At 64.0% G+C, this 57,671-nt stretch carries 46 protein-coding genes and 1 pseudogene (2 of these 47 running past the window's edge); 21 read left to right on the plus strand and 26 right to left on the minus strand.

The window, feature by feature from the left end; translation table 11 throughout:
* Positions 1–445: the 5' end (the start) of a TonB-dependent receptor gene (locus tag NHH73_14995; protein ID USX29518.1), read on the minus strand. The gene continues 2,354 nt to the left of window position 1, outside the view; only the first 445 of its 2,799 coding nucleotides appear in the window; the start codon lies at positions 443–445; its stop codon lies beyond the left edge, outside the window.
* Positions 446–688: 243 nt separating this feature from the next.
* Here NHH73_14995 and NHH73_15000 point away from each other — a divergent pair, with 243 nt between their 5' ends.
* Entirely contained in the window at positions 689–2,146 is a 1,458-nt protein-coding gene (locus NHH73_15000; protein USX29519.1) for a hypothetical protein, read from the plus strand.
* 15 nt (positions 2,147–2,161) lie between these two features.
* On the opposite strand, the gene NHH73_15005 is transcribed toward NHH73_15000, so the two are convergent.
* Positions 2,162–2,635 carry a carboxymuconolactone decarboxylase family protein gene (locus NHH73_15005; protein ID USX29520.1) on the minus strand — a complete coding sequence of 158 codons (474 nt, stop codon included), beginning with the start codon at positions 2,633–2,635 and terminating at the stop codon, positions 2,162–2,164.
* Between the two features lie 85 nt (positions 2,636–2,720).
* Complete coding sequence (locus NHH73_15010) at positions 2,721–3,593, minus strand: RNA polymerase sigma-70 factor (GenBank protein USX29521.1); 873 nt, start codon at positions 3,591–3,593, stop codon at positions 2,721–2,723.
* Between the two features lie 162 nt (positions 3,594–3,755).
* Between NHH73_15010 and NHH73_15015 the strand changes: the two genes are divergently transcribed.
* Both NHH73_15015 and NHH73_15020 read left to right on the plus strand, forming a co-directional pair.
* Positions 3,756–4,160: a DUF2384 domain-containing protein gene (locus NHH73_15015; protein ID USX29522.1), complete on the plus strand. Its 405-nt coding sequence runs from the start codon at positions 3,756–3,758 to the stop codon at positions 4,158–4,160.
* Entirely contained in the window at positions 4,157–4,669 is a 513-nt protein-coding gene (locus NHH73_15020; GenBank protein USX29523.1) for an RES family NAD+ phosphorylase, read from the plus strand. Before NHH73_15015 ends, NHH73_15020 begins: the two co-directional genes overlap by 4 nt.
* Before the next feature lie 33 nt (positions 4,670–4,702).
* Here NHH73_15020 and NHH73_15025 read toward each other — a convergent pair whose 3' ends face one another.
* Together NHH73_15025 and NHH73_15030 are read right to left on the minus strand one after the other, a co-directional pair.
* Positions 4,703–6,001 carry an MFS family transporter gene (locus tag NHH73_15025; GenBank protein ID USX29524.1) on the minus strand — a complete coding sequence of 433 codons (1,299 nt, stop codon included), beginning with the start codon at positions 5,999–6,001 and terminating at the stop codon, positions 4,703–4,705.
* A 144-nt stretch (positions 6,002–6,145) separates the two neighbouring features.
* A complete protein-coding gene (locus NHH73_15030; protein ID USX29525.1) occupies positions 6,146–6,910 on the minus strand; it encodes a 4'-phosphopantetheinyl transferase superfamily protein in 765 nt (254 codons plus the stop codon).
* 173 nt (positions 6,911–7,083) lie between these two features.
* Between NHH73_15030 and NHH73_15035 the strand changes: the two genes are divergently transcribed.
* From NHH73_15035 to NHH73_15050, 4 genes are all read left to right on the plus strand, one after another.
* Positions 7,084–7,941 carry a MipA/OmpV family protein gene (locus tag NHH73_15035; GenBank protein ID USX29526.1) on the plus strand — a complete coding sequence of 286 codons (858 nt, stop codon included), beginning with the start codon at positions 7,084–7,086 and terminating at the stop codon, positions 7,939–7,941.
* A 127-nt stretch (positions 7,942–8,068) separates the two neighbouring features.
* Positions 8,069–9,538, plus strand: a complete 1,470-nt coding sequence (locus tag NHH73_15040; protein USX29527.1) for a pilus assembly protein TadG-related protein — start codon at positions 8,069–8,071, stop codon at positions 9,536–9,538.
* The gene (locus NHH73_15045) at positions 9,535–9,990 is read left to right on the plus strand and encodes a pilus assembly protein (GenBank protein USX29528.1); all 456 of its coding nucleotides are present in this window, start codon (positions 9,535–9,537) and stop codon (positions 9,988–9,990) included. Before NHH73_15040 ends, NHH73_15045 begins: the two co-directional genes overlap by 4 nt.
* Before the next feature lie 3 nt (positions 9,991–9,993).
* Complete coding sequence (locus NHH73_15050) at positions 9,994–10,578, plus strand: pilus assembly protein (GenBank protein ID USX29529.1); 585 nt, start codon at positions 9,994–9,996, stop codon at positions 10,576–10,578.
* On the opposite strand, the gene NHH73_15055 is transcribed toward NHH73_15050, so the two are convergent.
* From NHH73_15055 to NHH73_15065, 3 genes are all read right to left on the minus strand, one after another.
* Complete coding sequence (locus NHH73_15055) at positions 10,526–13,645, minus strand: efflux RND transporter permease subunit (protein USX29530.1); 3,120 nt, start codon at positions 13,643–13,645, stop codon at positions 10,526–10,528. The genes NHH73_15050 and NHH73_15055 overlap by 53 nt on opposite strands.
* Complete coding sequence (locus tag NHH73_15060) at positions 13,642–14,769, minus strand: efflux RND transporter periplasmic adaptor subunit (protein USX29531.1); 1,128 nt, start codon at positions 14,767–14,769, stop codon at positions 13,642–13,644. Before NHH73_15060 ends, NHH73_15055 begins: the two co-directional genes overlap by 4 nt.
* Positions 14,770–14,854: 85 nt before the next feature.
* The gene (locus NHH73_15065; protein USX29532.1) at positions 14,855–15,472 is read right to left on the minus strand and encodes a TetR/AcrR family transcriptional regulator; all 618 of its coding nucleotides are present in this window, start codon (positions 15,470–15,472) and stop codon (positions 14,855–14,857) included.
* Positions 15,473–15,563: 91 nt separating this feature from the next.
* Here NHH73_15065 and NHH73_15070 point away from each other — a divergent pair, with 91 nt between their 5' ends.
* From NHH73_15070 to NHH73_15080, 3 genes are all read left to right on the plus strand, one after another.
* Positions 15,564–17,054, plus strand: coding sequence for a TolC family protein (locus tag NHH73_15070; protein USX29533.1), 1,491 nt, complete (start codon positions 15,564–15,566; stop codon positions 17,052–17,054).
* A 98-nt stretch (positions 17,055–17,152) separates the two neighbouring features.
* Complete coding sequence (locus tag NHH73_15075; GenBank protein USX29534.1) at positions 17,153–18,931, plus strand: glycoside hydrolase family 9 protein; 1,779 nt, start codon at positions 17,153–17,155, stop codon at positions 18,929–18,931.
* A 235-nt stretch (positions 18,932–19,166) separates the two neighbouring features.
* Entirely contained in the window at positions 19,167–20,063 is an 897-nt protein-coding gene (locus NHH73_15080; GenBank protein USX29535.1) for a lipid A deacylase LpxR family protein, read from the plus strand.
* A gap of 15 nt (positions 20,064–20,078) precedes the next feature.
* Here NHH73_15080 and NHH73_15085 read toward each other — a convergent pair whose 3' ends face one another.
* The 4 genes from NHH73_15085 to NHH73_15100 form a co-directional block, all read right to left on the minus strand.
* Positions 20,079–22,211 carry an ATP-binding protein gene (locus NHH73_15085; GenBank protein USX29536.1) on the minus strand — a complete coding sequence of 711 codons (2,133 nt, stop codon included), beginning with the start codon at positions 22,209–22,211 and terminating at the stop codon, positions 20,079–20,081.
* Between the two features lie 127 nt (positions 22,212–22,338).
* Positions 22,339–23,664 (minus strand): MFS transporter, encoded by a 1,326-nt coding sequence (locus NHH73_15090; protein USX29537.1) that lies wholly within the window; start codon positions 23,662–23,664, stop codon positions 22,339–22,341.
* Positions 23,665–23,875: 211 nt separating this feature from the next.
* Complete coding sequence (locus NHH73_15095) at positions 23,876–24,310, minus strand: hypothetical protein (protein ID USX29538.1); 435 nt, start codon at positions 24,308–24,310, stop codon at positions 23,876–23,878.
* Positions 24,311–25,286: 976 nt separating this feature from the next.
* The gene (locus tag NHH73_15100) at positions 25,287–25,655 is read right to left on the minus strand and encodes a hypothetical protein (GenBank protein ID USX29539.1); all 369 of its coding nucleotides are present in this window, start codon (positions 25,653–25,655) and stop codon (positions 25,287–25,289) included.
* Between the two features lie 290 nt (positions 25,656–25,945).
* Between NHH73_15100 and NHH73_15105 the strand changes: the two are divergent.
* Positions 25,946–26,876, plus strand: a pseudogene (locus tag NHH73_15105) (IS5 family transposase).
* Between the two features lie 166 nt (positions 26,877–27,042).
* Here NHH73_15105 and NHH73_15110 read toward each other — a convergent pair.
* From NHH73_15110 to tssK, 7 genes are all read right to left on the minus strand, one after another.
* Positions 27,043–27,501, minus strand: coding sequence for a hypothetical protein (locus tag NHH73_15110; GenBank protein ID USX29540.1), 459 nt, complete (start codon positions 27,499–27,501; stop codon positions 27,043–27,045).
* Positions 27,502–27,718: 217 nt separating this feature from the next.
* A complete protein-coding gene (locus tag NHH73_15115; GenBank protein ID USX29541.1) occupies positions 27,719–28,369 on the minus strand; it encodes a DUF1851 domain-containing protein in 651 nt (216 codons plus the stop codon).
* 11 nt (positions 28,370–28,380) lie between these two features.
* On the minus strand, positions 28,381–29,397 hold the full coding sequence (locus tag NHH73_15120; protein USX29542.1) for a polymorphic toxin type 15 domain-containing protein: 1,017 nt from the start codon (positions 29,395–29,397) through the stop codon (positions 28,381–28,383).
* A 25-nt stretch (positions 29,398–29,422) separates the two neighbouring features.
* The gene (locus tag NHH73_15125; GenBank protein ID USX29543.1) at positions 29,423–30,355 is read right to left on the minus strand and encodes a DUF4123 domain-containing protein; all 933 of its coding nucleotides are present in this window, start codon (positions 30,353–30,355) and stop codon (positions 29,423–29,425) included.
* A gap of 27 nt (positions 30,356–30,382) precedes the next feature.
* The gene (locus tag NHH73_15130) at positions 30,383–33,100 is read right to left on the minus strand and encodes a type VI secretion system tip protein VgrG (protein USX29544.1); all 2,718 of its coding nucleotides are present in this window, start codon (positions 33,098–33,100) and stop codon (positions 30,383–30,385) included.
* Entirely contained in the window at positions 33,100–33,882 is a 783-nt protein-coding gene (gene icmH, locus NHH73_15135) for a type IVB secretion system protein IcmH/DotU (protein USX29545.1), read from the minus strand. The genes NHH73_15130 and icmH overlap by 1 nt, the downstream gene beginning before the upstream one ends.
* Positions 33,883–33,892: 10 nt before the next feature.
* The gene (tssK, locus tag NHH73_15140) at positions 33,893–35,239 is read right to left on the minus strand and encodes a type VI secretion system baseplate subunit TssK (protein USX29546.1); all 1,347 of its coding nucleotides are present in this window, start codon (positions 35,237–35,239) and stop codon (positions 33,893–33,895) included.
* A 272-nt stretch (positions 35,240–35,511) separates the two neighbouring features.
* On the opposite strand from tssK, the gene NHH73_15145 reads away from it, so the two are divergent.
* The 8 genes from NHH73_15145 (at position 35,512) to tssH (ending at position 45,072) form a co-directional block, all read left to right on the plus strand.
* Entirely contained in the window at positions 35,512–36,096 is a 585-nt protein-coding gene (locus NHH73_15145; protein ID USX29547.1) for a tetratricopeptide repeat protein, read from the plus strand.
* Between the two features lie 67 nt (positions 36,097–36,163).
* On the plus strand, positions 36,164–36,673 hold the full coding sequence (gene tssB, locus NHH73_15150) for a type VI secretion system contractile sheath small subunit (GenBank protein ID USX29548.1): 510 nt from the start codon (positions 36,164–36,166) through the stop codon (positions 36,671–36,673).
* A gap of 3 nt (positions 36,674–36,676) precedes the next feature.
* Positions 36,677–38,161: a type VI secretion system contractile sheath large subunit gene (tssC, locus tag NHH73_15155; GenBank protein USX29549.1), complete on the plus strand. Its 1,485-nt coding sequence runs from the start codon at positions 36,677–36,679 to the stop codon at positions 38,159–38,161.
* 44 nt (positions 38,162–38,205) lie between these two features.
* A complete protein-coding gene (locus NHH73_15160) occupies positions 38,206–38,697 on the plus strand; it encodes a type VI secretion system tube protein Hcp (GenBank protein USX29550.1) in 492 nt (163 codons plus the stop codon).
* A 269-nt stretch (positions 38,698–38,966) separates the two neighbouring features.
* A complete protein-coding gene (gene tssE, locus NHH73_15165; protein USX23969.1) occupies positions 38,967–39,458 on the plus strand; it encodes a type VI secretion system baseplate subunit TssE in 492 nt (163 codons plus the stop codon).
* Between the two features lies 1 nt (position 39,459).
* Positions 39,460–41,304, plus strand: coding sequence for a type VI secretion system baseplate subunit TssF (tssF, locus tag NHH73_15170; GenBank protein ID USX23970.1), 1,845 nt, complete (start codon positions 39,460–39,462; stop codon positions 41,302–41,304).
* On the plus strand, positions 41,268–42,350 hold the full coding sequence (tssG, locus tag NHH73_15175; GenBank protein ID USX23971.1) for a type VI secretion system baseplate subunit TssG: 1,083 nt from the start codon (positions 41,268–41,270) through the stop codon (positions 42,348–42,350). Before tssF ends, tssG begins: the two co-directional genes overlap by 37 nt.
* Before the next feature lie 52 nt (positions 42,351–42,402).
* Complete coding sequence (gene tssH / locus NHH73_15180; GenBank protein USX23972.1) at positions 42,403–45,072, plus strand: type VI secretion system ATPase TssH; 2,670 nt, start codon at positions 42,403–42,405, stop codon at positions 45,070–45,072.
* Positions 45,073–45,295: 223 nt separating this feature from the next.
* Here the strand turns inward: tssH and tssA are convergent, their stop codons facing one another.
* The 7 genes from tssA to NHH73_15215 are packed head-to-tail and all read right to left on the minus strand — an operon-like array spanning position 45,296 to position 54,780.
* Positions 45,296–46,360, minus strand: a complete 1,065-nt coding sequence (gene tssA / locus NHH73_15185) for a type VI secretion system protein TssA (protein USX23973.1) — start codon at positions 46,358–46,360, stop codon at positions 45,296–45,298.
* A 27-nt stretch (positions 46,361–46,387) separates the two neighbouring features.
* Positions 46,388–47,167, minus strand: a complete 780-nt coding sequence (locus NHH73_15190; protein ID USX23974.1) for an OmpA family protein — start codon at positions 47,165–47,167, stop codon at positions 46,388–46,390.
* Positions 47,168–47,202: 35 nt separating this feature from the next.
* Positions 47,203–48,186 carry a type VI secretion system-associated protein TagF gene (tagF, locus tag NHH73_15195; protein ID USX23975.1) on the minus strand — a complete coding sequence of 328 codons (984 nt, stop codon included), beginning with the start codon at positions 48,184–48,186 and terminating at the stop codon, positions 47,203–47,205.
* The gene (gene tssM, locus NHH73_15200; GenBank protein USX29632.1) at positions 48,183–52,130 is read right to left on the minus strand and encodes a type VI secretion system membrane subunit TssM; all 3,948 of its coding nucleotides are present in this window, start codon (positions 52,128–52,130) and stop codon (positions 48,183–48,185) included. The genes tagF and tssM overlap by 4 nt, the downstream gene beginning before the upstream one ends.
* A gap of 49 nt (positions 52,131–52,179) precedes the next feature.
* Entirely contained in the window at positions 52,180–53,619 is a 1,440-nt protein-coding gene (locus tag NHH73_15205; GenBank protein ID USX23976.1) for a hypothetical protein, read from the minus strand.
* Between the two features lie 36 nt (positions 53,620–53,655).
* The gene (locus tag NHH73_15210; protein ID USX23977.1) at positions 53,656–53,925 is read right to left on the minus strand and encodes a PAAR domain-containing protein; all 270 of its coding nucleotides are present in this window, start codon (positions 53,923–53,925) and stop codon (positions 53,656–53,658) included.
* 9 nt (positions 53,926–53,934) lie between these two features.
* Positions 53,935–54,780, minus strand: coding sequence for a M15 family metallopeptidase (locus NHH73_15215; GenBank protein ID USX23978.1), 846 nt, complete (start codon positions 54,778–54,780; stop codon positions 53,935–53,937).
* A 233-nt stretch (positions 54,781–55,013) separates the two neighbouring features.
* On the opposite strand from NHH73_15215, the gene NHH73_15220 reads away from it, so the two are divergent.
* Both NHH73_15220 and NHH73_15225 read left to right on the plus strand, forming a co-directional pair.
* Positions 55,014–55,838 (plus strand): hypothetical protein, encoded by an 825-nt coding sequence (locus NHH73_15220; GenBank protein ID USX23979.1) that lies wholly within the window; start codon positions 55,014–55,016, stop codon positions 55,836–55,838.
* Positions 55,835–57,671, plus strand: partial view of a type VI secretion system tip protein VgrG gene (locus NHH73_15225; protein ID USX23980.1) — the 5' portion only. Its footprint extends 1,019 nt past the window's final position; 1,837 of the gene's 2,856 nt are visible here — the first part of the coding sequence; its start codon is at positions 55,835–55,837; the stop codon falls past the right edge of the window. Before NHH73_15220 ends, NHH73_15225 begins: the two co-directional genes overlap by 4 nt.

Here is a 57,671-nt window from a genome sequence, read left to right on the forward strand (position 1 = left end):
GCAGCACGTCGAAGGCGAAGTCGCGGCCGTCGCCGTCGGTTGCGAGGATGCGCTTGTTCAGGGTGACGATGTTGTAGCCCGAACCCAGGCCGCGCACGTTGATGTACTGGCCTTCGCCGCCGCGCGTGCGGGAAACCGAGATGCCGGAGATGTGGGTCAGCGAGTCGGCCACGTTATCGTCGGGGAAGCGGCCCAGTTCCGTCGCCGAGATCGAATCCTGGATCACGTCGGCGTTGCGTTTCAGTTCCAGCGACCTGGCCAGCGCGGCGCGCGCGCCGGTCACGACGACGACCGGCGGCGCTTCCTGCACCGCGCCGGTTTGATCCTTGGCCGGCGCGGCGGGCGCTTCCGGTTGAACCTGCGCATACGCCATACCGCATAAAGCCATCTCCACCGCCACCGCCATCAAGGTGCGCCGAAGTCCCTTGCCGATTGCTCCATCCATGCCATTCTCCTGTTTTTTTGTCGTCTGGTACCGATAGTAATAAAACGAAATCGGAAATGCAAGTAACTTTCGAAAACTTTCGCTAGATGTTGTATCTTGCGGTGAAAAAGCCATCGAAAGCCGCTGTTGCCCTAAAAAGAAATACTTCGAAAGTTTCTTGTCTTTTCTTTGTTTGCTTACTACTATTCTTTCCACGACCCGGATGAGATGGCTGGTCGCTTAACCCAACTGGAGAAAAAGCCTATGAACTGTGTCAAAACTACCGTGAGCCGCGTGGCTGCCGGACTTCTGCTGTCCACCTGCGTCGGCGCCGCGCTTGCCGCCAGCGTGACCGTCAACCCGGGCCAGTCGATCCAGGCCGCAGTGAACCAGGCCAAGGCCGGCGATACCATCCGCGTGCTGGCTGGCACGTACGAGCAAAAAGTGCTGATCGAAGAAAAATCCGGCACCGCCAGCGCGTTTATCACGTTGAAAGGCGATCCGGGGGCCATCATCAGCGGCAAGGGATTGAGCCCGTCCGACCGCGAGGGGCTGGTGACGATCAGGAACGCCAACTATGTGCGGGTGGAGGGTTTCGACATCAACGGCCTGACCTCGGGCGCCAACGCGACCCCGGTCGGTATCCTGGTGGAGGGCAACGGCAAACGCCTGCAGATCGTCAACAACAAGATCCACGGCATCATCAATACGGACACCTGCACGGATCCTTGCGAAGTAGGCGCGCATGGCCTGGCGGTGTTCGGCACCGACGCCACCGGCGTGACCGACTTGCTGGTGCAGGGCAACGAGGTGTACGGCAACGTGTTGCAGGCAAGCGAGGCGCTGGTTATCAACGGCAATGTCGACCGCTTCGAGGTGCTCAACAACAACGTCCACGACAACAACAACATCGGCTTCGACTTCATCGGCTACGAGGGAACGTGCGAGGGTTGCGGCGAGAAGGACCGGGTGCGCAACGGCATGGTGCGCGACAATATCGCCAAAAACAATTCGAGCAAGACCAACCCCTGGTACAGCGGGGAAGGATCTGCCGGCGGCTTTTATGTGGACGGCGGGCGCAATATCATTTTCGATCGCAACATCTCGAGCGGCAATGACATCGGCTTCGAATTTGCCAGCGAACATGGCGGCAAGGCCACCGAAGACATTCTGATGACGAATAATTTCGTTTACAACAACCGCGAGGCCGGCTTGGCGGTGGGCGGCTATAAGTCGGCCGCTGGCCAGGCGCGCCGCATCTATGTGAACAACAATTCCTTCTACAAGAACAAGGGTTGGGGGACCGAGGTGGTGTTCCAGTACAAGGTGATCGATTCCCGCTTCAGCAACAACATCTTCTTCGGCAAAGGGACGATCGCGGAGAACTACAAGGTGCAGGGCAGCGGCAATACGGGCAACGTCTGGGGTGTCAACCTTTGGTGGGGCAGCGCGTCCGGTTCGACCAATCTGCCGGGCACCCAGGTCAAGGCCGATCCGCGTTATGTCGCGCCGCAGAGCGGTAATCTGAACCTTCAGCAAACCTCGCCAGCCATCAATGTGGGCAACCCCGGCACGGCGCTGACCACCTGGACCTCGCCGCTGTGGGCGACCTATTTCCCGTCGGGCGCGATCCCGGTCAACGGCGTCAAGGACATCAACGGCCAGGCGCGCGCGGAGGGCGTGATCGATCTGGGCGCGGACGAATACGGTACCGCCCCTTAACCGAAGTGTATGGCTTTAGAATCCCGGCGCCGGCACCTCCGGGATTTGATTGTGCAAACTGGCGTTGATCAGGTTCCAACCACGGATCACCGCGATCGCGTAGCTCAGCTCGGCGATCGCGGTCTCGTTGAAATGTTCTTTGAGCCGGGCGAAATCGGCGTCGCTTGGCTGTTGGTGCGGCAGCGCGTTGACGGCTTCGGCCCAGTTGAGGGCTGCGCGTTCGCTGTCGCTGAAGAACGACGAAGGCGCCTCGCGCCAGCCGGCGATGGCGTTCAGGTGGCGTGGATCGGCGCCTTGCTTGATCAAGTCGCGCCAGTGCATGTCGATGCACACGCCGCAGCCGTTGATCTGCGACACGCGCAGGTTGACAAGTTCGACCAGGCGGATGCCCAACGAGCTTTTCTTGACCGACGCCGACAGCGCGATCATGGCTTGCAGGTTGGCCGGGGCCACCGAGTAGAAGGAGGAAATACGGGCGGTTTGCGTCATGTTGATGCCTCTCGAAGGGGAGGGGCGCACCATTGCGCCGCTCATACCTTGTTAGACGGACCACCCGTGCCGCCTGTGACTGCTTTTAGAAAATAGTTTGCGGAATCCCCGTCAGTTTGTCGGGATTGCGCACCACCAGCACGGCGGCGATGCGCCCGTCCTCGATCACGAACGATTGCGCCGACTCCAGCTTGCCTTCGACATAGCGCAGCAACCCCGGCTCGCCGTTGACCCTGGCCTGACGGTAAACGACATCGAGCGGATACTGGTGCTCCAGCGACCAGAACACGCCCGCCACCCGGCCGGCGCCGCGCAGGATGCGCAGGAACGATTTGATCTTGCCGCCGCCGTCGGACACCAACTGCACGTCGTCGGCCATCATGGTCTTCATGGCGGCGCGGTCCCCGGCCTGGGCGGCGGCCATGAAGCGTCCCAGCAGGGCGCGATGCGTGTCTTTGGGCACGTCGAAGCGGGGTGTTTGCTGGCGCACCCGCTCTTGGGCGCGGTGCACCATCTGCCGGCAGGCGGCTTCGCTTTTGCCGAGCATGTCGGCGATGTCGGCGTAGTCGTGATCGAAGACCTGGCGCATCAGGAACGCCGCGCGCTCTTCGGCTGACAAGCGTTCGAGCACCCATAAAAAGGCCATGGATACCTCGCTGGCCATTTCCGCGCTGCTTTCGGGCGTGCGCTCGTCCAGCTCGACGATGGGCTCGGGCAGCCACCAGCCGACGTAGGTTTCGCGCTCGGCCTGGCGGGCGCGCAGGCGGTCGATGGCGAGGCGGGTGCTGAGGGTGACCAGCCAGGCCTCGGCGGATTGCACCGCCAGCTGGTCGCTGCCGTGCCAGCGCAGCCAGGCGTCCTGGACCACATCCTCGGCGTCGGCGCGCACGCCGAGCATGCGGTAGGCGATGGCGAACAGGCGGGGCCTGAGGGCGGTGAAGGCGGCGGAGTCGGTCATGGTGTCTGCGAACGGAGTGGTCTTCCCTGCTAGACGTGCGACTGGCACGTTTTGTGACATGCTACCGGAAGCTTGTCCGCAAAAGATTCCAGCGGTCCTAAACTTGTATTGCTAGTTTTCTAGTGCAATAATGATGCATAATTGTTGCATCAAGGAGCAGCGATGTTTAGCCTTCCTGTCGACACGGTCCCGGTTTTTGAGCGGGATTTCGATCTGTTTTTGGATTTCCTGAATGGCGATAGCAAGCGGCCGTCGATCTCGCCCAAGAGTTTTGCTCTGGTCTTTAACTTTGATATGCAAAGTCTGGCCGCAGCAGCCAATGTTCATCGCAATACTGTCACTCGCGCGCCCGAGTCCGAGAATGTGCAGCGCTATTTACGTGAATCCATACGCATCGTAAGGGCTGCCGCTGACACATCTCACAGTATTGAGAAGGCGATTTACTGGTACAAAAATCATCCTATTCCAACCTTTGATTACAAGACTGGACAGCAGCTGGTCTCGGAAGGGCGCTCTGAAGACTTGATCCGGTATCTGCAGTCTTTGCGGGCGGGGTTCGCTGGATGATCTTGACTTCGCTGGCTTCGAAGGCGTTTCGCATACATGACCCCAAGTGGTCGTTCGCGCCAGTCTCGGGCGCTGGCGCCGCCCGGTATGGCGGTCGCGTGAACCGCAAGGGCGTGAATGCCCTTTATCTCTCACTTGAGTTGGAAACGGCTCTGGCCGAATACAGGCGGGTTGACGCGCTCATGCCGCCGGCGTTGATGGTGAGCTATGACGTCAAGGTTGACTCTGTTGTCGACTTTCGTGGCGGCTACACCAGCGCATGGGATTCCATCTGGCAGTACTTCAATTGCGACTGGCGCAGTATGCTTTTTAACGACAAGATCGAGCCGCCATCATGGCTGATCGGCGACGTGGTCTTGGCGGCAGGGGCGAAAGGCATCTTGTTCGATTCGGTGGTCAGCGATGGTTCGAACCTGGTGCTCTACAACGATACTCTCGAAGCAACTGACTTTGTGCGGCCATACGACCCTGGTCACGCGCTACCGCGCGACCAGTCGTCATGGCGTTAGCCGCTGGCGTTAACCCGTCTTCCCGAGGCGGATTCAATGATCGGTATGCAGATACGACGGCGTCTTAGGCAGCCGCATGCTGAACAGGAAGGCGATCGCCATCATCACCGTGACATAGATGAAGAACCAGTTCTCGTGGCCCAGGTTCTTGAACGTGAGGCCGACGAATTCCGCCGAGCCGCCGAAGATGGCGTTGGCGATGGCGTACGAGAACCCCACGCCCAGGGCGCGCACTTCCGGCGGGAACATTTCGGCCTTCACCAGCCCGCCGATCGAGGTGTACAGGCTGATGATCGCCAGCGCCACCGTGATCAGCGCGAAGGCGATGTACGGGCTGGTGTTGCCGCGCAGGATAGCCAGGATCGGGTAGGTCGCCAACGCTCCCAGCGCGCCGAACAGCATCATCGAGTGCCGGCGGCCGATGCGGTCGGCCAGCATGCCGAACAGCGGCTGCATGCACATATACAGGAACAGCGCGCCGGTCATGACCACGCTGGCGGTCTTGGCGGGCATGCCGGAGGTGTTGACCAGATACTTTTGCATGTAGGTGGTGAAGGTGTAGAAGATCAGCGAGCCGCCGGCGGTGTAGCCGAGCACGGTGATGAAGGCCGCACGGTGGTTCTTGAAGATGCCCGCCAGGGTGCCGGCATCCTTGTTCTTGCTGTCTTCCGGCTTGATGGTTTCGTGCAGCGTCCGGCGCAGCATCAGCGACACCACGGCGGCAATCGCGCCGATCACGAATGGAATGCGCCAGCCCCACGACTTGAGCTCGGCATCGCTTAGGAACTGCTCCAGCACCACCACGGTCAACACCGCCAGCAACTGGCCGCCGATCAGGGTCACATACTGGAACGAGGAGAAGAAGCCGCGCTGGCCGCGCAACGCCACTTCGCTCATGTAGGTGGCGGTGGTGCCGTATTCGCCGCCGACGGACAGGCCCTGGAACATGCGGATGATCAGCAGCAGGATCGGCGCGGCGACGCCGATGGTGGCGTAGGTCGGCAGCACGGCGATGGCCAGCGAGCCGCCGCACATCATCAGCACCGAGATGACCATCGACTTTTTGCGGCCGACCCGGTCGGCGATGCGGCCGAACATCCAGCCGCCGATCGGGCGCATCAGGAAGCCGACCGCGAAAACGGCGGCCGCCTTCAGGAATTCGGCGGTGGAGTTTCCGCTCGGGAAGAACTGGCTGGCGAAGTAGATCGATGCGAACGAGTAGACATAGAAGTCGAACCATTCGACCAGATTGCCGGACGACGCGCTGATGATGGCGAATACCCGCTTGCGTTTTTCTTCTGCGGTGTAGTGGGGGTGGTCAGTGGCGGCCATGGGTTTCCTTGCGAGAGTGTTGGATGCTTTTCAGTGCGGCGCACTATGGATGGGGCCGCAATATGGGTTGCGATTGTAAAGTATCCTGGCTGAAACCGCTGGCGCGTTAGGTTCGGGGCCGACCCCACGCCGCCAACGCCCGGCCTAAGCGCCATCTGCGCCATCTGCGCCTTCCGCGCCGTCTGCCTCGCGCCGCCAGAGGCACAGCGTGGCGATGTGCGTGGCGTCCAGTATCCGGAAGCGGACCTCGCAGCGGCCGCCGCGCCGCAAGCGGGGCGTGAGGTCTTCGCACACGCGGAAGCGCATGCTCTGCGCGGCCACATCGATGTGCTCAAGCTCGATCGCGTCGAAGTTGAAGTAGCGCCGCACCTCGCCGTGGACCGCTTTGAAGAAGCTTTCCTTGGCGGAAAAAACCAGGGTCAGCGGGACGTCTGGACCCAGCGTGTCTTCAAATCCGGCCAGGTAGCGTAATTCGCCGTCGTTGGCCACGATGGCGCGCACCTCGCGCGCGCCTTGGCCGTCGAGGATATTCTCGATGTCGATGCCCACGCCGTGATAGCCCATGGACAGGGGCAGCACCAGCGCCGCCGCCATGTCGGCCGCGTGGGTGATGCTGCCGATCAGGTCGGCCGGCCACAGCGGTTCGCGCATGCGGCCGGTGCCGATCTGGGGGAGGTCGCGGCGCAGCGGCCCCATCGCCGATCTTGCGCACAGGCGGCCGTAGAAGAATTCCCGTTGCCGCTTGGGCGCGGCGGCGCCGATGTGGGCGGGGCAATCGATACCGGCTGAACGGAAGCTGTCGGCGTCGATTGTCGTCGGCTGGAAGCGGATGCAGGCCACAGGGAGCGTGGTCGCGCTGTCGATAGGCCAATCCAGGCAATACACGTGCTCTTGCAATAAGACGCTCATTAACATTTAACCTTGTGCGGTCGGTGCCGATGGCCGGTGCCGATGGTCGGTGCCGATATCTTACCGGAGGATCGGCCCTGCCGGGGGAGGGATGGGCGTGGTATCGTGTTCGTTTTACATCACGCATAACGTCGAAGGAATCCCATGTATCGCAACCCGCTCGGAGTACAACCATGACGCTGCGCGTCCGGACGAATTCAGCGTTGGCGCCGCTGGCCATGGCGGCGCTCATGGCGTCGGCAGCCGCCCAGCAGCTGGCGCCGACGCCGGACCCCGATTTACCGCTGTGGGAGGTCGGCCTGTTCGGCGGCGCCGCCTCCACCCCGGCCTATCCCGGCTCCGAAGACCGGTCCACGCGCGCGCTGGCGCTGCCAATGGTGATCTATCGCGGCAAGGTGCTGCGCGCCGACCGCTCCGGCGTGGGCGCCCGCCTGATCAACACCGAGCGGGTCGAGCTTGACCTCGGCTTCGCGCTGTCGCTGCCGGCGCGCTCCGACGACGTCGCCGCGCGCGCCGGCATGCCGGATCTGCGTTCGCTGCTGGAATTCGGCCCGCGCGTGAAGGTGTTGCTGGCCGAGCCGACGGCGACGAGCCGCGTGCGACTGGAGTTGCCGCTGCGGGTGCCGATCGAGCTGAAAAGCGGTTTTCGACGCCAGGGTCTGGTGTTTGAACCGCGCCTGGTGTTGGAGGCCGGCGACGGCACCGGCAAGTGGCAGGCCGACGCCAATGTCGGCGCGGTGTTCGGCAACGCCCGCCTGCACCAGTATTTCTATGAGGTCGAACCGCAGTACGCGACGGCGACCCGCCCGGCCTACCACGCGGCATCGGGCGGCTTGCTGATGACCAGGCTGGGCCTGAGCCTGTCGCGCCGGCTGTCGCCGGACTGGCGCGTGTTCGGATTCACCCGCTACGACAATTACAGCCACGCGCGCAACCGCGACAGCCCGCTGTTCCTGCGCAACAGCGGCCTGTCGGTCGGCGCCGGCTTCACGTGGACGATACACCGCTCGGCGGCGCGGGCCTGGGAATAAGCGCCGCCGGGCTTGCCGGTTTATTGTCCGTCGTCAATAATCGGCGTTAATTGCCGCATTACAATAGTCTCTCTACCATGTGTCGCTCGACGGTCCGCCAGGCCCGTCGCGGACGGAGGCCAATTGTATGAAGCGTGGCGTCAACAGCAAGATCCGGCAGCGCGGCGCCATCGCCATCGTCTTCGGACTGATGCTCGCCTGCCTGATCGGCTTCCTCGGCATCGCGCTCGATCTGTCGCGGGTGTACAACCGCCGGGCCGAGTTGCAGGCGGTGGCCAACGTGGCGGCGCTGACGGCGGCGCGCCAGTTGAACGGCACTTTGGCCGGCATCGATGCCGCCACCGCGCAGGCGCTGGCCGCGATGGCGGTGCTCAGGTATCAATACAACCAGCGGGCCATCGCATGGGACGCGAAGGCGCTGTCGTTCAGCGCCTCGCCGAACGGTGGCTGGGTCGATGCCGACACCGCCCGCGCCGCGCCCAACGGCTTGATCTACGCGCGCGCCGCCACCGCCGATCTGGCCGGCGCCATGGGAAGGATCGAGCTGTTTTTCCTGCGCTTGCTGTCCGCGTCGCTGGCGTCGATGGACGTGGCGGTGACGGCGGTGGCCGGACGCTCGACGATCGGCGTCGTGCCGCTGGCGGTGTGCGCGCTGTCCAACGTCGAGGCAGCCCCGCGCGCCAACCCGGGTCCGCCCGCCAACGTCGAGCTGGTGCAATACGGTTTCCGCCGCGGCGTCGCCTACGACCTGATGCAGCTCAATCCCAACGGCACCGCCGCCGAGAACTTCGTCATCGACCCGTTTGCGCCGCCCGGTGTCGCCGGCGCCGCGGCCAACGTCGCGCCGGGCCGGGTCGGGCCCTATGTCTGCACCGGCCAACTGGCCATGGCGCGCGTGACCGGGGGCGCGCTGACGGTGGGCCGGCCGTTCCCGCTGGCGTCGCTGTTCAATCATTTCAATTCCCGCTTCGATTACCTCGGCACGCCCTGCGCCTATGCCAGCGCGCCGCCCGACACCAATATCCGGCAGTACACCTTCGGCGGCGCCGGTAGCGGTACGCCATGGATGAGTGTGGCCCCGGCCGGGCAGGTGGCGCAGGCGAGCACCGCCAGCGGCAAGTTGTGGACCGTCGCCGATCCCGCCACGCAGCCAGCCGGCACCACCGGGCCGATGTACGGGCCGCTGTGGGCCTACGCCAGGGCCGTGCCCTACAGCTCCTATGTGGCGGGGACGGCCGAACCGGCAGCCGGCTATGCGGCGTTCGCCACCAGCGCCTGGAGCACGCTGTACGGACCGGCCGCGCCGACGGCCGGCTCGTCTTATCCGGCCGGGACGTTGTTGACGCCCTACCGGACCACGGGCAGCCCCAATGCCGTGCAGCCGCCGGCGGCGCGCCGGGGTGTGGCGGGACGCCGCGTGCTGAATGTGGCGCTGCTGGCCTGCCCGGTGCCGGCCGGCGCGCTGGCGGCGGCCACGGTGCTCGGCGTCGGCAAGTTTCTGATGACGGTGCCGGCCACCGCCACCAGCGTGCGCGCCGAGTTCGGCGGTCTGGTTTCCGACCAGGCATTGGGCGGCGCGGTGGAGCTCCAACCATGAGGCGCGCCGGCCAACGCGGCGCCCGGCGCCAGCGCGGCATTGCCGCCGTCGAACTGGCGCTGGTGATGCCGGTGCTGGTGCTGTTGCTGGTGTTTCCCTTGTATCTGGGGCGGGTGTTCTGGCATTACACGGCCGTCCAGTACGCGGCGCAGGATGCCGCGCGCTATTTGTCCAAGGCGCCGGCCAGCGAGCTGGGCAATCCGACGCGGGCTGGCGCGGTGGCCGCGATGGCGGAGGCGCTCGTGGAGAAGGAGTTGGCCGAGTTGGCGCCCGGGGAATTCGGCTACGCGATCGATGTGACCTGCAACAACGTGCCGTGCGTGGGCTTCGGCACGACCACGGTGGTGCGCGTCACTATCACGATGTTGATGGAGGATATCTTTTTTGCCAGCTACACGGGTTTGAATCTACAGCTGATCGTCAGCGTCACCCATCCCTACGTTGGAGAATAATGCATGTCGCGACGCCAATCCCCACGCTTCCGTGCCGGCGCGGTGACCGCCGAATTCGCTATCGTGATCATCGTGTTCCTGGCGATCGTCTGCGGCGTCGTCGAGGTCGCGCGCTTGTTGTACATTTTCAATACGCTGCAGGTTGTCACGCAGCGGGCGGCGGCGGCGGCGGCGAACACCGACTTCACCGATGCCGCCGCCATGAACGGTGTGCGCCAGCGCGCCATCTTTCGCGGTTCCGCCGGCACCCTGGCCCTCGGCACGCCGGTGACGGACGCGCACGTGCGCATCGACTACCTCTCGCTGGCGGACGCCGGCGGCACCGTCATCACCGAGATCCCGAACGCGCAGATGCCGTCATGCCCGGCCAACAACCGCGTCAACTGCATGGAAAACCCGTACGGCCAGAGCTGCATCCGGCTGGTGCGGGCGCGCATCTGCGATCCGGCCGACACCAGCCAATGCGCCAGGGTCGCCTACCAGCCGCTGTTTTCCTTCATCGCCATACCGCTGCGCTTGTCGAGGGCGCCGGCGCTCAGGCCGGTCGAGACGCTGGGAGCGCCCCCGGGGCAGGCGCCGTGTCCGTGAGCGGCGGCGGTTGATCGGCGCGGATCTTGAACCAGATCGAATACATCGCCGGCAGGAACACCAGCGTCAATATCGTTCCGGCGAAGGTGCCGCCGATCAAGGTGTAGGCGAGGGTGCCCCAGAACACCGAATGGGTCAGCGGGATGAAGGCCAGGATCGCCGCCAGCGCGGTCAGCACAACCGGCCGGGCGCGCTGCACGGTGGCTTCGACCACCGCCTGCAACGGCGCCAACCCCGCCTGTTCGTTGTGGTGGATCTGGCCGATCAGGATCAGCGTGTTGCGCATCAGGATGCCCGACAGCGCGATCAACCCCACCAGCGCGTTGATGCCGAACGGCTGCGCGAACAGCAGCAGGGTCGGCACCACGCCGATCAGGCCTAACGGACTGGTCAGGAAGACCATCACCATCGCCGACATCGAGCGCACCTGGAAGATCAGGATCAGCAGGGTCGCCGCCAGCATGATCGGGAACAGCGGCAACATCGCTTGCATCGCCTTGCCCGATTCCTCGATGGCGCCGGCCTCGTCGAGGCGATAGCCGGCCGGCAGCTTGTCCTTGATCGGCTGCAGTTGCGCGGTCATGGCGGCCGAGACGTCCGGCGGCTGCAAGCCCTCGGCGATGTCGCCGCGCACCGTGATGGTCGGCACGCGGTCGCGCCGGCGCATGACCGGCTCCTCGGCGCGCACCTCGACGGTGCCCACCTGCGACAGCGGAATGCGCTGGCCGTTGGCGCCGCTCAGAGTGAAGTCGGCGATCCTGGCCGGGTCCAGCCGCAGGTCGCCGGCCGAGCGGGCCACCACCTGCACGGTGCGGATGTCTTCGCGCACGGCGGTCAGCGGTATGCCGCTGAGCAGGAATTGCAGCTGCTGCGCCACCGCGCTCGAGCTCAGGCCGACGGCCTGCAAACGATCCTGCTGCAACGTGAAATGCAAGGTCGGCGCGCGCGTGCCCCAGTCGTTGTTTACGGTGCGCATCATCGGGCTGGCGTTCATTACGTGCTGCACCTCGGCGGCGATGGCGCGCAGCTTGTCCGGATCAGGCCCGCTGACGCGGTAGGCGACCGGGAAGGGCGAGTAGGGACCGAATACGAGCTGGGTGACGCGCACCCGCGCCTCCGGCGCGATGCCGTCGGCAACGGCCTGGCGCAGGCGGTGCTTGAGCGACTCGCGCTGTTCCTGGCTGTCGGTGCGCACGACGATCTTGGCGAACGACGGGTCGGGCAGTTCCGGTCCCATCGCCAGGTAGAAGCGCGGCGCGCCCTGGCCGATGTAGGCGGTGACGATCTTCGCCTCCGGCTGCTTCGCCAGCCAGGCTTCGACCCTGGCGGCGCTGGCGCTGGTCTGCGCGATCGAGGCCCCATACGGCAGTTGCACCTCGACCAGCACCTCGGGTCGGTCGGAGATCGGGAAGAACTGCTTCTTGACCACGGCCATGCCCGCCACCGACAGCGCGAACAGGCCGACCACCGCGCCGGCGACCAGCCACTTGCGGGCGATGACGCGCGCCAGCACCCGGCGGAAGCGGTTGTAGCGGGGCGTGTCGTACAGCGCCTCGTGGCCGCCTTCGACTTGTTTGAGCTCGGGCAGCAGCTTGACGCCGAGATAGGGCGTGAACACCACGGCCACCACCCACGAGGCGATCAGGGCGATGCCGACGATCCAGAACATATTGCTGGTGTATTCGCCGGCGCTGGAGCGGGCGAAGCCGTTGGGCATGAAGCCGACCGCCGTCACCAGGGTGCCCGAGAGCATAGGCGCGGCCGTGTGGCTCCAGGCATAGGCCGAGGCGGCGATGCGGCTGTAGCCTTCCTCCATCTTGACCACCATCATTTCGATGGCGATGATGGCATCGTCCACCAGCAAGCCCAGGCCCAGGATCAGCGAGCCGAGGGTGATGCGGTCGAAGTTCTTGCCGGTCGCGGCCATGACGATGAACACTACCGCCAGGGTCAGCGGCACGGCTGCGGCGACCACGATGCCCACGCGCCAGCCCATGCTGACGAAGCACACCACCATCACCACCAGCAGCGCGACGAAGAACTTGACCATGAATTCATCGACGGCCGAGCTGATATTGACGGCCTGGTCGGTGACCTTGGTCAGCGCCATGCCCAGCGGCATGTTGGCGTTGATGGCGCCGACTTCCTTGTCGAGCGCCTTGCCCAGGTCGAGGCCGTTCCAGCCGTCGCGCATGATGATGCCCAGCAGCTGGGCAGGTTCGCCGCCGTTGCGGATCATGAAGGTGGCCGGGTCCTCGTAGCCGCGCTTGACGGTGGCGATGTCCGACAGTTTCAGGGTTCGGCCCTGGGCCACCACAGGCGTGTCGCGGATCTTCTGCAATTCGTCGAAGGCGCCGTCGAGGCGCAGGAACACCGACGGCCCCTTGGTGTCCACCGAGCCGGCCGGCGTGAGCACGTTCTGGGCGTTGAGCGCGGCGAATACTTCCTGCGGGCCGATGCCCAGTGTCGCCAGCCGCTCGTGCGAAAACTCGACGAAGATGCGTTCTGGCTGCTCGCCGACGATGTTGACCTTTTTGACACCGGGCACGTGCAGCAGGCGCTGGCGAAGCGCCTCGGCGTCGCGCACCAGCAGGCGTTGCGGCTCGCCCCTGGCCTTGAGCGCGAACAGGGCGAAGGTGACGTCGGCGTATTCGTCGTTGACCATCGGTCCGATCACGCCCGAGGGCAGGTTGGCGGCCTCGTCGCCGACCTTTTTGCGGGCCTGGTAGAACTGTTCCTGCACCTCGGCCGGTGGCGTGCTGTCGAGCAGGGTCAAGGTGGTGAAGGCCAGGCCGGGCCGTGTATAAGTTTCCGCCCGTTCATACCAGCGCAGCTCCTGCAGCCGCTTTTCGAGCTTCTCGGCGACCTGGTCCTGCATTTCCTTCGCGGTGGCGCCGGGCCAGGCGGTGATCACGGTCATCACCTTGACCGTGAAGGCGGGGTCTTCCGCCCGCCCGAGTTTGAAGAAGGAGACGACGCCCGCCAAGGTGATCAGGCAGATCAGGAAAAGGGTGACGGAGCGCTCGCGCACGGCAAGCGCCGACAGGTTGAAACGACCTGCGCTCATGGCCGCGCTCCCGCCGTGGCGGCTGTCGCCGCTGCGGCCGGCTGGCCGGCCAAACGCACCGCCTCGCCCTCGCGCAGCATGTGCGCGCCCAGCGCGACCACCCGCTCGCCTTGCTTGAACTGCCCCGCGATACGCGCGCTGTCATCGCTAATGCGCTGGACAGTCACCGGCCGCCAGCCTACCTTTGCCGGCTGGCCCTGGACCACCCAGACGCCGGGTCCCTTGCCCTGGTCGAACAGGGCGCCGATCGGCACCGACCAGCCGGCCTGGGCGTCCGCCTGGCCATCCGGTATCCGGATGGCGACCGTGGTGCCCAGCGGCGCGCCGGACAGCTCGCCGTCGAGCACATAACGCGCCTCGAAGGTGCGGGTCTGGCGGTCGGCTGTGTTGGAGAGCTGCCGCAGCCTGGCGGGAACGGGGGCGCCTTCCTTGCCGTACAGCGTGGCAAGGCCGGTCGAGCCCAGCGCCGGGCGCAAGGTTTCCGGCAACTGGATGACGGCCTCGCGCTGGCCGGCGCGGGCGAGGCGCACGACGACTTGGCCGGCGGCGACCACCTGGCCGGGCTCGACCAGCGTTTCCATGACGACGCCGTCGGCGTCGGCCAGCAGTTCGCCGTAGCGGCTGGCGTTACGGGCCACCTCGGCCTGGGATTCGGCCGCGTTGAGCTGGGCCTTGGCGGCGTCTGCGGCCGCCTTGACCTGGTCGTAGGCGGAGGCCGAAATCGCGCCGGTGCCGCGCAGGTCGCGGTAGCGCGCTTCCTCGTCGGCCGTTTGCCGTGCGCGTGCGCGGGCGGCGGCGACCGTCGCGAGCTGCGCGTTGGCCGCCAGCTTCAGGTCGACGGGATCGATCCGCATCAATGTCTGTCCGCGCTTGACGTGTTGCCCGGCGTCGACCAACCGCTCCAGGACTTTGCCGGAGACCCGGAAGCCCAGATCGCTTTGCACCCGCGCGGCGACGGTGCCGGTGAAACTGCGCGAGGCTGCGTCATCCGTCCCCTGGACGATGGCCGTGCGCACCAGTGGTGCGGCGGTGCGCGGGTCGGGCGGCGTCTTGTCGCCGCAGGCGGCGAGCGCGAGCGGCAAGACGGCGAAGACGGTGGAGAGAGCGAAGCGATGGCCGAGCATGGGAATCCCGTGGAGAACTGAACAGGGTCCCATTTTGTAACCAGTGACCAAATTTGTCAATGGTCACATCAAATTGGCGGTAGGTTTACGGCGACAGGCTGCGCAGCACCAGGCTGGAAAGCAGCGCCGGCGCCTCGGCGGTGTGATCCAGACTGTGCTGTAAGAGCAGGGGGTTCAGATACGGACGCATCACCAGATGGATCGCCGCCGCCGCCTCGTCGAGTGGGGTCTTGCGCTCGAAATCCTCGCTCTCCCGGCCTTGGCGCAGCACGTCCTGCAGCAGCATCCGGATACGTTCCTCGTAGGCGCGCGCCGCCGGCCATTGCTCCGTCGCGGCCGAGGCGGCGATGTCGTACAGCTTGCGGTCCTCGAAGAACAGGCGCAGGCTCGATTCGACAGCGGTCTTGAACAGGCGCCGCAGCTTCTCGGGCGGCCGGTCGGCGCCGTCGACGGCGGTCCGGATATCGGCTTCGATCTCGCGCAGGCAATTGGCGCAGATCTGCTCCCCGATGGCCTGCTTCGATTCGAAGAACTTGTAGATATACGCCTTGGAAAAACCGATGGCCTTGGCGAGGTCGGAGACGGCGGTTTTTTCGTAGCCGTACAGACGGAAATGGTCGGTCGCGGCGGCGACGATCTGGTCGCGCACGTCGTGGTCGGCGGGGCCGCGCGCGTTGGCCGAAGGGGTGCTTGGTTTGGTCATGTGGTTTAGCTTACTCGGTGTTTCAAGATTGTACAACGAGTGACGATTTGGTGATATAGTCACCAAATCGTCACTCGTCGTGGAAAACCCCATGCTGCTCAAACGCTCTCTCCTGATCATTGTCGCCGCCGGTGCGGCCGGTTGCGCCGTCGGACCGGATTACACCCGTCCCGCCACGCCTTTGCCGGAGCGCTACCTTGGACAAGCTGCCGTCGAGCAGCGCCCGGCCGCCGCCAGCGCCGACCTCATCGCCTGGTGGGACGGCTTTGGCGATGCGCAGCTGACCCGCTACGTGACGCTGGCGCTTGCGCAGAACCTGGATCTGGCGCAGGCGGCGGCCCGGGTGGCCCAGGCGCGGGCCGGTGTCGGCGCGGCGAACGCGGCGCTGCTGCCGTCCGGCACCGTCAGCGCGCAAGGCGCGCGCGCCTACCAGTCGGTGGAAACACCGTTGGGGCGGGTCTTGAATTCGCAGCCGGATTTTGATCGTCACGGCAGCTCCTACGAGGCCAATCTGGGTGTGGGCTGGGAATTGGACGCGTTCGGCGGCCTGCGCCGGGGGCGCGAGGCGGCACTGGCCGACTATCAAGCCTCGGAGGCCGGCGCGGTCGCGACCCGTTTGGCGGTGGCGGCGCAAACCGCCGATATCTATATTGGTATCCGCGGCCTCCAAACCCGCCTCGACATCGCGCGCGGGCAGGTGAGGACGCAGCAGGAACTGCTGTCAACGCTCAACCTGCTATACGGCAAAGGATTGGCCGCCGAACTGCAGGTGCGGCAGGTCGAGGGCGCGCTGGCCCAGGTGCGCGCCTCGGTGCCGGTGCTCGAAGCGGCGCTGGACACGGCCATGAACGCGCTCGACGTGATGCTCGGCACGGCGCCGGGTACCCATCGGGAAGAGCTGGCGCAGCAGGGGGCGGCGACACCGGCCCCGATACCGGCCGCACCACGTATCGCGGCCGCCGGTTCGCCGGGCGACCTGCTGCGGCGCCGGCCCGATCTGATCGTGGCCGAGCGCCGCCTGGCGGCGTCGAACGCGCGCATTGGCGTTTCCATCGCCGAGTACTATCCCAAGCTGTCGTTGAGCGGATTGATCGGCAGCGCCACCTCTGTGTCCGGCGGCAACCTGTTCTCCAGCGGCGCCAGTCAGGCGGCTGGGGTGCTGGGCTTGCGCTGGCGCTTGTTCGACTTCGGCCGCATCAACGCCCAGATCGACTTGGCCAAGGGCCAGGAGGCCGAGTCCCTGGCCGCCTACCGCCTCGCCGTGCTGCGCGCCACCGAAGAGGTGGAGAACGCCTTTTCGGCGCTGGTCAAACGCGAGGACCAGGCCGGCGTGCTGGCGCAGGGCGTGGACTCGCTCGCCAAGGCCAGGGGCGCCTCTTTCGCGGCCTATCAGAAAGGCGTCGTCAGCCTGATCGAGGTGCTGCAAGCGGACGAAAACCTGCTGCGCGCCACCGATATGCGAGCCCAGGCGCGAACCGAGTCCGCCCGCGCGGCGGTGGCGGCCTTCAAGGCGCTCGGCGGCGGCTGGCAGGCGGAGCCAGCAGAACCAGCAGAACCAGCGAAGGCGGTCGCCGCCAGATAAGCCGGTTGGGCGCCTCACCGACGGGGCGCCCGTTTGACTTTTCCCTCAAAGCGCGAGACTATATTGTGAAAACGTTTTCACAATAAAGAGGAGCACAGTTGAGACCAGCCCCAATCCGCCTAGCCGCCGCGCGCGCAATCAACGCCATGATGGTATCGCTGTCGTTGTCTGCTGCCGCCGGCCACGTCCATGCGGCGCCCGCCGCATCGCCCGGCAACCTGGAGATCAAGCTCGACCAGATCGGTTATCTCCCCGGATCGGCCAAAGTCGCCGTGGTCCCGAACGTGGACGGCGCCGCCTTCACCGTCGTCAAGGCGGGCAGCGACACCGTGGTGATGCGCGGCACGCTGGGCGCGGCGGCGGCCTACGCGCCGGCCGCCGAGACCGTTCGCCTGGCCGACTTTAGCGCGCTGGCGACGCCGGGACGCTATCAGTTGCGTGTGGCCGGCGTGCCGGATTCGGCGCCGTTCACAGTCGGCGCCGATGTCTACCAGGCGCTCAACGCCGCCGCCATCAAGGCCTATTACCTCAACCGCGCCGGCATCGCCTTGCCCGAGAAGCATGCCGGGATCTTCTCCAGGAAGGCCGGCCATACGGACACCAACGTTCTGATCCATGAATCGGCCGCCAGCGCCGCGCGTCCGGCCGGCACCGTCATTTCCAGTCCCAAGGGCTGGTACGACGCCGGCGACTACAATAAATACATCGTCAACTCGGGCATCACCACTTATACATTGCTGGCGGCCTACGAAGACTTCCCGCAGTTTTACAAGACGCAGAACCTCAACATCCCCGAGAGCGGCAACGGCATTCCCGACCTCCTCAACGAGGTGTTGTGGAACCTGGACTGGATGCTCACCATGCAAGACCCGGCCGATGGCGGCGTCTACCACAAGCTGACCGACAAGTCGTTCGACGGCATGGTGATGCCCGACCAGGCCAGGCAGCAGCGCTACGTGGTGCAGAAGACCACCGCTGCCGCGCTCGACTTCGCCGCCGTCATGGCGACCGCCAGCCGGGTGCTGAAACCGTACGACGCCAAGCTGAACGGGATCTCGGCGCGCGCACTGGCCGCGTCCAAGGCCGCCTGGCAGTGGGCGCAGAAAAACCCGGCTGTCCCGTATCGCCAGCCCAAGGACATCCGCACCGGCGAGTACGGCGACGCCAACGTGAGCGACGAGTTCGGATGGGCGGCGGCCGAACTGTATATCACCACCGGCGAAGACGCCTATTACAAGGCGATGTCGGCGCCCGCGCTGAAGGCGACCATTCCCTCGTGGAGCGACGTCGGCGGGTTGGCCTGGATGTCGCTGGCGCGCCACCGCAAGCAGCTGACGCCAGCCGCCGACCAGGCGCTGATCGCCGCCAGGATCGACGGCCTGGCCGACGGTCTGGCCAAGGTGTGGAAGGACTCGGCCTACGGCATCACCATGCAAACCGGCGACTTTGTCTGGGGCAGCAGCGCGGTGGTGTTGAACCAGTCGATGATGCTGCTGCAAGGCTACCGCCTGAACGGCAAGCGCGAGTATCTGCAGGCGGCGCAGTCCGGATTGGACTATGTGCTTGGCCGCAACGCGGTCGGCACCTCCTTCGTCACCGGCTATGGTTCCCGGTCGGCGCAGCACCCGCATCACCGGCCGTCGGTGGCGGACGGCGTCGTCGCGCCCGTACCCGGCTTCCTGGTCGGCGGGCCTCAGCCGGGCCAGCAGGACAAGGGCGATTGCCCCGCGTCCTATCCGTCGGCGGTGCCGGCCAAGTCCTGGCTGGACCACGCCTGCTCCTACGCCAGCAATGAAATCGCCATCAACTGGAACGCGCCGCTGGTGTATGTGTCGGGGGCGATCCAGGTGTTGACGCCGGCGCCGGCGAAGCCGTAGCGGGCCGCCAGCGCGCATGTGGTGTGCGGTGGCGCACATACTGGGAAAATGCAAGGCGCGTACTACTTGTGTGGGATTCGATGGCGTGGGATTTCGATTATGATGGGCTTCGTTGCTAGTGTGTCATGCCCGGATAATGAAAATACGCCCAAACCCATTCCTGTTGTCGAGTCTTCTTCTCTGCTCCGTGCTTTCCTCCGCGCCGGTGAGCGCGGAGGAGGGCCATCTTTCCCTCATGGTGCAAAACGATGTGTTCGTCGGCAGCGATGGCGGCGGTTACACCAGTGGCATCACGCTGTCGCGCCTGCGCAGCGTGTCTCCCGGTGAGATGTCCATCGCGCCGCTGCCGGTGGTTGGAACGGTGGCGCCGTGGCTCGGCGTCGGTCCGGCTGCGCTGACCCGGTTTTCGCTCAGCCAGATCCTGGTGACGCCGCGCGATATCACCCGCAAGGAGCCCGATCCGTTCGACGCGCCTTATCTGGGCGCGCTGTGGCTGGGCGCGGGGCAGGTGTCGGTCGACGGCGACGTGGCGGACATGCTCGGCATGCGCCTCGGCGTCATCGGGCCGGCGGCCGGCGGGCGCCGCGCGCAAACGCTGATCCACCGCGTGATCGGCTCGGATCGTCCGGAAGGCTGGGATTCGCAGGGGCCGACGCGCCTGCTGCTTGGTGTGGAGCGCTACAGGGCGTGGCGCCTGGCTTCGGCCGGCGCCGACGACGGGCGGCCGCATGCGGACGCGATCGTGTCCGCCGGCGCCACCGCCGGCAACCTGCAGTCGTCGATCGGCGCCAGCGTTCTGCTGCGCTACGGCACTGGACTTCAACGCAACTTCCCCAGCGCCATCCACCAGGAAATACGCGGCGGCGATCCGGTTTTCCTGGGCAACGGCTGGTTCGTGTATGCGGGCTTGATCGGCGACAGGGTGTTTACGCACGCGGGGATCGGCAGGAACCACTATCCGGAAAACAATATCGCTGAACTGCGCCGTAACCAGACCGTGGCGCTGGCGGGCATCGCCTACGGCTTCAAGAGCGCGTCGGTATCGTTCTCGTTACAAGACGCCAGTCCGCTGATCACCTCCAACGGCAAGCGCGAACCCTACGGGTCGCTGACCTTGACTATACCGTGGTGATGCGGGCGCGTCGCGTCAGGCGGTCGTCTGGCGCAGCATCGTCAGCAGCTCGGTCAACACCACCGGCTTGAGCAAATGGTGGTCGAAGCCGGCGGCGCGCGAACGGGCGCGGTCTTCGGCGGCTCCCCAGCCGGTGAGCGCGGCGAGGGTGACGTTTTCCATGCCCGCGAGCTGGCGCATGGCGCGCGCCGTGGCGTAGCCGTCCATGCCGGGCATGCCGATGTCGAGCAGCACCACCTGCGGCTGGAACTCCCCGGCGATGGCCAGCGCGGCGGCGCCGTCGTAGGCGACGCGAGTGACATGGCCGTCACCTTCCAGTAAATCGCGCAAGGTGTCGGCGGCGTCGTGGTTGTCGTCGGTGATCAGAACGCGCAGCGGGGCTGCCGGGTTCCTTTGGCTTGTGGCCGGCGGCTGCGTTGCCGGTAGCGGCAGGTTGTCAATGGCGGCCAGCGGCAGCCGGATCGAAAACGTGCTGCCCAGGCCGATGCCGGGACTGGCCGCCTTGACAGTGCCGCCGTGCAATTCGAGCAGCTTGCGCACCAGCGAGAGTCCGATACCCAGTCCGCCTTTGGAGTGGCCGATGCTGCGGCCGACCTGGGTAAACATTTCGAAAACGCTGTCGATCGATTCGGGCGGGATGCCGATGCCATTGTCGGCCACGTCGATCATGAGCCCGCCGTCCGCCACGCGCGCCGAGATGGCGATGCGTCCGCCGTTCGGCGTGTACTTCGCCGCGTTCGACAACAGGTTGCTGAGCACTTGGCTGAGCCTGACGACATCGACATCGACAATGGCCGCCTCGGCGGGCAGGCTGATCGCCAGCGTATGGCCGGCCGCGTCGAGCAGCGGCTGGCTGGTCTCGACCGCCGAGGCGACCAGCGTCTTGAGCTCCGCGTGCTCCTTCTTCAGCACCAGCTTGCCGCTGGAGACGCGCGCGATGTCGAGCAGGTCGTTAATCAGATGCACCATGTGCGATACCTGGCGCTCCATCATCGCGCGCACGTTGGTCATGGCGACCGGATCGCCGCCGGCCAGTTTCATCAGTTCCAGGCCGTTGCGCACCGGCGCCAGCGGGTTGCGCAGCTCGTGGGCGAGGGTGGCCAGGAATTCGGATTTGTGGCGGTCGGCCTCGCGCAACGCCTCGGTCGAGCGAACCCGCTCGATGTGCGCCCAGCAGCGCTCCACCACGTCCTCCACCAGCGCCACCTCGTCGGCCGACCAGGCGCGCGGTTGTTGCTGGTGCACGGCCATCATCGCCACCAGCTTGCCGCCCTTGACCAGCGGACAGCAAATGATGGCCTTGATGCCGATCTGGTTGAACATCTCGTAGCCGTCCCCGGAGGCCACTTCGGTGTCGACGTTGTTGATCTGCAGGGTTTTGCCCACCCGCAGATTGCCGGTGGCGCGGCTGCCGAACAGGTCGAGCGAATACACGCCGACGGTGCTAAAGGCGCCCTCGACGGTCCAGTCGTGGCGGATCGTGAAGCGGTCGTTGTCGGCCTCCAGGTCGGCGTAGGCCACGCGGGTGACGTCCAGGTGCTGACCCAGCAGACGGGTCGTCTCAGCCATGATGGTCTTGGCATCGGCGGCGATGCTGGTGGCCTTGCCGATGGTGTCGAGCAGGCGCAGGCGCTCCTCGACGCGCTTCTTGCCTGTGGTCTCCGAGCAGACGCAGAAGACGCCGGCCACCGCGCCCGCCTCGTCGCGCACCGGGCTGACCGAGAACGTCGCGTACATCTGCTCCGGGTAGCCGTGGCGGTGCAGCAGGAAGGGCTGGTCCTCCGCGTAAGTGCAGGCGCCGGCCATGGCGCCATTCAACATCGGGCCGACCACGTGCCAGATGTCGCTCCAGACCTCGTTGAACGGCTTGCCCAATATTAACTCGGGCTGATCGCCGAGGCCGCCGAGGATGGGCCGGTAGGCGTCATTGAACAGGAAGTGCAGCCCCGGGCCCCAGGCGATGTACATCGGATGGCTGGAGCCGAGCATGATGCTGACCGTGGTGCGCAACGCTGGCGGCCAGGCCTCCAGCGGACCTAGTGGCGTCGCCGCCCAGTCGAACGAGCGCAGCAACTCTCCCATGGTCCCGCCCCCGGCGGCGAAGGCGATGCTGTGGGCGGGGTGGGGCGAGGACTGGTGAGGCGACATGGGCAAACGTTCCGGTGGCGGTGGCTGGTGGCGGGCTTGTTATGGACAAACCCATCCCGAAAGGCGAACGATAGCATTTCCTGTCGCCCGAAGAGGGGTTTGTACCGTGCCGTGCGCCCTTCCTGGCTCAAGTATTGAGCGGCCTTTCCTTGATGAACAGCGCGGTGACCAGACCGATGCCGCACAGCGCCATGACGTAGTACGCGGGCGCCAGCGGCTGGGTTTTCAGCATCAACGTCACCATGATAGGTGTCAGGCCGCCGAAGATCGCATACGCCACATTGTAGGAGAACGATAAGCCGGAAAAACGCACCGGCGCCGGGAAGGCCCGCACCATCGCGCTCGGCACCACGCCGACCACGCCGACGCTCAGCCCCAGCAGCGCGTACAGCGGCAGCAGCAACTGCGGCTGGGTCTTGAGCGTCGTATAGAAGACGTAAGTGCAAATGGCCAGCAGCACGGCGCCACCGATCAGCATGCGGCGCGCGCCGAAGCGGTCGGCCAGCACGCCGTAGATCACGCACCCGACAGCCAGCGACAAGGTCGCCACCGTGTTGGCGGGCAATGCGGTGCGGGCGTCGAAACCGTAGACCTTTTGCAGCAGCGCCGGGGTCATCAGGATAACGACGACGATGGCGGCCGACAGCATCCACGTCAGCAGCATCGACAGCGCGACCGCCCTGCGGTGCTCGCGCAGCACGGCCTTCAGCGGCATCTCGGCGGCCAGCGCCTTGCGTTGTTGCAGTTCGACAAAGACCGGCGTCTCGTGCAGCCAGCGCCGCAGATACATCGCGCCCAGGCCGAACACGCCGCCCAGCACGAACGGCAGGCGCCAGCCGTAGTCCAGCACCTCCGCCGGCGTGAACACGCTGTTGATGCCGGTGGCCACCAGCGAGCCGAGCAGGATGCCGAAGGTCAGGCCGGCGGTCAAGGTGCCGCAGGCGTAGCCTATGCGGCTAGCCGGCACGTGTTCCGACACGAACACCCACGCGCCCGGCACCTCGCCGCCGACGGCGGCGCCCTGGCACACGCGCAGGAACAGCAGCATCAGGGGAGCGGCCAGGCCGATGCTGGCGTAGGTCGGCAGCAGGCCGATCAGCAAGGTCGGCACCGCCATCAGCAGGATCGACAGGTTGAACATCTTCTTGCGCCCCAGCAGGTCGCCGAAGTGGGCCATGACCATACCGCCAAGAGGGCGCACCACGTAGCCGGCGGCGAAGATGCCGAAGGTCTGGAACAGCCGCAGCCAATCGGGCATCGTCGGCGGGAAGAACAGCGCGCCGATCGAGGTGGCGAAAAAGACGAAGATGATGAAGTCGTAGAATTCCAGCGCGCCGCCGAGCGCGGCCAGCGACAGGGTTTTGTAGTCCTGTCGGGTAAGCGGTCGTTCGGGGGCGCTTTGGCCTGATGCGGCCTTGGCGAGCGATGCTTTGTTGTTTTCTTTATTTTGCATAAGGTTTCGCCTCGTTGGTGTGTTCGATAGCCAGCTTTTCTTTACCTCGCGGTGACCGGCCGGGCAAAAGCATTATACAAAGAGAAAGTCGATCGTAGGGGTAGGGCGCATGCCCGAGGAGGCTATTTGCGGGTGTCGGCACACGTTTTTCCAGACCTGCTCCCGGCGCCGTTTTAAGGAGCAGGCCGCGTAGATTGGGGAGCATGTCTGGTCATCTTGTTGGCCACCGATGGCTGGCTAGGGTAACGCCCCAGCGACTCGCTCGTGATCGCGAGCTTGGTTCAGTCGTCCCTGATGACGCGCTTAAGAGACCTGATGCTTTGTAGGGAAGGAAGTTGTGAATGATTCTATCAAACCTTCTTTTTGCTACTGCTGTAACTGACAGATCATCTTTATTGTGTAGTCCCGTGGCCGATATTCCCAACATTGGGAAAAATAATATCCCGGCATACTCCAGTGGGGAATCGATTTTGCTCAGCTTGCTTAATGCCGTCGTATCGTGAAATATGTCAATATCATTGAGCATCAGCTCGATATTTGGGCGAAACGAAATTTCCAATATTTCAGAGCCGTCCATAGGAAAAATGAACTCAAATTTGGCATAGACAAGTTTAAGTTCATTTTTCAGAGTCTTGGTGCGGCGCATTGGCTCTCCCAATGTCTTTTCACATTCGATCTGTGACGTGGAAAATGACAGGCGCTCTGTCCCGATGTACGGTATAAGAATAACGGGTTTCATTATTTGCTCAGGTGACGTGGGAGGCTGCCGTACGTGTTTAACCGTTGGCTATAGCATTCGTGAAATTAGTGGTAACTGCGATTTTGAAATTGGAAGCCGATCCGACGAGCGCTAAAAACTTCCGCCAACATCCAGGTGTAAGACTTCTACGTCGCCGAGCTGCTCCAACAGAACTCGTTGTTCAACCGTCGAGCGGTCGAAAACTGCAGAGAGCGCAATCACTCGACGAAATTATTTTGCTGAGGATCGTAGACTACTATTCCTCTTATTTCCCGCAGAAAATCCATTAGATAAATTATCTGATTGGTATAGTGCTGCTCGTCATCATTGCCAAAAACCATTCTAATCCTGCGATTAATTATGGAGCGATCTGATGAGTTGAAAGATTTTGTCCGTTCCTGAATTTCTAACGAATCGGCTTCAACCGCATCACCTTCTTCGTAGCTAACCCGAGCAAGCCAATTGTCCCATTTCAGGACTAATGTCTCGTTTTTGCGAATGGCAACTTCTCCCGCTGCAACGAAAAATTTTCATTCTTGAGATGGTTTTTTAAATCCTTTGCAAGGGATTCAATTGAGGACCTCCGGCGCCTCATTGGTTAATAATCCATATAGCGCAAATGTCACAATTATTCCCCCCCAGGAGAAGCTGTCTGATTATAAAAAATTGGTTATTCTGCGGAAAAAGAGTGCGTTCTAGTAATTCTAGAGATACCATACTAATGGATTTACCCGCGCCGATCGGGTCCAAGGTCGTGTTGCTCTGCCAGCCCAGCTAAGTCGGCCGCACCGCCGGCGATGTCCAGCTTTAACAATCTCCAGCTTTAAGTCCATGTCCGCTTTGGCCGAAACCGCCGGGCATTTTGCTGTGTTCAGTGTCAGAGTTACTGATTAGGAATGCCAGAGCCGCCGTCTGCAAGGCTTATCTGCCACTTTTCCATATCTTTATACTCGAACTCGATTTCATAGTCAAAATCCTTATCTATCGTCAAAAGTAGTAGAGCAGGATTCTTTCCCATCTCCGCCAATAATTCCAGAGATATTTTGTTCATCTCATCGAAAAACTCATCTTGCATAAGTGCGCTGACGATAAATACATCAGATGAGGTTGTATAAGACGAGCAAGATTCATACATTTGTTCTTCAGCATGAAATCTGAAGAAAGCACGTTCGAACTCAGGCTCCAGTTCTTGTACCTCCTCGATGAACCGTTTAGCTAGAGCGATAATCAAATCTGTTTCACGTTCTTTCATTTTCCTGCCTTTCTAGTATAAACTTGGCCTGCTTCATTTAAAAATTTCTTGGCGAAAGAGTTGACAACTTACCCTGCTTGGTTGACCACCTCGTATTTTACGTCGACACTCCCGGGTCGGCCTGCGCTATCAAAATCCCCTAATACGTGACTGAAGTTCACTGTATCGCCTTGCTGGGTGAACCTGGCATAATCGTTTTCTAAGGAAGCACTGATTTATTCATCGGCCGCCGTTCCGTGCAGCAGGCCGACCTGAGACAATAACGGCATCCCCACTGTCCGCCATCGACCATGCAAAAGAGCTTTTCCGACCTCGAATACGCCGCCAAGAAGAAGTTGACGCGGCGCGACCGCGTCCTTGCTGAGATCGACAGCGTGACGCCATGGGGCAAGCTGCATCAAGCCGTCGAGCCGTTCTATCCGAAGGTCGAAGGCGCCGGTCGGCCACCGATAGGACTCGCTCATGTTGCGCATGTACGTGGCCCAGCAGTGCTTTGGTTTGTCGGACGAAGGCATTGAAGATGCGATCTACGACAGCCAATCCATTCGCGCTTTTGTCGGCATGATCTGGGCCGCGAGTCGGCGCCGGACGCGACGACCTTGCTGAAGTTCCGCTACTTGCTTGAAGCCAAAGGGCTCACACGCGGATGCGCGAAGGCACCATCGTCGACGCCACCCTGATCGCCGCGCCGCCGTCGACAAAAACAAGGACGGCGAGCGCGATCCCGAAATGCACCAGTCTAAGAAAGGCAATGACTGGCACTTCGGCATGAAGGCCCACGTCGGCGTGGATGCTGCTTCGGGCTTGGTACACACGGTCATCGGCACGGCGGGAAATGTCGCCGACGTGACGCACGCGCACGCGCTGCTGCACGGCGACGAGAGCGCTGCGGTCGGTGACGCCAGCTACCAGGGTGTGGAAAAGCGGCCGGAGAACGTCGGCAAATCGGTGACGTGGCACGTGGCCATGAAACGCTCCAAACGCAAGGCGCTGCCCAAGAATAAATTGGGACGAATTACCGAGAAGCTGGTTCATCTGAAGGCCAGTGTTCGCGCAAAAGTCGAGCATCCGTTCCATGTCATCAAGAACCTGTTCCGTCATCGTAAAACGCGATCGCGGCCTGGGCAGAACACTGCACAGCTCTTTACATTGTTCGCCTTGGCCAATCTGGTGCTCGCCGGCAGGCGCTTTAAGATCACTGAATCGCGCAGTCCGTCCTGATTAGCGGAAGGCGCCAAGCATCACACCAAATCGGCCGAAAACGCGCTTATTCGACTCGCAATTCGAGCATTTCGCGCGCCGATCAGGCTCAGAAAGCTAATTGATCAGCGTTTCCCTAGAATCAGGACAGATTCAAATAGGGATAGCGACGACGCAGTCTAAGATATCATTTCTCCTCTAAGTGATCAATGTTCAGCTGGCGAGGTTTTATATCTGCCATGATTATTTTTCGCAATAACCCCATTTTCTTTCTTAATGATAGGGCCCGCATTGCAAATATGGGAGAAAACTGCAGATTTTCGATCCTTGTATGATTGATTATGACCGGCGTGTTGAAATAAATATTTTTTGGATCTTCGAGAGAGAGGTTCCATTTTCCATTGAAAGTCTCTCTGACGATTTCCCCGACATACCGTGAAAATGTCACTATCCAACCCTGCTTTTCATCTTCACTGCAATTCTCCGTCACTTGGAAAAAAAGTTTCTCTAAATTTTCCAAACACTCCATATCGACGGCGAGCGGAATATCTCTTTTTCCAGCCTCTGAATCGACAGCTTCAAGTTGGTCATCCATGATCAACAGAAAATCATCAAATTTCTCCTTGGCTTCATCTTTGCCAAACATCTTGCACTCCTAGACTGGGATTGGAAGCGGGCCCGATTAGCATTAATTGTCCGCTAACCATATGCGTACTCCGCAGCAGTCAGAACTTCTCCACAATCACTGCCCGCAGATGCAATCAAATCTATTTTTCTTCCAAATGATCGATCTCGAACGGCCTTGGGCTCGACCTGCGACATCACCGCCTACGTAACAGACCAGGTTCGCTGATGAATCTAGATCAGGAGACCTGCCCGCCGACGTCGATAGGAATGATTTCTATTTCCCCCAGTTGTTCGAGCAACAAGAGATGTTCATGCATCTTGACCTTTACAAGATTTTCCAGGCGAGGCATACCACCTATGCACAATGCTGGTTCAAAGCTATACATTTCATCCGCTTTTAATTTCCCAAGCTTTTTTACGGCCTTTTTAAATAAAGGTCTTTCGTTTTCGTCTTCGAAATCGAGACCTTCGGGATCCTGATCGCTAAAAAATGACGCAATCGCAGAATCCGGGCGAGTTAGTAATCTTTTGTCATCTGGATACGAGTACATGGTGGCGTCCAGTGGGGTTACGGTGATGGTCTGGCCACTTTTTTCACCCCACAGAAATAGTTCACCGAAAGCAGTGCGAGCAACAGTGTGATAGGAATCACGATCTTCTGCACCTGATCCCGCGAGCCATTCTTCGACAATTGGCTCGAACTCCGCTGGATTAACTATCCAAAACAGCCCGTCCTTATAGCCCCCCCAACCATAATTTTTCCAATATTCCAATAAGCGTGCTGGCAGTTTACCTTTGTACTTCTCAATGTCGCTAGCCTGCGGTTGCTCTGGGTCTTGGACTGCTGCGCCAAAGGTTTTTAAGAAATAATCAAAATCTTCATCCATCCCTAAATCTCCTATTTCCTACATTTCGGTAATTTTGCGTTCATTTTTGTATTGGCTTGTTCAGCTTCGGGGATTTTTGAGGTGGCTTCATCCAGCTCCTTCACCCGGCTCTTCCATTGGCTACCAATAGATGAGTTCACACTCTTGTCTCCCAACCTCACGGCTTCATCTTTGCCACCGGCGATCATGTCTGGTTCATGCAAAGCAGCAAGCGATTTCATTGTGTTTTTCGCTTCGGTCTGCGCGGCTGCTTTCGCATCGTCCAGCGACATCTTCTTTAAATTTCTGTTTTCGTCGGTCAACTTACTAACCAAAGCTTTTTTATATTTCTCACGAGCTTTTTTCTGCGCCAGGCCTGAGCCAGCGCGACCATTTTTTTTGAAAAAGGCTCTTGCATCGTTGTACTGTTTAACCGTCAAATTATTTAAGGCTTCTTCTTGACGTTTGAGTTGTTCAGCAAATTCTTTAGACTTGGAAGGATCAAGATTTTTTGAGCTGAAGCAAGTCACACGCTTCTTAGGCATTATCTTCGTTGGCTTCCCACCTTTAGCACAATCCTCGCAGTCTTTGTCTTTAGCCTTTGCGGCCGCTTTTTCTTGCTCCGCAGCGGCCTTTTCCGCATCCTTCGCTTTTTTCGCGTCTACTGCGATTTTAGCTTCTTTGGCCGCCAGTTCCGCTGCTTCCTCTTTCTTTTTCAACGCGTTGAGGTCGGCCAATTCCTTGGTCAACAAGGTCGCTTTTTCTTTGAGCGCGAGAACTCGCTTGGCGACACGCGTCGCCTTGATCGGTTTCGCCACCGCGTCACCGAGGTAGGGGATCATACCCACTACGTTCAAGCCAGCGCCGAGGAAGTCGCCGTTGCGTATCGCAATGCCGGCACCGACCGCGTCCGAGATCGGCGTCGGGTCGACCATCCCCGCCACGTCCGCAGCAGTGCCGGCCGCTTCCCACGCCATCTCAGCGTTGACGTCGGCCAGCTTTTTGGTGACGGTCTGTATCCGCTCGGTTAGATTAAATCCGCCAGTCATAAGTTCTCGTTTTGCGTAAGTTGTGTCATGCCGGTAGTGCGTGTTGGAACAGCGCTTCGTAGCGTTTTTGCTCGCCGATCTGACGCCAGATCGCATCCGGCAATTCGTCGATCATTTGGCTCAGCCGCTCTTCGGGCGCTATTTCTTCGTCGCGCAGGTAGCTGCGCACCATCGGATGGGCGTCGAACGACGGCGATACGCGCATCATCAAGCCCGCAAAAAGATGCTGGTCGTCGGCGTTGTAAATGCCGTAACCGGCGCAGCGCGCCACGGCGGCAATAGCTATGTTACGCAGCATGTCGGCTTCCATTCCCTCGATCGCTTCGGGGCTGTTTTCCTCCCAGTGCGCGATGATGCTGTCGTACAGTGCTTCCTTGTCGTAGTACATCAGTTGCTCGCGCTGGCGCTCGTCGAGACTGATGGGAACGACCGCGAACGCGGCGATTTCCGCAGGGGTGGCCGGCTCGGGATCGATGCCGTAGTACGCCTCCCGCCGAGGTTCCCAAGCGGTCCAACTGCTGACCGGCGCGAAGAAGAATTTTTTTTGCGGCCCCGTCAGCGCCGAGGACAGGCCCAACAGAATGCGTGGGTCGTAGAAACGAAGCACGACATGTTCGTCGTCGTTGATCCGGCATTGCAGCCGGCGTGTCAGCATCATGGCCAAGGTGGGCAGGCCGAAGTGACTTTTGATCCAGGTGACGCTCGGATGCGCGCGTTCCTTCTCAATCAGCCACATGAAGATGGATTTGTCCTCTGCGGTTGGGTCGAGCGCGATCAGCAGCGGCGCGGCAGATTGCAGATGCGCCTCCGGTGTGTCGGCGAACAGCGAGCGCCACTGCGCATCAGGAAAGCGCGTCGTCAGCTGCGCGAACGCGTCATCGTGCGCGGCGCAGTCGATCAACGCGTACGTGTTGTCGACTTTTTGGCCCTCGTCGGGCGCGGAGGAATGGCTGTTCATCGTAAGATTTTCCGTGCGAGTAGGGCGTCAGCGGCGCAAGAAGCTGCTGCCTTGCAGTGCCGCTTTCTTCAAACATTCAAGGCAGATCGTGGTGCTCGCACTAGGCAGGCCAGGTAAGGAGGCGGCGCTGCTGCTGCCGCCCTGGAAGATATGCTGCCCGCCCTTGACCGTGAAATTTCCCGGACAGGCAAAGGTGATGTTTCCACCCTCCAGCGTCACCGACGATTGCCCGGCCTGCAGCACGATCTTCTGGTTGGCCTTGACTTCGATGACGTCGTTGACCGATACGATCGTGATCGCCTTGTCGCCCAAAATCTCCAATTGATCCGTATGCGCCTGCAACGACACCGGCCCGTTGGCCGCGATCGCCTGGATGCCGCCGGCGTGCGTGAACAACCCGGTCGCGTTGGCCGACACCGACGCCACCGTGAAGGCGGCGGCCATGTGCATGTCGGACTGCGTGGTCCACTGCAACTGCCCACCGGCGAACAGCACCGTGGAAGCGGGCGTGGCCCAGTTGATGCTGGCCGGCGCTTCCATCAGCACCACCGGCTGGCCGAATTTCTCCACCGGCGCGCCGCTGTCGAGATCGCGCGCTCCTGCCGTGGCCTTCAACGGATCGTGCCCGCCGACGGCGCCCTCGAACTTCCCTTTTTGCTCCGGATCGATCTGCGTGATGAAGTCGATCTGCGCTTGGTTGGCGTCCTTGCTGACGAGCGCGTTTTGCTGCGCGGCGGCGTCGGCCAGATTCTTGCTCAATTCGGAGGCGGCGCGCAGCAGGCCGGTGGCCTCGGCGCTGTCGAGCTGGGTCGAGGTGACGCCCGCGCCTTGTTGCGCGCGCGCGGTGGCCGAGATCAGCATGCCTTCGCCCGAGCGCAGCACGCCCCAGGCGTCGGTGCGCAGCTCGAACCCTTGGCCGCGATAGTTGCCGCGCTGGGCCGAGCCCGGCGTCTGCTGCACCAGGTAGCCGAGGTTCAGCTGCGTGGCGGCACTCGACGTGGCCAGGCGCGTGCGCAGCTGGCCCGGCGTGTCGTCTACCACCCACTGGTTGTAGCCGCCGCCGTCGAAGTTATTGCTGTGCATGCCGGAGATGACGCCGGCGTGGTTGATGTCGGTGTCGACGCCGGCCGAGTAGGGCGGGGTGTCGGCGCCGGTGTAGAGTTGCGCGACCACCAGCGGGCGGTCCATGTCGCCTTCGATGAAGTCGACCAGCACTTCGGTGCCGATGCGCGGCGTGAATTGCGAGCCCCAGTTGGGGCCGGCCAGCGCCTCGGCCACGCGCACCCAGGTACCGGAGCCGTCGTTGCCGGGCGCGTTGCCCTTGTCGTCGGTGTTGTGCGGCAGGCCGCCTGCGTTGGCGCCGGCGCCGCGTTGCCAGGCGAACTGGATGCGCACCTGGTGCTCGCGCGTGGTGGTGTTGATGGCGTCGGGCAGGCCGACCACCAGCGCCGTTTGCGGTCCCAGCGAGGCGCCGCTGAAGCGTTCGGCAGCCGCACGCGGGACGATGGCGACCGTGTCGCGCACGCAGGCGAAGCGGTTGCGGTAGGTGCCTGCCTCCAGTTGCGCGCCGGCGAACTTGGCCAGGGTGGCGAGGCCGGCCTTGGCGGCGCCGATCAGCTTGCCAAGGCCGCCCAGCGCCGGTTCGACGTTGTTGCGTCCCTCGTGCTCGACCCACAGCGTGGTGAACTTGTTGGCGCCGTCGGCATAGTGCTCGTGCTGGGTCAGCTGGAAACCGTGGCCGGCGGCCAGGCGGCGCACTGAACCCTGGCCTTCGAACAGTTTGTTGTCGAGCTCGAGCGCTTGCAGCATCAGGCGGCTGTGCGGATCGGCGGCGGCGCTGTCGGCGTGGCGCCGCTCGGCGCTGCCGTCGTAGATCGACAAGGCCGGCAGTTCGCCGATGTCCAGGCTGGTCGCTTGCTCGGCGGCCGGGGCCACCAGTTGCGCCGGGTCCCAGCTGCTGATGGTGACGGCGTTGGCCTGGATGCGGCGCAGCGCGTTGAATTCGTCGATGGCGTCGTCGCTGTCGGTGGCGCGCACGCCGTGGAAACGCAATTCGGCGCCGCCAACCGTCTCGGGCGCGACGGCCTTGCTGTCGAAGAAAACGACCTTATGCTTGGCTTGCTGCTGGCCGCCAGCTTCGGCATCGGCCGCGCCTTCTTCCTGGTCGTGCTCGAAGCGCCAGCTCAGGCCTTCGGAGGCCAGCACGCGTTGCAGGAATTCGAGGTCGCTTTCGCGGTATTGGGTCCAGATCGGCCGCGCCACCAGGGTTTGCGTGACGTCGAACTCGAACCGCACCTGCTTGTAATCGGCCAGCAGTTCGGTGATCAGGTCTTGCGCGTTTTTGTCCTGGAAGATGTAGCTGTCGCGGCGCAGGCCCAGCAGGGCCAGGCCGGGTTCCAGCCGCAGCCGGTAGCGCGCCAGGCCGCCGTCGGCGCCCAGCCAGGCGGCGTCGGTGCAGATGCCGTGCCAGGCGCGGCGCGTGCCGTCGGCCTGCAGCAGCTTGAGCGTGATTTCCTCGCCGATGAAGTCGGCCAGTTCCAGATCGGTCGAGGTGCTGAGCGCGTCGATGTCGAAGCGGAACAGCTCGTTGACAGCCTCGCGTCCCGTGAAACGCTCGGGCATCAGCGACTCGGGCAGCGTGGAGTCCTGCGCGCTGGCCAGCGTGATCAGGCGCGCATGCTGGCTCAGGCCGGTTCCGAACAGCCCGTCCACCAAGGACGAGCCCGGCAGGTCGGGCAGGCTCATCACGGCAACGTGATGGTCAGGTTGGCTTGCTTGGGCGCGAGCTTGACCACGTCGTTGTACGCGGCCATGCTGGTTTCGGTGCCATGGCCGAGCATGCTGCGCAAACCGATGTAGCCAAGCGCGCCGATCAGCGCGAACACCGAGCACAGCACCCACAGCGGGACGTCGTTGCGCAGCTTGTGGATAATCTGGTCGGGGCGCTCGGCGTGCGGCGCGAAGCCCGATTTCTTGCCCTTCATGTGGGCGATCTCGTCGCCCAGGCGCGCCGTCAGGTAGGCCAGCTTTTCCGAGCCTTCGATGATGTAGCGGCCCTGGAAACCCAGCAGCAGGCACATGTGGAACACTTCGAGCGCCTGCAGGTGGGCGCTGCCGCGCGCGCGCAGGCTTTCGAGACGGTTGAAGAAGTTCTCGCCGGCCAGCTGGTCGCCGAACAGCACCAGTTGCAGCGGGCGGCGCTCCCAGGCGTCGCGGATGCCGTACGGTGAGCGCAGGATGATCTCGTCGACCGCCGCGCAGAAGGCGTACTTGGCGTTGTCGATGTCGTCGGCCGAGGCGCCTTGCTTCTTGGCGCCACGGCTGAAGTCGTCGAGGAACTGCGTCATCTTGTTGATGAAGTCGGCGTTGGCTTGCGGGCCGTTGCCGTTCTTGAGCATGAACAGGGCGTAGAAACCGTCGTACATCAGGTCCATCAGCGTGTGTTCGGTGCCGGGGCCGGCGGCGATGGCCGGCGAAAACGCCGGCTGGCCGCCGGGGATCAGGGAAGGAGGGGCGCTAGTAGTCATGGGTTGGTCTTCAGGAAGTGACGGCGACGAGGTCCAGTTTCAGGTCGCGCATGCCGGCGGGAACGTAGATCGAGATCGATTGCGCCTGCAGCATGCGCTCGTACATCTGACCTTTGGCTTCGAGGGCGAAATAATAGGTGTCGGGGCGCACCGGCACGGCCGCCGGCACTTGCGGCGCGTGCGTCAGGCGCACGCCCGGCATGGCCGAAAGCACGAACTTTTCGACGTCGTCCGGGGCGCCGATCTTGAAGCGCAGCGGCACCACGTCGACCATTTCGACGCCGGACAAATCGGCCGAGACGCCGAGGTAGAAGGTCGTCTGGGCGTCGATCTTGCCCGAGTCGAGCATGCCGTGGTGGTACGACGGCTTGACCTCGTTGAGCGCGATGGCGAAGTATTTCGACGAAATCACCGTGTCGAGCAACTCGCGGATGATGCCGTGCAGGCGGGCGAAGCCGGGACCGGGGTCGAGGTGGTCGTACTGCGGCAGGTCGCTGAGCGAAATGCCCTTCGAGAAGGTCATCAGCGCGCCCGACAGGCCCAGCAGTTGTTCGTACAGCCGCTCGGGGTGCAGGGTCGGATGGTGGAAATAATGGCTCAGCGACGCATACGCCGAACTGGCCGTGTGCAGCAGCCAGAACGACGACATGTCGCCGGAGCGGAATTCGATGACGTGCTTGCTCGGCTCGCGATGGTGGCCGTACAGCGCGTTGACCTTGGCCTGCAGCGCGTCCAGCAGGCGGCGCAGTTGCAGGAACAGCAGCGGCGCGCTGCGGATCGACAGGCTCGGCGGGATGAACGACGGGTCCTGCTCGAAGCCGCCGGTCGACAGCCGGCGCAGGCGCAGCAGCGGCAAGCTGACGTAGGAGTCGCGCGGTTCCGATTCGGACACCAGGCGCAGCGTTTTCTTCAGGTACGTCAGTTGCGCGTGCGCGGCCTGGGTGTACAGGTCGGGCGTGTCGAGGTTGCTCTGGGCGTAACGGGCGGCGTTGCTGGGCTGGCCCTCGGGGGCGAAGTTGCCGCCGAAATGCTTGAACGCGGGCAGGGCGGCGTAGAACGTCAGCGCCTGCTGCGACTGCGGAATATTGCTCAGGTCGATCTCGGCCGGCAGCTCGTCGGCGCCGGGCGCGTTGTAGATCTCGCCGTCCTGGAACACCAGCGCCAGGTCGAGCAGGCGCAAGGTGTTGTTGTGCAGGGCGTCGCGGTCGAGCTGCAACTGGCTGACGCCCCAGGCGTAAGGGTGCAGCGCCTTGACGCTGTCGTGCAGCCGCTGCTCGTGGTAGCGGTCCTGCTGCTGAAAATGCTGGGGACGCAGGAACAGTCCCTCGCCCCATAAAAGTTTTCCCGTGATGCTCATCGAATGCCTTATCGCCTCATGCCTGCGGACCGTCAAAAATTAGTGCCCAATCACAACTGCCAGAACAATAACATTTTCTGGCGCACTGTGAGTGTTTCTTCTGCGTAACGTGCTAAGCTTTATAATCTTTCTTCTCGGTAACGGTGTACGGTTCAGTTCGTATTGTACGAGGTAAAGAATTAAATTTATGATATTCTGCCGAAAAATGAGAAATTGGCAACAGTTTATAGCAACTGTTCCCGCCTTTAACACCCCTGACTTTTGAGGAACACATGAGTACATCGATCCATCTTCGCCGCCTGTTGGGCGGTGCCGCCTGCATCCTGGCCCTGAGCGCCTGTACCACCGCGCCGGTGGTCAAGGTGCCCGTGGCCCCACCCACCATCGCCGAAGTCATGGGCAAGGCCGCCGCCGCCGACAGCGCCGGCCAGAAGGAAGCGGCGATCGCGCTGTGGAAGCAGGCCGCCGCCGCCTATCCCGCCGACAAGGACCCGTGGACCCGCATGGCGCAGACCAAGTACGAGGCCGGCCAGTACGGCGAAGCCATCGTCAACGCCCAGGAAATCCTGGTGCGCGACCCCAACGACCAGCTGGCCAACAGCATCATCGCCATCAGCGGCCTGCGCCTGTCGACCCGCGCGCTTGCCGACCTGAGCCGTCAGAACAACTTGTCCGGTTCGCTGCGCACCGAGTCGCAGGACCTGGCCAAGCTGCTGCGCGAGAGCCTGGGCGAGCAGGTGCTGGTGCCGCCGGCCAAGCCGGTTGCGCCGGCGCAGCGCGCCGTGACGCCAGCCAAAAAGGGCGCCAAGCAGCCGGCCCGCGAACCGAAGGCCGACCCCTTCGACGCGCTGAAGTAAGTTTTTAAGTAATTCCACCCGGTGGCGTCGCCGCGACGCCGCTGTTTATTTTTGAAATGGGGATGTCATGTCGAAAAAAGAGAGTGTTCAGAAGCGCCTGCAGAAGGTGCGCCCGCCACGGGTCCAGATGACCTATGACGTCGAGATCGGCGATGCGATCGAAAATAAAGAGCTGCCGTTCGTGATGGGCGTGGTGGGCGATTTCGGCGGCAACTCCGAAGTCGAACAGAAGCGCTTGAAGGAGCGCAAGTTCGTCAACATCGACCGCGACAACTTCGACGAGGTGCTCAAGGGCGTCGAGCCGCGCGCCGCCTTCCGCGTGGCCAACGAGCTGGGCGAGGGCGGCGGCGAGTTCGCCGTCGACCTGAAGTTCAAGTCGATGGACGATTTCCGTCCCGAGGCGGTCGTCGAACAAGTCGAGCCGCTGCGCAAGCTGCTCGAGGCGCGCACCAAGCTGGCCGACCTGCGCAACAAGCTGGCCGGCAACGACAAGCTCGAAGACATCCTCAACGACGTCCTGCACAGCACCGAGAAGCTGGCCGAACTGGGCCAGCAAACCACCCCGAAGAAAGATTGAGCCATGTCCGTCCAAACTTCCCCAACGTCGGCCGGCGCGGCCACCACCGAACTGGCCCTGCTCGACCAGATCGTTGAGCAGAGCAAGGTCGCCAAGTCGAGCGTCGAGCACGCCCGCGCCAAGGACATCATCTCCGAGCTGGTCAGCCAGGTCATGGAAGGCACCGTCGTGGTGTCGGACAACCTGGCCGCCACCATCGACGCCCGCGTCGCCGAGCTCGACAGCCTGATCTCCAAGCAGCTCAGCGCCATCATGCACGCGCCGGAATTCCAGAAGCTCGAATCGAGCTGGACCGGCCTGAACTACCTGGTCAAGAATTCCTCGACCGGCCAGAACCTCAAGATCAAGATGCTCAACGCGACCAAGAAGGAATTGGTCAAGGATTTCCAGAGCGCGCTCGAGTTCGACCAGTCGACCATGTTCAAGAAGGTCTACGAGGAGGAGTTCGGCACGTTCGGCGGCGCGCCGTTCGGCTCGCTGATCGGCGACTTCGAAATCACCCGCCAGCCGGAAGACATGTACTTCATCGAGCAGATGTCGCACGTGGCCGCCGCCTCGCACGCGCCGTTCATCTCGGCCGCCTCGCCGGAGCTGTTCGGCCTGGAGACCTACAGCGACCTGGGCAAGCCGCGCGACCTGTCGAAGGTGTTCGACACCGTCGAGTACGCCAAGTGGAAATCGTTCCGCGAGTCCGAGGATTCGCGCTACGTCGGCCTGACGCTGCCGCGCTTCCTGGGCCGCCAGCCGTTCAACCCGGCCGACGGCATGACCGTCGAGGGCTTCAATTTCGTCGAGGACGTCGACGGCACCGACCACCACAAATACCTGTGGTGCAACGCCGCCTACGCCTTCGGCACCAAGCTGACCAACGCGTTCGAGGACTACGGCTGGTGCGCCGCCATCCGCGGCGTCGAAGGCGGCGGCCTGGTCGAGGACCTGCCGACCCACACCTTCAAGACCGACGAAGGCGAAGTGGCGCTCAAGTGCCCGACCGAGATCGCCATCACCGACCGCCGCGAGAAGGAGTTGAGCGACCTCGGCTTCATCTCGCTGGTGCACTGCAAGAACACCGACTACGCCGCCTTCTTCGGCGCGCAGTCGACGCAAAAGGCCAAGAAGTACAACACCGACGCGGCCAATGCCAACGCCGTGCTGTCGGCCCAGCTGCAATACATCTTCGCCGTCTCGCGCATCGCCCACTACATGAAGGCGATGATGCGCGACAAGATCGGCAGCTTTGCCGCCGCCTCCAACGTCGAGGACTTCCTCAACCGTTGGTTGACCCAATACGTGCTACTCGACGACAACGCCAGCCAGGAACAGAAAGCCCAGTTCCCGCTGCGTGAGGCGTCGGTGCAAGTATCCGAAGTGCCGGGACGTCCTGGCGTGTACCGCGCCGTGTCGTTCCTGCGCCCGCACTTCCAGCTCGACGAGCTGTCCGTTTCACTCCGTCTGGTCGCGGAGCTGCCTCAATCGACCAAGTCTTAATGTTTTAATTTTTAGTTGTTCAATCCAAAACCGAAAGGAATACCATGGCAATCGACGTATATCTGCAAATCGACGGCATCAAAGGCGAGTCCGCCGACAGCACCCACAAAGATTGGATCGAGTGCAAATCGGTCCAGTGGGAAGTGCTGCAGCCTAAATCGGCGACCGCCTCGTCGGCCGGCGGCCACACCGCCGAGCGCACCGAGCACAAAGAGATCGTGATCGCCAAGCTGGCCGACCTGTCGACTCCTCTGCTGCTGCAGACGTGCTCCTCGGGTAAAACCATTCCTAAGGCCAAGTTCGAGTTCCTGCGCGCCGATGGCCAGGGCGAGCGCATCAAGTACTTCGAAATCGAACTGGAAAACGTGCTGATCAGCAGCGTCGCTCCGCAAGTGCAGCCAGGCGACATCCTGTCCGAGCACGTGTCGATCAAGTACTCGAAAGTGAAGTGGAAGTACACCCAGCAGAAGATCGGTGGCGGTTCGGGTGGCAACACCTCGGGCGGTTGGGATCTGTCGGCCAACAAGACGGCCTAAGTTACCCCAATACGCTGTGAATTCCACGGTGTCGTCGGGACGCTGCGGAATTGACGCCGGCGATACGGGACGACGCGCGTGCGCCATGACGCTCGCCGCGCCCCGTTCGCCATCGCGCCCGCTCCCCTTGTGACGGCTTCATGCCGCCGCGAACGGGTAGGGGACGGACGCGAAAGCTGGACTTATTGTGGCAACCGCCCCGCCCGACGCGGTGGCGGCCGCCGCACTATTTCCGACATCGAGTTTTAACACTGATATTCAGGATGCACATGAAGGGTTTTTCGCCGGGACTGTTCGACCGCCTGATGGACGCGCCCGTCCACGGCGCCACCAGTGCCACCGTGTCCCGGATGTCGATCGAGGACTTGAAGGACACCGTCGCCCGCGACCTCGAAGCGCTGCTCAACACGCGCACCGTCATCAGCGAGGAGCTGATCAAAAAATTCCCCGAGTGCGGCCGCTCGATCCTGACCTACGGCTTGAACGATTTTGCCGGCCTCAGCCTGTCGAGCGCCGACGACCGCGCCTACATCTGCACCTGCCTGGAAAAGGCCATCGGCCGCCACGAGCCGCGCCTGCGCAACGTGCGCGCCTCGCTCGAGATCCAGGAGGGCACGATCAACCGCCTCAACTTCGCCATCACCGCGCTGCTGGTGGTGAGCGCGGCGCAAGAGCCGGTCAATTTCGACGCCGTCCTGCAGCCGTCGAGCCTACATTACACTATTAGCAAGGCGCGCCGCCTGGCGTCGCCGGGAGTCTGACTTGGAAGAACTGTTACCGTACTACGAACGGGAGCTGGGTTTTCTGCGCCGCTATTCGCGCGAATTTTCCGAGCGCTATCCTAAAATCGCCGGCCGCCTGTTGATGGGCGGCGAGGTGTGCGAAGACCCGCACATCGAGCGCATGATCCAGTCGTTCGCGCTGCTCAACTCGCGCATCTCCAAGCGGCTCGACGACGACTACCCCGAATTCACCGAGGCGCTGTTCGAGGTGCTGTATCCGCACTACCTGCGGCCGTTCCCGTCGTGCTCGATCGCGCGCATGGACTACAGCGCCGCCGCCGCGCAGCTGACCACGGCCACCGAGATCGCCCGTGGCACCGAGCTCGACACCCGCCCGGTCAAGGGCGTCGCCTGCACTTTCCGCACCGCCTATCCGGTCACCGTGGCGCCGATCGCGCTGTCGCACGCATCGTTCGCCGCCATCATCGACGCGCCCGAGGCGGTGATGCTGCCGCCCAACGTCACCTCCGGCCTCAGCATCACCATCGAAACGACCGCCGCGCAGGTCACGCTGTCGCAGCTGGGCATCAAAATGCTGCGCGTGTTCATCGACGGCGAGCCGTCGTTTTGCGCCGCGCTGCGCGACGCGCTGTTCCTGCGCACCGTCAAGGCCTGGGTCGAACCGGAGCAAAACGGCCGCTGGACGTCGCTGGCGGCGGTGCCCGTATGGCCGGCCGGCTTCGGCGAGGACGAATCGCTGATCCCGTTCTCGGCCCGCTCGCATCCGGCCTACCGGCTGCTGACCGAGTATTTCTGCTTCCCTGAAAAATTCAATTTCATCGACATCGACCTGTCGGCGATCGGCGTGTCGCTGCCGGCCGGCTGCAAGCGTTTCACCTTGCACCTTGGCATGAGCGGCCTGCGCACCGATTCCAACACCGCCCGCATGCTGGGCACCATGTCGACCAACAACCTGCTGCTGGGCTGCACGCCGGTGGTCAACCTGTTCCGCCAGCGTGGCGAGCCGATCCGCGTCACCCACACCACCGCCAGTTATCCTGTGCTGGCCGACGCCCGCCGCGCCTATGCCTTCGAGGTGCAATCGATCGACTCGGTCAAGCTGGTGCGGCAGACGCCGCAGGGCGAATCGGTGATCGAATTCCGGCCGTTTTATTCGCTGCGCCACGGCGAGACGCCGGAAAAGAATGGCCACTACTGGGTCATGCGGCGCGACGAGGTGATCGCCCGCAAGAGCCCCGGCTACGAGACGGAAATATCGATCGTCGACATCGACTTCGATCCGGCCGCCATCGAGACCGACACCCTGAGCCTGGAGTTGACCTGCACCAACCGCGACCTGCCGGCGTCGCTGACCTACGGCATGCGCGGCGGCGACCTGTTCCTCGAGGGCGGATCGAGCGTGCGCAGCATCACCTTCCTGCGGCGGCCGACCGACTCGCACCGTTTCGAGCGCGGCCGTGGCGCCCACTGGCGCCTGATCTCGCACCTGTCGCTCAACCACCTGTCGCTGGCCGGCAGCGGCGTCGACGCCTTCCAGGAGATGCTGACCCTGTACGATTTGCCGCGTTCGCCAACGTCGCAGCGCCAGATCCGCGGCATCCACGCGATCGCCAGCAAGGCCGCCAACCACTGGCTGCCGGGCAATCCGTTCGCCTGCCTGGTGCGCGGCACCGAGGTCAGCATCACCATCGACGAGGAAGCCTTCGTCGGCAGCGGCATCCACGCCTTCACCCATATCGTCGAGCGCTTCCTCGGCTTGTACGTGCACGCCAACAGCTTCACGCAATTGGTGGTCGTATCCAAGAAATCAGGGGAGGAGCTGTTGCGATGCACACCACGAAGCGGCGATTTGAACCTAGTGTAATCGAGCGCCTGTTCGAGCAGCCGTACCGCTTCCAGTTCTTCCAGGCGGTGCGCATGCTCGAGCTTTGGCTCAAGCGCAACGGCCTGCCGCACGACCAGGCCGTGGCCAGCTTTCTGCGCTTCCAGAACTCGCTGTCGCTCAATTTTCCGGCCAGCCAGCTCGAATCGATGCAGACCGAGCCTCGCGAGATCGGCCGCGACAGCCTGGCGCTGGGCGAGGCGCTGCGCAACGGCGAACTGAAATATATCCGCATCACGCCGGCCTTCATGGGCTTTCTCGGCACGGCCGGTTCCTTGCCGGCGCATTACACCGAGCGCGTGGCCGCGCATGCGCTGTACGAAAAGGACGACGGCCCGCGCGCTTTCCTGGACACCTTCTCCAACCGGGCGCTGGCCCTGTTCTATGAATCGTGGCGCAAGTACCGGCTGGAGCTGAAATATCAGATCGACGGCAAGGACCGCTTTTTGCCATTGCTGCTGTCGCTGGCCGGCGTCGGCAACGAATCGCTCAAACACCGCCTGTCCGACGGCGGCAAGGGCGTGCTCGACGAATCGATCGGCTATTTCGCGGCGGCCATGCGGCATCGGCCGGCGTCGGCGGTGTCGATCGGCCACGTGTTGAGCGAGTACTTCCGCCAGCGCATCACGGTGACGCAATTCATCGGCGCCTGGTACGACGTGCCGCCGGGCCAGCAGAGCGCCCTGGGCGGCGCCAACGCCCAGCTGGGCACCAGCGCGCTGGTGGGCCAGCGGGTCTGGCAGCGCGACCTGCGCATGCTGCTGACGGTCGGTCCGCTGCCGCGCGCCAGCTTCGATTCCTTCCTGCCCGGTGGCAGGGCCGCCAAGGCGCTGGAAAAGATGCTGACCATGTTCACCGGCCTGTCCCTCGAATACGAGGTGCAACTGGTGCTGCGCGCGGCCGACGTCGAGGGCGTGACCCTCAGCGACGAGCGCGCCGGCGGCCGTCTGGGCTGGGACAGTTTCCTCATCACCGGGGGCGAGGCGCGCGACCGCGCCGACGTGCGTTACGAAATTCATACGCTGTAAAACTTCATTCTGCAAATCCGAACTTAATTAATCGAACAAGGAAAATCGCGCTATGAGCATCAACCTGAAGACGCTGATCGGCAAGCTGAACGACACCAGCCGCACCGCCGCCACGCGCGCGGCCAGCATTTGCGTGGGCCTCGGCCAATTCGAGGTCGACCTCGAACACCTGTTCCTGGCGCTGCTGGAACAGCCGAAGAGCGACTTCGTCGTCATCGCCCGCAAGAACGGCATCAGCATTCCGATGCTGGAAGCGGACCTGCAAGCCGAGGTGTCGCGCCTGAAGACCGGCAACACGCGCACGCCGGTGTTCTCGGCGCGCCTGCCGAAGCTGTTTGAAAACGCATGGCTGATCGCCTCGCTCGACATCCAGGCCGGCCGCCAGAGCAGCATCCGCAGCGGCCACCTGTTGCAGGCATTGCTGACCGACAGCGAACTGGCGCAGCTGGCGTATCGCGGCTCCAAATTGTTCAATAAATTCAATGTCGACGAGATCAAGCACAAGCTCGACTACCTGACCGAGGGCTCGCAGGAAGCCGTGGCGGCCGGCGAGGGCGCGCCGGCCGGCGAGCAGGACGCCGGCGGCGACCCGGTCGGCGAACTGGCCGGCCAGGCCGCATCGAAGACCCCGGCGCTGGACCAGTTCACCACCAACCTGACGCAGCGCGCGCGCGACGGCAAGGTCGACCCGGTGATCGGCCGCGACATGGAAATCCGCCAGGCGATCGACATCCTGATGCGCCGCCGCCAGAACAACCCGATACTGACCGGCGAGGCCGGCGTCGGCAAGACCGCCGTGGTCGAGGGCCTGGCGCTGCGCATTTCGCAGGACGACGTGCCCGACGTGCTGAAAGGCGTGGAGATCCACACCTTGGACATGGGCCTGCTGCAAGCGGGCGCCAGCGTCAAGGGCGAGTTCGAGAACCGCCTGAAAAACGTCATCGACGAAGTCAAGAAAAGCCCGCACGCCATCATCCTGTTCATCGACGAGGCGCACACGATGATCGGCGCCGGCGGCACGGCCGGCCAGAACGACGCCGCCAACCTGCTGAAACCGGCGCTGGCGCGTGGCGAGCTGCGCACCATCGCCGCCACCACCTGGGGCGAGTACAAGAAATACTTCGAGAAGGATGCCGCGCTGGCGCGCCGTTTCCAGGTCATCAAGGTCGAGGAGCCGAGCGAGGAACTGGCCTGCGCCATGTTGCGCGGCATGGCGCCGCTGATGGAAAAACACTTCAACGTGCGCGTCTACGACGAGGCCATCACCGAGGCGGTGCGCCTGTCGCACCGCTACATCATGGGCCGCCAGCTGCCGGACAAGGCCATCAGTGTGCTCGATACCGCCTGCGCGAAAGTCGCGCTGGGCCAGAACGCCACGCCGGCCCTGATCGAAAACCTGGTCAAAAAGCTGGACCGCATCGACGCCGAGATCGCCTCGCTCGCACGGGAGGAAAGCGGCGGCGGCAGCCATGCGGCGCGCCTGACCGAACTGCGCTCGGAGCGTGCCAAGGCCAGCGACGAACACGGCACCCTGGCCGCGCGCTGGGAGCTGGAGAAGGGCCTGACCGAAAAGATCAAGGCGGCGCGCCTGGAACTGGAAACAGCCGGCGCCGAGAAAGCCCCAGCCAAGAACGCGGCTGCCGGCGTGCAGGCGCTGATCAAGGAATTGAAGGCCTTGCAGGGCGAGGCGCCGATGGTGCCGGTGCAGGTCGACGGCCACGTGGTGGCCGAGATCGTTGCCGGCTGGACCGGCATCCCGCTGGGCAAGATGGTCAAGGACGAGATCAAGACCGTGCTCAAGCTGAACGAAATGCTGGAAGAACGCGTGCTGGGCCAACCGCATGCGATCGAAGCGGTGGCGCAGCGCGTGCGCACTTCGCGCGCCAATCTGGACGATCCGAACAAGCCGAAGGGCGTGTTCCTGTTCGTCGGCCCGTCGGGCATCGGCAAGACCGAGACCGCGCTGGCGCTGGCCGATGTGCTGTACGGCGGCGAGCGCAAGCTGATCACCATCAACATGAGCGAGTATCAGGAAGCGCACAGCGTGTCGGGCCTGAAGGGCTCTCCACCGGGTTATGTGGGCTACGGCGAGGGCGGCGTGCTGACCGAGGCCGTACGCCGCAATCCGTACAGCGTGGTGCTGCTCGACGAAGTCGAGAAGGCGCACCCGGATGTGATGGAGTTGTTCTTCCAGGTGTTCGACAAGGGCGTGATGGATGACGCCGAGGGCCGCGAGATCGACTTCAAGAACACCATCATCATTCTGACGTCGAACGTGGCGTCGAGCACGATGATGCAGGCTTGCCTGAACAAGGAGCCGAAGGACATGCCGACGCCGGAGCAGCTGGAGCAGGTGATCCGTCCGCATCTGATGAAGGTGTTCAAGCCAGCCTTCCTGGGGCGTTTGAAGGTGATTCCGTACTATCCGATCGCCGATGACGTGCTGGTCAAGATCATCGAGCTCAAGCTGGGCAAGATCGCGCGCCGGATTTCCGAGAACCACAAGGCGGAGTTGACGTACGACGAGGCGCTGGTGGAAGCGGTGCTGGCGCGTTGCACCGAGGTGGATTCGGGGGCGCGCAATGTCGACAATATTCTGAACGGAAGTTTGTTGCCGGAAGTCGCCGAATCGGTGTTGGCGAAGATGGCCGAGGGCGCCACGATCTCCAAGATCAAGGTCAGCGCGGACAAGAAGGGGCAGTTCAAGTACACCATCAAGTGATGGGAGGTGGGGCGCGGCCATTGGCCGCGTCTTGCTTTTGTGGTGGCTCATGCATGGCGGATTACGCTACGCTAATCCGCCCTACGTGTATCCGCGTGGGCGGCGTGGTCCAAGGCCGCCGCATCCGCATTTACCCATGTGGTGCGCGTTTACGAGGAGACACGTAGGGCGGATTAGGCGGAACGCCGTAATCCGCCATGTGTAAGCCGCCGGCGGCCCTATCTTATTCCGCCGGTTTCACGCCCAACAACTCTTCGATGTGCGCCATCGAATTCGGATCCTTGACCACCGACCGCAACCAATCGTGCAACGACTGCTCGCCGGCATCGGCGGCCTTGTCGGCGAAATACGATACCGGGCTATGCGGCTCCGTGCGGCGGAAGAACGCCGCCACCGCGCGCAACTGCGCCAAGGCCTGTGCGCGCGTCTGGATCGCGCCAGGCGGGCCGGACGGCGCCGGCGCCGCCACCTGGCCGCCATCGTGTGTGAAATCGACCGCCGCCGACCCGACGTAGGCGTTGTCCGCCAATTCAGTCTCTGGCGCGCCACCGCCGGCGACCGGCGCCGGCACCATCCGCTGCAACGTCTGCAAGGCATCGCGCGCCGTCGAGAATCCCGGGCTGTCCACGCCCAGGCGCTCATCGGCCACCAGCTCCAGCTCCTTCAACGCATCCAGGCACATTTGCGCATCGGCCGCGAACGCGCTGGCGAACTGCGCCGAATTACTCTTGCGCGCCGTTTCCATCTCCGCCAGCTTGGCGCCCGGATTGCCCGAGGAGCTGTTGCTGTTGGTGGCGGCGGCCAGCTTGCGCGCCACCTCGAAATCGATGGTCGAATACGCAGTGCCGCGGCCCTCGGTCAGCGGAATCTCGCGCAGCAGCGCCGGCACACGTCCCAAGATCCAGCTCAGGTTACCGATACGCTGGTCGTGGTCGTCGCCATCCGATTCCGGATACAAACCCTGGTCCCAGTAATCCCGGCACAGCCCGGCCAGCAGCTTGAAACCTTCGCCCAAGGCCCCCAGGCCAGCCGTCTTGGCGCCGGCCTCGGTCAGCCAGACGGCCAGCCGCAAATCCTTGCTCTTTTCCTGCAACAAGGCGGCGCAGCGGCGCACCACGAAGTCCCAGTCCGCTTCCTTCAGCTCGGTAATCCATTCGCCCTGGTCGAGCGACGGGTCGTCGAAACGGCGCGCCTGGGCGATGGCGTCCAGATCCGGCGAGAACGACAGATCCTGGCCGGCGGGCGCGCCAGGGCTGATCGGGGCGAGCAATTGTTCTGCTGAAAACATACGTTACCTTTGAATGTGGTGGCCCGGTTACTGGGCGATACGGAACTCGATGCGGCGGTTGCGCGCGCGGCCATCCGGCGTGTCGTTGCTGGCGATCGGCCGGTCCGAACCCTGGCCCGACGCGGTCAGCATGTCGCCGTTCAGGCCCTTGCCGGTCAGGTAGGTTTTGACCGCTTCGGCGCGCGCCTGGCTCAGATTCTGGTTGCTGGCCTTCAAGCCCTGATTGTCGGTGTGGCCGATGATTTCCACCTTGCGGCCTTGCAGCTTTTGCATCGCCGCCCCCATCTGATCGAGGATGGCCTGGCCGGTTGGCGTCAACGTCGCTTTGCCGCTTTCGAATTCGACGATGCGGTTGCCCAGCGTGTTGTCGAGGATGTTCTGCTCGGCGGCCGAGACGCGCAAGCCGTTATTCACCACGTAGGTCGGATTGAGGCTGGTGGCGAAGTCGCTGGCGATCTTTTGCCGTTGCGCTTCGTTGGCCACTTCGCCGCGCACGCTGACGGTGCTGCCGTCGATCTTGAGCTGGCCCCGGCTGATCTGCTTGAGGTTGGGCGTGATCAGCTTTTGCACGTAGTTGTTCCAGTTGGCCGGCTGCGCCACCTGGCCGACGGCGATCTGGTCGACCACCTTGTCGGCGCCGTAGACGTCGCGCAGGCGCGCCAGCACGGCGGCCTTGGTGGCTTCGTCGGGCACGGTGCCGCTGGCCAGCACCTGGCCGGGCTGCGGCGTGGCCGCCGCCGGCACCGCCTGCGCGGCCGCCGTGCCAACAAAGCCGGCGGCGAGACCGACTGTGAGACCCGCAGTCATACTAATTAATACAGCTGTCCGGATAAAACGCATGATCAAGTTCCGATAAAGGCCGCGCGCACGGAGTCGCAGGCCGATTTGAGTGAAAGGTTGGGCTGGGCCAGGTAGGTCGAGACCTTTTTGATCGCGTAGTCGGCGTCGACCTGCTCCTCGACCCAGTCGAGCTCGTCGAAGGCGATGTGGTGCTCGAGGCCGGCCTGCGGGTCCATGATCGCTTGCAGCGTCAGCGCCGAGGCGCCGCTAAACCCCAGCACCAGCGCCGGACGCCCGCCCAGGCGGGTGGTGAACAGCGACAGTTCGAAGTCGGCGCGCATCAGGAACGGCGTGATCAGGTGCATCCAGAACGCGCCCACCAAATTGCGGTACATCGGGTCGGACGGCAGCGGCAGCACCAGGCTTTTCTCCAGCCGGCTCGAGCTGCTGGCCATGACCGGCTGTAGCAGCAGGCCGAGCGCGAGCAGCACTTGCCGCACCGAGCCGGGGAAGCCGGTCTGCGCCAGCATGGCGTCGAGGCCGCCAACCGTTTGCAGGTCGAGGAAATCGTTGAAGGCGGCCTCGTAGGCGGCGCTGCGCAAGTCGACGTCGATGGTGGTGGCGGCGGCCGCCTGCAGCGCGCCGGCCGGCTCGGGCGCGGCCAGCACGCCGGCGCTGAGCGACTCGAACCGGTTCCACAGGCGCGACAGCACCAGCGGGCTGTTGGGCACGAAGCCGGCCGGGTCTTCCACATCCATCGTGCTCATCATGAGAAACGGGAAGCGCCGTTTCGACTGGTCGCTGCTGGCGACGATGTGGCCGGCGATGGCGCGTCCCCGGCGCGGGCCGATGAAGGCGAAATGCAGTGGCGCGAGGGCGTCGTAGGTCAGCTTCCAGCGCGTGTCGGCGCTCAGCAGGTCCATCGCTTGCGCCAGCCAGGCGTCGAGGATGTTGATCAGGGCCGGATTTTCGCTGGCCTTGACGAAGTCGCCCCGGCTGGGAATCTTGCCGAAGTAACCGATGGAGATCGGGGTGGCACGGCTCATGGCTGGCTCCTTGGTGCGGCCGGGGCCGCCGCCGGCGCGGCTGCCGCCGGGCTGGCGGCTGCGGCAGGGGCTACGGGAGCGGCGACCGGCGCCGGCGCGGTGATCGTCTCCGGCAGGCGCATGCGGCGGAAGCCGGCGGCTGCGCCCGGTGGCGGCGCGGCGGCAGGGGCCGCCTGCGTGGTGCCGACGATCTTCAGGTTGGCGCGCACGACCACATTGCTGTTCTCCCAGCTGAGCTCGAACACGCCGCTATCCTTGCGGGTGCGCTTGGCGGCGTCGATCATCTTCTTCAGGCCGAAATGGCCCGGCTCGTTGAGCAGCACCACGGTACGGCCTTCCGGCGTGATGGCGGTAATGCGCGAGCCCGGCGTGCCTTGCGGATTCGGCCACACCATGTGGACGAACGGCTGCGGCTGGCCGCGCCAGCGCAGCGCCTGGCCGTCGATCTCGATGGTGAACTCGGTGGCGCCGGTCGCGCCCAGCGCCTGTACGTCGAAGCGCGTCTGCGACTCGGCCGCGCCGGCCTGGGCGGCAACGCCGCCGGCCGACAATGGCGCCACCCAGCTCGGGAAGCTGTTGATCACGCCCGGCGCCAGGTTGATGCCCATGTTGGCCCAGGTCTTGGCGCTCAGCGTGTCGCCACGGCGCACCACCAACGGTCCGATGGTGGTGTTGAAGTACTTGGCGATGGCGCCGTCCGGGCCGAACATCTGGCCGATTTCGGCGTCGGTCGCTTCGACCCGCGATTCCGGCGCGAACGGATACTTGAGCGCCAGGCTGCGGGTGAACGGTTCCAGCACCTGCGCGGTCCACACCTTGTTGACCTCGGTCTCGGTCGGACGCACGATCACGGCGAAGGTTTGCATCAGCGGCCGCACCAGCAGCGGACGGATGGCCTGGCGTTGCTGGTCGGTCATGCCCACCAGCATTTGTTCGTCGACGTACTTGAGTGCCTCGGCCAGTTCGGAGCCGGTGCCGTCGAGCGTCTGCTGCATGAATTGCTTGGCGCCGGGGCCGGTGTCGCCCTGGTTCTTGATCTGGTTGAAGCGGCCGCGCAGCTTGGACAGCGCGTCCATGTAGCCGCCCATCAGGGTCGCGCCCTTGTCCTTGCTGACCACCAGCTTGGCGACGCCGGAGAACTCGCGACCGACCGGGCCCATCGGGATCGGTGCGGCGCCAGGGGCCGCGCTGGTGTTGATGTTGACGTCTATGCCGGACGGCTTCTGGCGCAGGATGGTTTGCTTGAACCACTCGACCACGCCGCGCTGGGCGCGCTGGAGGCCGGCGTCGATCAGCGACGGGTTGTCCCACGAGGTTTGCTCGTAGACTGTTTTGATCAGCTTGTCGATCGGCGACGCTTGCGGATCGCCCAGGCGGTTCATGGCGCTGGCGGCCTGGTCGAAGCCGTTCAGTTCGCGGATGCTGACGCCCTGGATGAACTTCTGCCATTCCTTGGCGTAGTCGTTCTTATACAGCTCGACCAGCGCCTTTTGGATCTGCTCCGGGCTGCCTTCCAGGGTCAGGTCGTCCTTGGCGGCGGTTTTGAGCACCCAGTCCGAGCTTTGCAGCTCGCGGTTGGCGGCGTCGCGGAAAGCTTCCTGGATGAACTTGTCCCACGCTTCGCGGGTGAAGGTGCCCGGGATCGCGTAGCTGCCCACCACCAGTTCCTTGTCCTGCTCGCCGACAATGCGGGCCACCGTCATCGACGGGAAGCGGGTGGCGGCGCGCGCCTTGACGTCGGCGTAGACGCGTTCGCGCGCCGGCAGGCCGCGCACCACTTTGCGAAGGTTGTCGCGGCTCTGGTCGACCAGGGCCAATTTAGGTTCGATGGTCGGCCACGACGGGTCGCTCATCTGGCTCAGGTAGAACGAGATCATGCGCTCGGCGCTGCGTATCATTTGCTCGCGCGGCATGGTGCCGCGATTGCTGTCGAGCCAGACGCGCCAGAAGCGGGTCAGCTGGTCGTTCAGGTGGCTCGCTTCGGCGCGCGACTTGTCGGTCAGCATCAGGTAGGTCTTGAGCGCGTTGTAGGCGTCCTCGACGTTGGCCGGGTTGGCATCCTTGAATTGCAGCGCGCCGAAGTTGACGGCGGCGGCCGGCGACAGCGCGACCGTGCCGGGCAGCGCGCCAGGCGCGGCGCCGGGGGCGACGGCGGGCAGCACGCTGCCGGCTGCGGCTGCGGCAGGCGCACCGGCCACCGCGCCAGCCACCGGCGCGGCGGCGGCGGCGTTGACGGCGCCCGATTGCGGCGGACGCGACATCGGCTCGAGCTTGTCGGCGCCGCTGTTGACTTCGCCCAGGAAGGCTTCGATCGATTGGCCGACAGGTTTGAGCATCACTTCCTTCAGGCCGGAGAAGTATTCCTCACGCAGCTTACGCTCCAGGAACTCGCCCTGGTACAGGCCGAAGCCCAGCGACAGCGGACGGTCGGTACGATACGACTCGAGCTGCTCGATGCGGTCTTGCAGGATTTCCAGCGCCTCGAAGCGCGAGGCCAGGTCCAGGCGTTTTTCCTGCACCTTGACGGCCTGCGCCAGATCGGCCTGGACGTTGTTGACCAGCTGGCGGTTGGCCAGGTAGGACCAGCTCCAGCCGCCCAGCGCCAGGCCGACCAGCGCCATGGCGCCAAAGAAGGTGGCGTAGCGCATGCGCGTCTTGGCAGGGCTGGCGTACTGCGCCACCAGGTCCTTGTCGGCGAAGATCACTTTGCGGAACAGGTTGAGCAGGAAGTAGCCGTGCTGGTCGTGCACCTCGGACTGGGCCGCCGGCAGCATCTGCAAATCGAAACGGTGGGCGACGCGCTCGGACGAGGCGGAAACGGATTCGCCCTCCTGCAGCGCGCTGGTGAAGTAGAACCCGCGGAACACCGGCTTGAACTGGAACGGGTTTTCCTCGAACAGGGTGGCGATGAAGGTGCGCAGCGGCCCCTTGATCGAGCTGAACTCCAGCGGGAAGGTGAATACGCCCGGCGGCATGCGCTCGCGCCACTGCAAGGCCATGTTGGCCAGGCTCAGGTCCTTGAGGCCGTCGTACAGTTCGTCGAAGCGCTGGTCGAACTGTTCCAGCACGTCCTGCTTGGAACTGGTCTGGCTGTAGGGCAGCGTGGCGCCCCAGACTTTGTCGCGCTCGCCGCGTTCGGCGTCCTGGAAGAATTCGTTGAAGCCGGTGATCAGGTCGGCCTTGGTAAACACCACGTAGACCGGCGCGTGCACTTCCAGCTTTTCGGTCAGCTCCTGCACGCGCTGGCGCAGGTTCTTGGCCAGGTTGATGGCGAACTCCGGACGGCTGCCGGTCAGCTCGGCAACGCTGACGGCGATGATGATGCCGTTGATCGGCGCGCGCTTGCGGTATTTCTTCAGCAGGCCGAGAAAGCCCAGCCATTCGCCACGGTCCTCCTCGCCGACCGAGTAGCGGCCGGCGGTGTCGAGCAGGATGCCGTCGGTGGTGAAAAACCAGTCGCAGTTACGGGTGCCGCCCACGCCCTGGACGATCTTGCTGTCGGCGAAGGGGAACTGCAGGCCCGAGCTGGCAATCGCCGTGCTCTTGCCGGCGGCCGGGTTGCCGATCACCATGTACCAAGGCAGCTCGTACAACGCGGCGTCGCCCGAGAGCTGGCCCAGCTTGGAGGTTTTGATGGTGCCGATGGCGTCGAGCATGCGCTTGCGCAGCGCCTCGTTTTCTTCGCGCTGGGCCGCGTCGGCCTTGGGGGCGCCGGTCTGCTGCTCGAGCATGCCGCCAAAGGCGGCGCCGGAGCGCTGGCGGCGATAGCGCTTGAACAGCCAGACGGCGCCGTATAGCAGCAGCGCGCCCAACAGCACGATCAATACCCATTTAAAGGAAATCTCGAAGACGGCGGCGGCGATCAGCAGCGCGGCGGCAAAGGCCGCGAAGCCGATCACGGCCAGGCTGAAACGAGCGGTGAGAAAGAGCCAGAATCGTTGCATCATAGTGGGGCTAAAGGGGCTAAGGCGTACTTGGGTTGAGTGAAATGGTTCATGCCGTGGCTGTTTCCGGCGGAGCCGCTTGCGGCGCCAGCAGCACGGCGCCGCGGTGGAATGGATCGAGATTGGTCACGCACAGCGCCGGGCCTTTGCCGTCGCGAACCTGCTGCTGCGCCAGCACCAGCGCGGCAATGATCGAGACGCTGCCGGCGTCGCCGCAAGCCGCGCCGACCGACAGCACCTGGCTGCCCAGGTCGAGCTCGGGCAGGGTGGCGCTCGCCATGCCCAGCAATTCGGTCATGCGGCCGACGCGCTGGTCGCTGTCGGCGGCCAGCACGCCGATGTCGGCGGCGTTGACGCCGGCCGTGGCGATCGCCTGCGTGGCCAGTTCGGCCAGCAGGTTGGTGTCGCCACGCGGCTTGAGGTCGGCCGAGGCGGCGCGCAATGCGCTACTGGCGGGATATAACAACGCGGCGTCGGCGGCGTCGAACAGGGCGCCCTGGGCGGCGTCGGCCAGCAGCAGGCCGGCCGCGCCTTCGCCGGGGATGCGTCCCTGCGGATGGTTGCTGTCGAACAGCATGAAATTGTCTGCCCAGTCCTGCACGCTGGCCGCGCCGATGCGCGAGCCGCACGCCATCACCAGGCACAGCAACGGTTGCTCCTCCTGCCGCGCCTGGATTGCCAATTGGCGGATCAGCTGCAGCGCCGGCTGGGCGTGCGCGGCCACCAGCGGCGGCGCCAGGCGGGCTTGCGGCCAGCCGTGGCGGGCGACAATGTGCCGCAGCCACCCGGACGCGGCGGCACGCTGGGTGTCCGTCCATTCGGACGGCAGCAGGGTGACGACGTGCAGCGCCGGCAGCGGCGGCAACGGTTTGCCGTCGGCGACCGCGTCCAGGTAGGCGGGCAGGGCCGGATGGGGGCCCAGTTCGGCGGCCAGGTCGGCGGCCACCGCGCTGCCGAGCGCCAGCGCGCGCCATTGCTCGTCGACGAAGTCGAGTTCCGGATGGTGGGCGCGCAGCCAGTCGGCCATTTCGTCTTGCTGGGCGGCGACATCGACGTCGTCGATCCGGCCGCTTAGGATGGGGTAGCCGCTCTCGTCGACCAGTTCCGGGTCGAGGGCGAGGTTGGCCTTGCGCGACAACAGCGCGTCGGCCAGCCGGGCGGCGCTGTCGCCATGGGGCATGCGCAGCGCGCCGGCCAGCACCGTCAGCGCGGCGACCGGGAGCGCGGCCGGGGCGCTTTGCGCGGCGGCGTCGGCGGCGCTGGCCGCAGCGGCGGCGGATGCGGCGGCCGCACCGGCGCCGGCGGCGGCCAATAGCTTGCGTCCGCCCCACACCAGCAGCAACAGCAGCAGCGGCAACAGCAGCAGATAGATCACCAGATCGTCGGTGCCGGGCATGCGGCGCGTCTCGCGCCAGTACCATACCGCGCCCAGCCAGCAGGCGGCGAAGGTGGCGGCGACGATCAGGCTACGACTGAGCCAGGGGCGCATCAGCGGCGCCCGTCCATGTGAATACTGTGCATGCGTCTAGACCTGGTCCTTGGTTGCCTGCTGGCTGGCGATCAGGCTGGCGCCGCAACTGGTTTTGTCGCCGTCGCGGGCGACCGGCATACCGTCGACGATCATGGTCGAGTCGCCGCTGACGATCACGCCCGGCGTATGGCCGGGAATCGGGCACACCACCATGTCGCCGACGCGGGCGATCGGAATGCCGCCGCTGTCGCTCAACATCGACGCGCTCACCACCACGCCGCCGTGCGACGTCTTGTCTCCCAACCGTATCACCGGACCAGCCATGTCGTCTCCTTAACCTTTTCGTTTCATTACGCCGGGCACGCGCAACTCGGTGTGCCCGAAATCCATCATCTTCCAGCGGCCGCCCCAAGTCAGGCCGACCGACTCGGCCACCTGGCCGTACAGTTCGTATCCGCGCATGGCCCACGGATCCTTCTCCGAGATCACCAGCTTGCCGTCGCGCAGGAAGGCGCAGTCGGCAGCCAGGCCATACTGGTGCCAGCTCTGGAAGGCTGCCGCGTTGGTGACATTGCTGCCCATCCCAGCCAGCATGTTCTGACGCTCGGGACTGCGGTAGCCCTCCAGAATCGCCATATCATAACCGTGTTGCTCTTTCATTATCTTAAATACTGTTAACAAACGTTGCGTGTACTCTTGATTCATCAGCGACCAGTTGCGGCTGGCCGAGACCAGCATCGGACGCTCGCGCTCGATTTCGGCCGTGGCGAACACGGTCGGCGGCAGCGCCACCGGCGGCACCAGTTCCTCGCCCTGCAACAATTCCGCCACCTGTGTGTTGACCTCGCGCGTCGAGACGTCGTAGCCGCCCAGCATATTCTTGCCGCTCACCAGGAAGGCCAGGGTCGGTGGCAGGCTGAGCAGCAAGAGTCCTGCCAAACACAGCAGGTAGTGGCGCTTGGCGAAGGCTGCCACGCCCTGCGCCGAGGCGGCGCCCGACTGCAGCAACACCTCGGCGCCAGCCGTCTGCCGACGCTTCATGCCGGCAAAGCGCCGCTGCAGCGCGGATTCGGCTTGCGCCGCGCGCTGCAACACGTAGGCACGGCCGGCCGGGAACAGCACCAGCCAGCTGATCAGGCAAGCCAGCAGAAAATAGAGCACCACCGCCAGTAAAAACACGACTACCTCAACCCGGACAACGTTCATCGGCGCCTTGCGGCGGCCACTTTTATAAACTTTCTTTACCGCTAGATTAATTATTGCTTGAGAGTATATCTTACTAGTCTGATAATGGGATGACTATTCCGTTCAATTGTGCGCAGGTTGAGTGCGCGTTCAGTTAACGTTCTAACATGCGTCGCATCGCTGTTGAATATAGTAAAGTATTGCAATAACTGACAGGAGTTCGTATTTTGCAACGAAAAGATGAGAGTCCCAAGTCCTCGCGGCCGAGTTTGTTGACGCCGGCGCAGCAGGAAGAGGCGGACCGCAACCGCATATTATCCACGCTTGAGTCCGGCAGTGGCGCAGCCAAGCCGGCCGCCAAGCGCGGTCGCACGCGCCCGGTGGTGGTGGGATTGGGCGTCGCCTTGCTGGCGGCGGCGGTAGGCATGGGCATATGGGTGACGCGCGAGACCGCGAACAACGAAGTGATGACGTCGGTCGCGGCGGCCAGCAAGGATCAGCCGCCGGCGCCAGCGCCAGCATCCGCAGCCGCGCCCGCGCCGGCCGCCGCCGCCGAGGTGTCGGCCGACGAAGTGTTGGCGTCCGCCGCGCCGGCGGCCGTCATCAACGACGACAAAGCCGCCCAGCAGGCGCCCGTGAAGCAGGAAAGCCTGAGCGAAATGCTCAACGCCGGTGGACAGCCGGCCGCCAAGCCGGGCCACGATGTGCTCAGCAAAGCGCTGGAGACGCCGTCGGGCGCATCCCCGGCGCCAGCGAAAAGCGCGGCCAAGCCGGTGCCCAAGCCCAAGCCTAAGCCGGCGCCCAAGGAAGCCAAGAAGGCCCCGGCCGAACCGGCCACCACGCCCGAACAGGAAAGCGATATCGCCCTGCTGTCGGCACTGGTCGCGCACGCACAGGCCGCCGAGAAGGCCGAAGCGCCCAAGAAGCCCAAGCTCAGCGTGAAAGAACAGCTGGCCCAGTGCAAAAAGTTCGGCAAGACCAAGGCTGCAGAATGCCGCGCGCGCATTTGCGAAGGCCGTACCAAAACCGGCGACTGCAAGGTGGCGCGATGAGCTTTTCGTTGGTGGACCAGGTTGTCGGCGCGCTGGCGGAGTTCACCAGCGCCACCCGGCTGTACGAACTCAGCTTCGGCGACGACGGCCCGAACCTGATGGTCGAGGCATTTGCCGCCGACGAGGGCTTGCAGGCGATCGGCGCGCGCGACATCATCGCGCTGTCGACCGACGCCCACATCGACCTGGCGCCCTTGCTGGGCAAGCCGGCCACTCTGGAAACCAGTCTGGCCGACGGCACCCGCGCCCGCTTTGGCGGCCTGGTCAGCGAAGCGGCGATGCTGGGCAGCTTCGGCGGCCTGGCGCGCTACCGCCTGCGCCTGACGCCGTGGTTGTGGCGCCTGAGCCAGGTACGCAACAGCCGCGTATGGCAAGACAAAACCGTCATCGAGATCGTCGAGGCGGTGTTCCAGGAGCACGCGCCGCTGGCGGTGTGGCGCTGGAGCGACGAGACGGCGCCGTTCATGGCCGCCGCCGGCGCGCGCAGTTATTGCTGCCAGTACCGCGAATCCGATTTCGACTTCATCACCCGGCTGCTGACCGAAGAAGGCCTGGCCTGGCGCTTCGAGGAAACCGGCGAGGGCCACGGCATGGTGCTGTTCGCCAATAGCGTCGAAACCAGCGCCACGCCCGAGGACGCCAGTAGCGCGGCCGGCGGCGGCATCCGCTTCCACGGCGCACGCGTCGGTGAATCGTCCGACACCATCCAGGCGCTGCGCGCCCACCGCAGCCTGCGCGCCGCGCTCAGCACCGTTCTGAGCTACGACTACAAGGCCAAGAGCGCCGTCAGCGCCAGCGTGCCAACGAATCAGCCGATCGGCGGCGCCAACGCGCCAATGCTGGAAAGCTACGACACGCCCGGCCAGTATTTCTTTGCCGACGGCGCGCAGGCGCAGCGCTACGCCCTGTTGCAAATGGAAGCCAACGAAGCGCGCCGCCACCTGTGGGACGCGCGCTCGACGGTGCGCACATTGCGCCCCGGCACCCGCTTCACGTTGACGCAAGGCCCGCTGGCCGGCGGCGAAGCCGAGGCGGCCTACGTGGTGTTGCGCGTGGTCAGCGTGGGCGTGAACAATCTGCCGACGCCGGCCAAACAGGGCCTGGAGGAATTGTTCGGGCCGATACCGGAATTGCTGGAGGAATCGCTGCGCGAGCAGCCGGAGAACTTTGCCGCCGTCATCGCGCAGGCCAGCGACAGCGGCTACGCCAACCACTTCGAGGCGATCGCCGCCGACACGCCATGGCGTCCTGTGGTGGGCGAGAACGGCTTGCGCCACCACCCGAAACCGACCGCGCACGGCAGCCAGAGCGCCATCGTCGTCGGCGTTGACGGCAGCAGCAGCGCCAACGGCGCCGACGAGATCTATTGCGACAAGCTGGGCCGGGTACGCATCCGCTACCACTGGCAGCAGGACGCCAGCGCCACCTGCTGGGTGCGCGTGGCGCAGCGTTCGGCCGGCGGCGGCATGGGCAGCCAGTTCCTGCCGCGCATCGGCCAGGAAGTGCTGGTGCAATTCCTCGAAAACGACATCGACCGGCCCATCATCGTCGGCGCGCTCTACAACGGGCAGGGCGAGGGCGGCCAAGCGCCCACGCCGGGCGGCAAGAGCGACCGCGACAGCGACACCGCCGTGTTCCAGTCGGCGCACGACCATGGCGTCTCGGGGCAGGGCAACGTCGCCGGCGGCAACAGCCCGCTGTGGCACGGCGCTGCCGCCGACACCGCCGGCCACCGCAACAGCGCCGCGCAATGGGGTATTCGCAGCAAGGAATTCGGCGGCGCCGGCTACAACCAGCTACTGTTCGACGACACCGACAACCAAGGGCGCATCC

The organism is Oxalobacteraceae bacterium OTU3CINTB1, from assembly GCA_024123955.1.
In the GTDB taxonomy this organism is placed as follows: domain Bacteria; phylum Pseudomonadota; class Gammaproteobacteria; order Burkholderiales; family Burkholderiaceae_D; genus Rugamonas.

Excerpts from the sequence above, each read along its gene's own strand:
- tssH (USX23972.1), top strand. The coding sequence starts at position 42,403 with ATGAGCATCAACCTGAAGACGCTGATCGGCAAGCTGAACGACACCAGC.
- NHH73_15205 (USX23976.1), bottom strand. The coding sequence starts at position 53,619 with ATGCGCCCCTGGCTCAGTCGTAGCCTGATCGTCGCCGCCACCTTCGCC.
- NHH73_15110 (USX29540.1), bottom strand. The coding sequence starts at position 27,501 with ATGTTTGGCAAAGATGAAGCCAAGGAGAAATTTGATGATTTTCTGTTG.
- icmH (USX29545.1), bottom strand. The coding sequence starts at position 33,882 with ATGACTACTAGCGCCCCTCCTTCCCTGATCCCCGGCGGCCAGCCGGCG.
- tssA (USX23973.1), bottom strand. The coding sequence starts at position 46,360 with ATGTTTTCAGCAGAACAATTGCTCGCCCCGATCAGCCCTGGCGCGCCC.
- tssC (USX29549.1), top strand. The coding sequence starts at position 36,677 with ATGTCCGTCCAAACTTCCCCAACGTCGGCCGGCGCGGCCACCACCGAA.
- NHH73_15130 (USX29544.1), bottom strand. The coding sequence starts at position 33,100 with ATGAGCCTGCCCGACCTGCCGGGCTCGTCCTTGGTGGACGGGCTGTTC.
- NHH73_15125 (USX29543.1), bottom strand. The coding sequence starts at position 30,355 with ATGAACAGCCATTCCTCCGCGCCCGACGAGGGCCAAAAAGTCGACAAC.
- NHH73_15005 (USX29520.1), bottom strand. The coding sequence starts at position 2,635 with ATGACGCAAACCGCCCGTATTTCCTCCTTCTACTCGGTGGCCCCGGCC.
- NHH73_15095 (USX29538.1), bottom strand. The coding sequence starts at position 24,310 with ATGCGCCGCACCAAGACTCTGAAAAATGAACTTAAACTTGTCTATGCC.
- NHH73_15190 (USX23974.1), bottom strand. The coding sequence starts at position 47,167 with ATGACTGCGGGTCTCACAGTCGGTCTCGCCGCCGGCTTTGTTGGCACG.
- NHH73_15020 (USX29523.1), top strand. The coding sequence starts at position 4,157 with ATGATCTTGACTTCGCTGGCTTCGAAGGCGTTTCGCATACATGACCCC.
- NHH73_15010 (USX29521.1), bottom strand. The coding sequence starts at position 3,593 with ATGACCGACTCCGCCGCCTTCACCGCCCTCAGGCCCCGCCTGTTCGCC.
- tssG (USX23971.1), top strand. The coding sequence starts at position 41,268 with ATGCACACCACGAAGCGGCGATTTGAACCTAGTGTAATCGAGCGCCTG.
- NHH73_15025 (USX29524.1), bottom strand. The coding sequence starts at position 6,001 with ATGGCCGCCACTGACCACCCCCACTACACCGCAGAAGAAAAACGCAAG.
- NHH73_15090 (USX29537.1), bottom strand. The coding sequence starts at position 23,664 with ATGCAAAATAAAGAAAACAACAAAGCATCGCTCGCCAAGGCCGCATCA.
- NHH73_15085 (USX29536.1), bottom strand. The coding sequence starts at position 22,211 with ATGTCGCCTCACCAGTCCTCGCCCCACCCCGCCCACAGCATCGCCTTC.
- NHH73_15060 (USX29531.1), bottom strand. The coding sequence starts at position 14,769 with ATGCTCGGCCATCGCTTCGCTCTCTCCACCGTCTTCGCCGTCTTGCCG.
- NHH73_15045 (USX29528.1), top strand. The coding sequence starts at position 9,535 with ATGAGGCGCGCCGGCCAACGCGGCGCCCGGCGCCAGCGCGGCATTGCC.
- NHH73_15030 (USX29525.1), bottom strand. The coding sequence starts at position 6,910 with ATGAGCGTCTTATTGCAAGAGCACGTGTATTGCCTGGATTGGCCTATC.
- NHH73_15145 (USX29547.1), top strand. The coding sequence starts at position 35,512 with ATGAGTACATCGATCCATCTTCGCCGCCTGTTGGGCGGTGCCGCCTGC.
- NHH73_15115 (USX29541.1), bottom strand. The coding sequence starts at position 28,369 with ATGGATGAAGATTTTGATTATTTCTTAAAAACCTTTGGCGCAGCAGTC.
- NHH73_15040 (USX29527.1), top strand. The coding sequence starts at position 8,069 with ATGAAGCGTGGCGTCAACAGCAAGATCCGGCAGCGCGGCGCCATCGCC.
- NHH73_15080 (USX29535.1), top strand. The coding sequence starts at position 19,167 with ATGGTGCAAAACGATGTGTTCGTCGGCAGCGATGGCGGCGGTTACACC.
- NHH73_15055 (USX29530.1), bottom strand. The coding sequence starts at position 13,645 with ATGAGCGCAGGTCGTTTCAACCTGTCGGCGCTTGCCGTGCGCGAGCGC.
- NHH73_15015 (USX29522.1), top strand. The coding sequence starts at position 3,756 with ATGTTTAGCCTTCCTGTCGACACGGTCCCGGTTTTTGAGCGGGATTTC.
- tssE (USX23969.1), top strand. The coding sequence starts at position 38,967 with ATGAAGGGTTTTTCGCCGGGACTGTTCGACCGCCTGATGGACGCGCCC.
- NHH73_15070 (USX29533.1), top strand. The coding sequence starts at position 15,564 with ATGCTGCTCAAACGCTCTCTCCTGATCATTGTCGCCGCCGGTGCGGCC.
- tssK (USX29546.1), bottom strand. The coding sequence starts at position 35,239 with ATGAGCATCACGGGAAAACTTTTATGGGGCGAGGGACTGTTCCTGCGT.
- NHH73_15120 (USX29542.1), bottom strand. The coding sequence starts at position 29,397 with ATGACTGGCGGATTTAATCTAACCGAGCGGATACAGACCGTCACCAAA.
- tssB (USX29548.1), top strand. The coding sequence starts at position 36,164 with ATGTCGAAAAAAGAGAGTGTTCAGAAGCGCCTGCAGAAGGTGCGCCCG.
- NHH73_15035 (USX29526.1), top strand. The coding sequence starts at position 7,084 with ATGACGCTGCGCGTCCGGACGAATTCAGCGTTGGCGCCGCTGGCCATG.
- tagF (USX23975.1), bottom strand. The coding sequence starts at position 48,186 with ATGAGCCGTGCCACCCCGATCTCCATCGGTTACTTCGGCAAGATTCCC.
- tssM (USX29632.1), bottom strand. The coding sequence starts at position 52,130 with ATGCAACGATTCTGGCTCTTTCTCACCGCTCGTTTCAGCCTGGCCGTG.
- NHH73_15065 (USX29532.1), bottom strand. The coding sequence starts at position 15,472 with ATGACCAAACCAAGCACCCCTTCGGCCAACGCGCGCGGCCCCGCCGAC.
- NHH73_15050 (USX29529.1), top strand. The coding sequence starts at position 9,994 with ATGTCGCGACGCCAATCCCCACGCTTCCGTGCCGGCGCGGTGACCGCC.
- NHH73_15100 (USX29539.1), bottom strand. The coding sequence starts at position 25,655 with ATGAAAGAACGTGAAACAGATTTGATTATCGCTCTAGCTAAACGGTTC.
- NHH73_15160 (USX29550.1), top strand. The coding sequence starts at position 38,206 with ATGGCAATCGACGTATATCTGCAAATCGACGGCATCAAAGGCGAGTCC.
- NHH73_15000 (USX29519.1), top strand. The coding sequence starts at position 689 with ATGAACTGTGTCAAAACTACCGTGAGCCGCGTGGCTGCCGGACTTCTG.
- NHH73_15210 (USX23977.1), bottom strand. The coding sequence starts at position 53,925 with ATGGCTGGTCCGGTGATACGGTTGGGAGACAAGACGTCGCACGGCGGC.